Below are 57,671 nucleotides of genomic sequence, written 5' to 3'. Positions count from 1 at the left end.
TGTGGTGATCACCGATGACAACCCGCGTTCCGAGGAGCCGGCGTCCATCCGCGCCGAGGTCGTGCGCGGCGCCACCGAGCAGCAGGCCGAGACCCCGGGCGCCGAGGTGACTGAGCTCGGCGATCGTCGCGAGGCCATTATCGCCGCCATCAACTGGGCACAGCCGGGCGACGCGGTGGTGGTGTGCGGCAAGGGTCATGAGACCGGCCAGCTGATCAAGGGCGTCAACCACCACTTTGATGATCGTGAAGAGGTCCGTGCCGCACTGCAGCAGCGCGGTACCGAGAGCAAGTAAAGGCCAGCTGATGAAGACGTACACGCTCGCGCAGATCGCCGAGATCACCGGCGGGGAGCTTTCTGCCAGTGCCGATCCTGAGTCCCTCGTGACTGGGCCTGTGGAGTTTGACTCCCGCAATGTTGCCCAGGGCTCGTTATTTGTTGCCCTGCCCGGGGCGAATGTGGATGGCCACGACTTCGTGCCTACCGCCCTCGAGTCTGGGGCGACGGCCGCCCTCGTGGCCCAGGAAGTCGAGGGGCCCGCGATCGTGTTACCGGTGACCGAGCTGGACCGCAGCATGGACAACGCCTATGCCTTCGCCGTCGATACCACCGGCCGCACGGAGGCCGTGGTGGGCGGGTTGGCGGCGCTGGCCCGCCGCAATACCGCGGAGTTGCAGCAGCACGGGCTGAAGGTGGTGGGTGTGACCGGCTCCGCCGGGAAGACCTCCACCAAGGACTTCCTGGCCACGTTGCTGCGTTCGGTGGCGGAGACCGTCGCCCCGCCCGGGTCTTTTAATAACGAGATCGGTCTGCCCTATACCGCGCTCAAGTGCGATGAGGACACCACCTATCTCATCAGCGAAATGTCTGCCCGCGGGATTGGGCACATTCGCCATCTCACCGAGATCACTCGCCCCGATATCGCGGTGGTGCTCAACGTGGGCAGCGCCCACCTGGGTGAGTTTGGCTCGCGGGAAAATATCGCCACCGCTAAGGGCGAGATCATCGAGGCCCTGCCCGCCGACGGGGTCGCGGTGCTCAACGCCGATGATGAGCTGGTGGCGCAGATGGCGCAGACGACCGCGGCGAGGGTGCTCTTTACCTCGGCCGCGCTCGACGGGCGCACCCCGAAGCCGCAGGCCGATATCACGGCAACCGAGGTGCACGTGGATGAGCTGGCGCGTCCGCGCTTCGTTCTCACCACCCCGAGCGGCAGCGCCGATGTCCAACTGCAGGTCAGTGGCGAACATCAGGTGTATAACGCCCTGGCTACGGCGGCGGTGGGGCATGCTGTGGGCCTGGAATGCGCGCAGATCGCGGCGGCTCTGAGCGCCCACACGGCGGCCTCGGCGAACCGCATGGCCATCACCACCCGCAGCGATGGAGTGGTGATTATCAACGACTCTTATAATGCCAACCCAGACTCCATGCGCGCGGGCATCAAGGCGCTGGCCTCCACGGCGGCCGCCGCGGGCACCGGCAGCTGGGCGATCTTAGGACAGATGGCCGAGCTGGGCGAGGATGCCATCAGCGCCCACGAGGAGCTGGGCCAGGTGCTGGTGGATCACGACATCGATCACCTCATCACGGTCGGTACGGATGTGAACACCCACGCCCTTGCCGGCGTGGCCGAGGAGCTGGGTATCGACACCCATATCGCCGAGGGCGTGGACGGGGCGCTGAATATCATCGCCGCCGGCGTCGAGCCGGGCGAGGTGGTGTTGGTCAAGGCGTCCAATGCCGATCGGCTGTGGTACGTCGCCGAGCAATTGGCGCAGCTGAGCAAGAGCCGATAAACGCCAGAACAGTCACGAAGGTATAGAAAGAAACGCACGGGTAGATTACGTCATGACGCAGATCATCATCAGCGGGGTAGTGAGCTTCCTCATTGCCATTTTCCTCACCCCGGTGCTCATTCGTCGCTTCTCGGCCGAGGGGCTGGGCCAAGAGATTCGCGAGGATGGGCCGGCCTCGCACCTCCGTAAGCGCGGCACTCCCACCATGGGAGGTATCGCGATCCTCGCCGGTATTCTCGGCGGCTATGTGGTCGCCACCATCGTGGGCGCGATCACCGGATCCACCGCCTTCACCGCCTCCGGCATCTTGGTGCTGTTGTTGACGCTCGCCCTCGGCGGGCTGGGCTTCGCCGATGACTACATCAAGCTGGCGAAGGGCCGCAATCTCGGCCTGAATAAGAAAGGCAAGCTCTTCGGGCAGCTCGCAGTCGCCGTCATCTTCGGATTCTGTGCGCTGCGCTTCGAGAATGACCAGGGCATCAGCCCCGCGTCCACGCACCTGTCGTTCATTCGCGATATCGACACCTTGGATCTGGCTTTTGGCGGCGGCATCCTGGGCACCCTAGTGTTCCTCGTGTTCATCTACATCCTCGTGTCCGCCTGGTCGAATGCGGTGAACCTCACTGATGGTCTCGACGGACTCGCCGCCGGCTCCACTGCCATGGTGATGGTGGCCTATACCACCATGACCTTCTGGCAGTTCCGCAACTCTTGCGATGTCGCCGTGCAGCCGGGCTGCTATTCCGTGCGCGATCCGCTTGATCTCGCCATGCTCGCTGCGGCCGGCGCCGGCGCTTGCGCGGGCTTCCTGTGGTGGAATGCCGCGCCCGCCAAGATCTTCATGGGCGATACCGGTTCGCTCGCGCTCGGTGGCCTCGTGGCGGGACTGTCCGTGGCCTCGCGCACGGAGCTGCTCATGATTATCGTCGGTGCGCTCTTCGTGATTGAGGTCGCCTCGGTGGCCATTCAGATCATCGTCTTCAAAACTCGCGGCACCCGCGTGTTCCGCATGGCCCCCTTCCACCACCACTTCGAGTCCGGCGGGTGGGCTGAAACCACCGTTACCATCCGATTCTGGCTGCTCGCAGCCATGGCCTGCACCGCGGGCATGGCGCTGTTCTACAGCGAGTGGCTCACCAGCGCAGGGGTATAGCCTTTCATCATGTCTGCAGATCAGCTCTCCCACCCATCCACCGCTGACAGCTCTGGGCTGCCGGAGTTTCTCGCAGGGCCCATCCTGCTGGCTGGGGCCGGCATTTCGGGCCGCGGCTGCGCCAGACTCGTGCGTGCCCTGGGGACGGAGATGGCGATCGCCGACGATAACCCCGCCGCAGCCGATGCCATCGCCGAGCTCGGCGCCGAAGCCCTCAGCACGGCGGCGGCCCGCGCCCGCCTCCACGAGTTCTCCTGCGTGATCACCTCGCCTGGATGGCGCCCCGATTCGCCGGTGCTTGTCGACGCCATCTCCGCGGGCATTCCCGTCCTTGGCGATGTGGAATTCGCCTACCGGGTCGACCGCGCCGAAATCTTCGGCCCGCGCCGCACCTGGCTGGCGATCACCGGCACCAATGGGAAAACCACCACCACCGCCATGCTGGCGGCGATGATCAAGCGCCATAATCCGGCCTCGGCGGCGGTGGGCAATATTGGTATTGCCATCCCCGATGCGCTGCTGGCCACCCCGCGCGTGGAGGTCGTGGTAGCGGAGCTCTCGAGTTTCCAGCTGCACTGGACCAGCGAGTTCACCCCGGATTGTGGCTGCGTGCTCAACCTGGCCGAGGACCACATCGACTGGCATGGCAGCTTCGCTGACTACGGCGCGGACAAGGCACGGATTCTGCGCGGCGAGTTGAGCGTGCTCGGCGTGGACGATGCGCATGTCCGCGCCATGCAGCCCCAGGCTGCCGGGCGCACCGTGGGCTTTACTCTCGCCGAGCCCGCCCCCGGGCAGGTGGGGGTGCGGGAGGGCTGGATCGTGGATCGAGCGTTTCTGCCTGCAGCAGCCGACGCCGAGGAGGGCATTCCCATCCGCCCCATCGAGGGGATCTCCCCCGCAGGGCGCGCCGGTCAGCTCGACGCCTTGGCCGCTACTGCCATGGCCCGTGCCCACGGCGTTGCCCCCACCGATATTGCCGCCGCTCTCGATAGCTTCGGGGTGGCCGCCCACCGCGGCCAGGTGGTGCACCAGGTGGCTGATGCTGCTGGGGCTATCACCGTGATTGATAATTCCAAAGCGACCAATCCCCACGCCGCCGACGCTGCCCTCAAGGGCTTCGAATCCATCCTGTGGGTGGCCGGAGGCCAGCTCAAAGGCGCGGATGTCTCCGCGGTGATCCGCGCTCATGGCGAGCGCATGGTGGCCGCTGCGCTGCTTGGCGTAGATGCCCCGCTCATTGCCGAGCAGCTGGCGCTGCACGTGCCCGAGCTGCCGGTCTATGTCTCAACCAGCACCGATAAGCATGAGGCCATGGCGGAGATTGCTGCTTTTGCCCGCGAACACGCCGTGGCCGGTGTTGACGTGATCTTGGCGCCCGCTGCGGCATCATTGGACATGTATAGCGGCATGGGCGAACGCGGCGATATCTTCGCCGAGGCCATGCGTGCCGCATTCCCCGCAACTGGAGGTGGCAATGTCTAACGTGCTCACCAGCGAACACGACGGCCGACGGAAGTATTTTCACGTGGCGCTGCGGCCACTGCTGGACTACTACGCTGTCGCTTCCATCGTGGTCATCCTCGCCTTCTTCGGCATTTTGATGGTGGCCAGCTCCTCCATGACATGGTCGGTGCTTGAGGGAGCCTCCGTGTTTGGCACGGCGATGCGCCAAGCCGTCATGGTTGGCGTGGGCTTCGTGGCGATGTGGCTGTGTCTGCGTCTGCGCCCTCAGTCCATTCGGCGCAGTGCCCCGTGGGTGCTGATCGTGTCCGTCCTTTTATTGGTGCTTGTGCTCGTGCCTTCCATTGGTACCGGCCTGGAAGAGGTGGGGTCCCAATCCTGGATCGTGCTCGGCCCCATCCGGCTCCAGCCCTCGGAGCTGGCCAAGGTGGCGATCGCGGTATGGGGCTCCGCGTGGCTAGCGGACTGCCCTCCGGAGAAGAAGAAAATACGCTTCATCGGTTTCATCGTCATCGCCCTGCTGATGCTTGGGCTCATCCTTTTGGAGAAGGACGTCGGCATGGCCCTCGCCTTCCTCGTCGTGGTGGGTGTGACTCTGGTGTTTGCCGGATTGGATCTGCGCTATATCGTGTTCACGGCTCTCGCCACCGTCATCGGATTGGCGCTGGCAGTGAAGAATTCCTCGGGTTTTCGTTCCGATCGCATCTCGGTGTTCAAAGACGCCTTCTTTGGTCACTTTGATGACACCCGCGGCGCCGCCTTCCAGTCCTACCAGGGCTATCTCTCCCTCTCCGATGGTTCGTTGTTCGGGGTGGGGCCGGGGCAGTCTCGCGCCAAATGGTTCTATCTGCCGGAGGCGAAAAACGACTTCATCTTCGCCATTATCGGCGAGGAAACTGGGCTGCTGGGCGCCACCATGGTGATCGTGCTCTACGCCGCACTCTGCGTGCTCGGCTTCCGCATCGCGCTGCGCAGCAATAACCGCTTCCTGTCCTTGTTGGCGGCCACGCTCACCGGCTCCATCGTGATCCAAGCATTCATTAATATCGGCTATGTGATCGGCCTGTGGCCGGTGACGGGTATTCAGCTGCCGCTGATCTCCGCGGGCGGAACCTCGGCGATTATCACCCTGGCATCCATGGGCCTGTTGTTGAACTGCGCCCGGCACGAGCCGGAGGCGATCTCCGCCCTGCAGTCCCACGGCCGGCCGTGGTTCGACCGGCTGCTCATGCTGCCCGAACCGATGGTCACGGGCGTGTCCGTGCGCGAGGGCCGGGGCGAGTCGCCCCGCAGTGGGGGAGAGCACGAGCAGCGTGATGCCCGGCCGAGCTCGCGGCGTCGAGAAGCGCTCACCCGGCACAGCGAACGCGATCGCGTGCGCCGCTATGGCGAACCGCTCACCCATGTGCGTCGCCGTCCTAGTTCCCAAAATCGGCAAAGGTAGAAAGGCCTCATGAGCGAGACAACACTATCCGTGGTGGTGGCTGGCGGCGGAACCGCTGGCCACATCGAACCTGCCCTCGCTGTTGCTGATGCACTGCGGGCGCGGGAGGAGAACATCCGTATTACGGCCCTCGGCACCACTCGAGGACTCGAGATGGACCTCGTGCCCGAACGCGGCTATGAGCTGCGCACCATCCCACCGGTACCGGTGCCCCGCAAGCCCAGCATGGCCCTAGCCAAGCTGCCGTGGCGAGTGCTGAACTCGGTGCGCGCCACCACCGCGGTACTCAAGGAGGTAGACGCCGACGTGCTCATCGGCTTCGGCGGCTATGTCTCCGCGCCCGCCTATCTGGCGGCGCGACGCCTTGGCATCCCCTTCTTCGTACACGAGGCCAATGCCCGCGCCGGCATGGCCAATAAGCTGGGCGTGCGTCTCGGAGGCACTGGGTTGAACGCGGTGGCCGAGTCCGGCATCCCCGGCGATGTGGTGGGCGTGCCCATCCGCAGCGCCCACGCCCATACCCGCGGCACGCAGGCACAGCAGGAGGCGCGGGAGAGCTTCGGTCTGGATCCGCAGCGCCGCACCCTGCTGGTCACCGGCGGCTCCCAGGGCGCGCGCTCGCTCAACCATGCCGTGGCCGAGGGACTCGAGGAGCTCCTCGCCGGCGAGGTGCAGGTGCTACACGCCTATGGCAAGAAGAACGAGGCCCCCGCGGCCCGCGCCGGCTATGTGCCGCTGCCGTATATCACCGAGATGAACAAGGCCTATGCGGCCGCGGATATCATCTGTTGCCGTGCCGGCGCGATGACGGTGGCCGAGGTAAGTGCCTCCGGCACCCCCGCCATCTACGTGCCGCTGCCGCATGGCAATGGCGAACAGGGATTGAATGCCCAGCCGGTGATCAGTGCCGGCGGCGCGACCATCATCGCCGATGCCGATCTCAACGGCCACAGCCTCGCCACCCAGGTGCTGGCAATCCTGAGCGATGAACAGCTCTATGAGGCCATGGTGCACTCCACCGACCAGGCCGGATTAGGCAGCGCCGCTGAGGACATCGCCGAACGTATCGTTCAGGCCGCACGCGGCTAACATCAACCCTAGGGCGCGCCGCGCCGGCCACAGGAGGACTGTGGCGGCGAGGCGGCGTCGTCACGAGCACAGAAACACACATAAGCGAGGAGAACAGTGGTGAGCGAGCAGACGGTGGACGCGGACCTAACGCGGGTGCACATGATCGGAATCGGCGGTGCGGGCATGTCCGGCATCGCGCGTATCTTGCTGGCACGAGGATCCGAGGTCAGTGGATCCGATGCCAAGGATTCTCGGGTGGTGTTGGCGCTGCGCTCCATGGGCGTGGACATCTCCATCGGCCACGACGCAGCCAATATCGACCGAGAGGGCACGCCGCCCACGGCCGTGGTCACCTCCTTCGCGGCGATCCCCCAAGATAATCCCGAGCTGGTGCGCGCCCGCGAGCTCAATATTCCTATTCTGCGCCGTTCGGAAATGCTGGCGCTGCTCATGGACAGCCACGATCAAATCCTCTTCGCGGGCACCCACGGCAAAACCTCCTCCACCTCCATGGCGGTGGTGGCCATGCAGCAGGCAGGCATGGATCCCAGTTTTGCTATCGGGGGCCAGCTCAACAAGGCCGGCACCAACGCCCACCATGGCACCGGCAGCTGCTTTGTGGCCGAGGCCGATGAGTCTGATGCCTCGCTGCTGCAATACCGGCCCAAGGTGGCCGTGGTGACCAATATTGAGCCGGATCACCTGGACTATTTCAAAACTCACGACGCCTATTTCACCGTCTTCGACGATTTCGCAGCGCGGCTTGTCGACGACGGCACGCTGGTGGTGTGCCTCAATGATGAACACGCCGCCGCGCTGGGGGAGCGGTGTGTGGCTAAGGGCACTACGGTGGTCGGCTATGGCACCCGCGAGGCCTGTTCCATGCACCCAGACGTGCCGGCCGGCGCGATTATCGAGGAGCGCACCACCACGGTTTACGGCACCCGCGCCCGGATTCTCCTCGAAGATACGGTTGTGGACGTCACCATTCACGTGCCCGGGGAGCACATGGTGCTCAACGCTGCCGCCGCATTGCTCGCCGGACACGTCGCCGGTGGCGATGTAGCAGCTCTGGCCGAGGGACTCAGCGAGTTCACGGGGGTGCGCCGCCGCTTCGAGTATCACGGCACCGTGGCCGAGGGGCCGGCTCTCGGAGTGAGTGTCTTTGATGACTATGCGCATCACCCCACCGAGGTCTCCGCCGTGATTCGTGCCGCCCAAGACAAGGTGGGGGCGATCGGCCGAGGCAAAGTGGTGGTGGTATTCCAGCCGCACCTCTACTCCCGCACAATCGAGTTCGCCACAGAGTTCGCCGCCGCCTTGTCGCTGGCAGACGCCGTGGTGGTACTCGACATTTTCGGCGCCCGGGAGGAGCCCGTAGAAGGCGTGAACGGCAGCATCATCGCCGATAAGGTGAGCGCGCCCTGCCGCTATGTGGATAGCTTCGCGGAGGTACCCGGAGTGGTTGCCGAGCTCGTGAACCCGCACGACATTGTGCTCACCATGGGGGCGGGCTCGGTGACGATGCTTGCCGACGAAATTCTCGAGGGCCTGAGCAGCGCCACTACCACAGCAGAGGCGGGAGAGTAAGTGAGCCGCAGGAGGATTGTCCAAGCTTTCGGCGCGGTGATCGCCCTGGGGGCAGTGGCAGTGCTGATCTGCGTGTTTTTTCCCATTATCACCGTCTCTCAGGTCTCGGTAGAGGGAAATAAGGAAACCTCCACGGAGGAGGTGCTCGCCGCCGCCGGTGTGGTGGAAGGGGAAAACTCGCTGCGGGTGGATACCGCCGGTGCGGCGACCCGCGTCGCGGAGCTGCCGTGGGTGAAATCTGCGACGGTGGGCCATTCCTCGCCCCGCGGCATCGAAGTCCAAGTGGTGGAGCGCGAGCCCTTCATTTTCTCCGAACAGGCCGATGGCGCGCATCTCGCCGACCGCGATGGGGTGCCCTTCGTGATTAGCGATGATCCGCGCGGAGCGATGAAGGTCGTGGGCATGAGTGATGACAATCCCAAGATTTATGCGGCCGTCGTTGGCGCTGTGAACGCGTGGGAGGAGATCGCCGGCGACCAGCGCGGCCTGCTGCGCTTCGTGGAGGCCCCGAGCCCCTTCGAGCTGACCTTGCACTTCGAGAACGCCGAGATGGGGGCGAAGGCCGTATATTGGGGCTCGGCCGAGGATGCCACCAATAAGGCGCGGGCTACCCGTGCGGTGCTCACTCGCCCCGAGGAGTGGTGGAATGTTACCAACCCCAACATGGTCACGACCCGCTAAGCGAAAGCCCACGTCAGAAGTCTAAAGTTGAGCTTTAGGGTTAAAGACACGCCGCGCGAATGTCACCCTCAAATGCGTATGTGTCGACCATGATGGACTTACATTGTTTCAACAGTATGTGGGCTACACCTGAGCGCACATAAAACTAGGATCACACGAGAAAAACCCGAAAGGCGAGCCTTATAACCATGACCTCACCGAACAACTACCTCGCCGTCATCAAGGTCGTCGGTGTCGGCGGCGGCGGCGTCAATGCCGTCAACCGCATGATCGAAGAGGGCCTGGCGGGCGTTGAATTTATCGCCGTTAATACCGATTCGCAGGCTTTGCTCTTCTCGGATGCCGACGTCAAGCTCGACATTGGCCGTGAGGCCACCCGTGGCCTTGGCGCCGGGGCGAACCCCGAGGTGGGTCGCACCTCTGCCGAGGATCACAAGTCTGAGATCGAGGAATCCCTGAAGGGCGCCGATATGGTCTTCGTGACCGCGGGCGAGGGTGGCGGCACCGGCACCGGCGCTGCCCCGGTGGTGGCTAATATCGCCAAGAAGATGGGCGCGCTCACCGTGGGCGTTGTGACTCGCCCCTTCAAGTTCGAAGGCCGTCGCCGCATGCGTCAGGCGCTCGAGGGCATCGAAGCATTGCGCGACTCCTGCGACACTCTCATCGTGATTCCTAACGATCGCTTGCTGCAACTGGGCGATGCCAACCTCTCCATGATGGAAGCCTTCCGCTCCGCGGACGAAGTGCTCTACAACGGCGTGCAGGGCATTACCCAGCTCATCACCACCCCGGGCATTATCAACGTGGACTTCGCGGACGTGCGTGCCGTGATGTCCGATGCCGGTTCCGCCCTCATGGGTATCGGCTCCTCGCGGGGCGATAACCGCGCGGTGGCGGCAGCAGAGCAGGCCATCAACTCTCCTTTGCTGGAGTCCACCATGGAAGGTGCCAAGGGAGTGCTGCTCTCCTTCGCCGGTGGTTCCGATCTTGGCCTGCAGGAGGTCTACCAGGCCGCAGAGATGGTGGAGAGCCAGTCCGATCCGGATGTGAACCTCATTTTCGGAACCATAATCGACGACACCCTCGGCGACGAAGTGCGCGTCACCGTGATTGCCACGGGCTTCGATGATGCCGCCTCGGTGGCCGATAACGATAACGTGCGCCAGCCCGCGGAGCGCCCGGCTGCCGCCAGCCCCACCCCGGCACCGCGCCAGAACGAGGGCATGTTTGGTCGCGGCGAGCGTGCCGAGTCCGGCGAGCGCCCCGCCCCCGAGCGTGCCGAGGAGCCGGACCGCGAGCGCCGCGCCTACGATGACCGCGCCAACCAGGCGCGCCACCGCTTGGGCAGCGATCGCTCCCCGGGGTTGTTTACCCACAATGACTACGAGGAGCGCCCCGAACCGCGCCGCTCGGAGCCTCCGGTGGATGACCTCGACATTCCCGATTTCATGCGTTAGGAACTGAAGCAGTTACGTGACTATCGATACTCGCCCCGTCCGCAAGGTTGTTACTAGCCGTGCCGGCGGGGCTTCGGCCTTCCCCTACGACAGTTTTAATCTTGGCGATCACGTGGGCGATGATCCGCAGGCTGTCGCCGCTAATCGTCGCCGGCTTGCCCGCATCATCGGCCTCGCCCCGGAGCGCATCGTGTGGATGGAGCAAATCCATTCCCCGACAGTCGCCGTGGTCGATGGCCCGCAGGAGGAGCCGGTGCCCGCAAGCGACGCGCTGGTGACGACCAGCGCCAACCTAGCCCTCGCCGTGCTGGTGGCTGACTGCGTGCCGGTGCTGCTCTCGGATCACCATGCTGGGGTGGTTGCCGCTGCCCATGCCGGCCGGATGGGCGCGCGCAATGGCATCGTCCGCCGCACCGTAGAGACCATGGTGGAGCTCGGTGCGCGGCCGGAGGCCATCCATGTGCTGCTCGGCCCCGCCGCATCGGGGGCACGCTATGAGGTGCCGCCAGAGATGGCCGCCGATGTCGAGTCCCGCCTGCCGGGCAGTCGGTGCCGCACCGCCACGGGGACCACGGGGCTGGATATTCGGGCGGGTTTGGTAGCGCAGCTGCGCGCGCTGGGCGTGCGCGCCATTGATGTTGATCCCCGCTGCACCATTGAGGACGAGTCGCTGTTTTCCTATCGCCGTGCCCAGGGGCCCACCGGACGCCAGGCGGGACTGGTGTGGCTCACTGGCAGTGCCGCGGCTCACACCCACGAGCCACGCTGATCGTAGGAGGAAAGAATGAGTGAAGAGACGATGACTAGGCGCGAAGAACTCGCCACCCGGCTAGAGCGGGTGCGCGCCACCATCGCCGAGGCCGCCGCCCATGCGGGCCGCGACGCCGCTGAGATTCAGTTGCTGCCAGTGACGAAGTTTCATCCCGTCTCCGATGTGGCACTGCTGCAGGAGCTCGGAGTCACAGCGGTGGGGGAGAACCGAGACCAAGAGGCCAAAGAAAAGAAGGAAGCCCTGCCGGAGATGTCCTTTCACATGATCGGGCAGATCCAATCCAAGAAGGCCAACTCGATCGCCCGTTGGGCAGACTGGGTACACTCCGTGGATTCGGTGGCCATCGCCGAGAAGCTAGATCGCGGAATGGAGCTGGCCATCGACCGTGGCCAGCGCCAGGAAGGCGCGGTGCTGCACTGCCTCGTGCAGCTCTCCGCCGATGGCGATAGCGCGCGCGGCGGCACCCGACTGGATCAGCTGGCAGAGATCGTCGACATGCTCGAAGCACAGCCCCGCACCCGCTGCGGCGGGTTCATGTGTGTGCCGCCGCTCGACGCCGATCCGCGCGAAGTGTTTGAGCGCGGCGCCGCGGTTGTGCAGCGCTGGTCGGAGCAGCTAAGACGGCGCTTGGACTACTCGGCAGGCATGAGCGCGGACATGGTGCACGCAATTGAGTCGGGATCGACATTTGTGCGTGTCGGAACGGATATCCTCGGCCCGCGGCCAGTAGTCTAACGATAGAAATTACGCGGTTGTGAGCCTCGCGCACTCTTGGTTACACCCCAATTGACCAGCACAATCCCTCCACACAGATCTAAGAAGAGGAACACCACACGATGTCGAGCTTGAACAAGTTCAAAGAGTATTTCGGACTCGGCCCCATCGCCGATGACATGGATGACGCCTACTACGGCGACGAGGCCGGCTACCAGGAGCGCGGCTACGCCGAGCGCCCCTATGGTGAGGATCGCTACAGCGAGCGCTACGGCCGTCGCTACGAGGAGCCGAGCCGAGAGTCCGAGGGCTACTACGAGCGTGACCGTGACCGCTCCTATGCCTGCGCCATCGTGCCCGTGGAAATCTCCAGCTACACCGAAGCCGCGCGCATTGGCGAGCCCTTCCGTGATGGCGATGCCGTGGTGTTCGATATCAGCCGCATGAATAGCGAAGACGCCCATCGCGTGGTGGACTTCGCTGCGGGCCTCGGCTTTGCGCTGCGCGGCACCATGAAGAAGGTTGCCCCGCGTGTCTTCGCCCTCATCCCGGACGGGGCACACGTCTCCACCACCCAGTTGGAGCGCACCGCCCGCGTCTAATACGCCGGCCGCCCCACGATCTTTTTTCGCCCACCGACGCTCCTCTTTTCGTTGGTGGGCGTAGTACTAGCAGCAGTATGCAGCATGTGCGCTCGGCTGTGTGCCGCGCCTAGAGTATGACGTTCGCTACACTCCGCGGCGACTGGTCGGCTCGCACGGGGCGAGAAATATTGTTCCTCGGCACGTGAGATACGTTAGGCTCTACACCCGTGACTACAGCTTTTATGATTCTGCTTTGGGCGATCCGCATCTTTCGCTATGTGCTCATCGCCCGCATCCTGATTGAGATGGTGGTGTCGTTCTCGCGCAGCTTCTCTCCGCCGCGCTGGTTCTACTACATCGCCGAGCCCATCTTCATGGTCACCGACCCACCCGTGAAGGCCCTGCGCAGGATGATCCCCTCGGTACGCATGGGCGGAGTGGCTCTGGACGTCTCCGTGCTGGTGCTGTTCATCGGCCTCATCCTGCTGGAGTACATCGTCATCGCCATCTATAGCGCCGCGTTCGTGTAATTTGTGCAATTCTCGACGGTTTCACCTCCCACCCCGTACACTCGGGATATCAGCTTCACTGCCGTGAGGCTGTGGCCCGGTATACGGGGTGATGTTCTGTGTAGAGCATGAGAAATCGGATACTACGATGTGGCTAGCGGGGGTAACCTGCGGGCAGAGTCCTCGCGGACTCGGCAGCAAATTGCGTAGACATCCGAAATCAAACCCGTATATTGTGTTAAGGTGCAGTGCACCTTGAGGGAATCTGCGTAAGATAACGTAATAAGAGAAAAACGTAGAAATATAGATTCGACGGAGGCAGATCCCCCGTCGGTCGCGAAAAATTTTCAAAGCTGCGAAAGAGTGTCTAAGCATCCTGTACGGCGCCAGAGCGGCTGAGAGAATTTTTAAGATAGAGAAACTAACGCGAAGGGAATCGTCAATGCCGCTGACTCCAGCCGACGTGCACAATGTTGCCTTTAGCAAGCCGCCGATCGGCAAGCGAGGCTACGCTGAGGATGAGGTTGACCAGTTCCTCGATCTCGTCGAAGACACTCTTGGTCAACTCCAGGACGACAACGATGCACTGCGTGCACAGGTGGAGGAGCTCCAATCGGAGCTCGACTCCGCCGACACCGTGCGCGGTGGCGCAGTTGCTGCCAGCCCGGCGGTCAACGAGACCGAGCTGCGCACACGCATCGAGAAGGAGCTCGCCACCAAGTACGAGTCCCAACTCGCAGAAGCCAAGAAGCAGGCCGAGTCTGCCCGCAAGGAGGCCGAAGAGGCCCGCAAGGCAGCAGCTCAGGCCCGCGACAAAGCTGGCGCTCAGCAGCAGCCGCAGCAGCCGGTCTCCGTGGCCGCTGCAGCAGATGATCAGAACGCTTCCCCCGAGACCCACATGCAGGCCGCTCGCGTCCTGGGTCTGGCTCAGGAGATGGCCGATCGTCTCACCAACGACGCCCGCAACGAGTCTCAGTCCATGCTGGACGAGGCCCGCGCGACCGCCGAGAAGACCATCAACGAGGCCAACGAGACCTCTCGCCGCACCCTGGGTACCGCCAAGGACCAGGCCGCAAAGACCATTGCGGAAGCCAACGAGAAGTCCGAGCGCATGCTCTCCGACGCCAAGCAGCGCTCCGAGACCATGATCCACGACGCCACCGCGCAGTCCGATGCCAAGGTCAAGCAGGCCGAGCAGAAGGCCTCCAGCCTTCAGACCGAGGCCGACCGCAAGTACAGCGAGACCATGGCCACCATGAAGCAGCAGCAGAGCGTCTACGAGAACCGTATCGACGAGCTGCGCGTCTTCGAGCGCGAGTACCGCACTCGCCTGAAGAACCTGCTGGAGACCAAGCTGCAGGAGCTGGATACCACCACCACCTCGGCTCCGAACCCCCACAACGGTTCGAACAACTAGCAGTTTTTGTAGCTACAGGCCCCACGCACCGATGTGTGTGGGGCCTTCGGCATGCTCGCTTGTCGACGCCACCCTGGAGGCCGGCAGGCCTTGAAGTCGCTCGTAACGCCGGGAACGTGGGGCAGTGGGGTTAGCTCTGGTGACGGCGTTCCGCGGAGTGGCTCGAGTGGCGAGGGGAAGAAACGCGGAGATACAGCGGGAGCACGGCGAGGAGATAGAGCACCCAGCCTGCTACCTGGAGGTGCGTGGGGGAGAGGTTCAGCTTGAACATGGACTCGGCCAGAACAAACCACAGAGTATCGGTGCGCAGGAGAAGATTATCGTTGTCGAAATACCCCGAGACGTCATAGAGCTGACTACTCCAGCTGGGCAGGAGCGAGGCCGCCTGAAGATCCCCGAGGCCGTGGGAAACGCTGCCCGCGGCGGCCAGCAGGAAAAGAGCAGCCATGAAGCGAATACATACGGAAAAATTCATCCAGCCGATGCCGGTGTAGACCAACCATCCAATGACTGCCGAGGCGATCAACCCAGCCACGCTGCCCGCAGCAGGGACCACCACACCGTCCGTGTGGACGGCTTTGAGGGCAGAGCACACAAAAAGGGCAGTGTCTGTACCGAGGCGGGCGACACTGATGATGGCCAGCACCAGCACCCAGATCGTGCCCGTTGGGGTGAGTGCGGCTGGTGGATCATGCCGGTGTTTGTTGCTGCGGGAGTGCGTGGCCAGCCAGAAAATCAGCCACGTCACCACACCGGCGGACACCACAGACAAGACGCCGCTGAGCAGTAAGTGGGCCCGGGCCGACGCAGCATACGGTCCCCATGTGGCAACAGCGCCCAGCAGCAGCGACAGCCCTGCGGCCAGGGTCAGGCCCAGCCACAGCCGTGGCAGAAGATCGCGGCGACCGGCACGGGTGATAAGGGCAATGAGCATCCCCACGATCACTGCGGCCTCGACCCCCTCGCGGAGGCTAAAGAGGAAATTCGCCAGAAACACCTGACACTCCCTTATGCACGACATCGCGTAGCCCTCATAGGCGTTCAACACTTATCCGAGGCCGAGTCAAAAGTAGCCTCGGCGCGATTGTATTCCTCAACGCAGGCTTACCTAAAAGAGTAGGGTGACGGTGGGCGCATGTGGGGGGTGCACACTCGGGAGCGCGGGTGGCGTCGTAAAGCACAAAACAGCCCCTCACCCTCTACAATCCTGCCTATGATGCTTCTCGCTATCGTGCTCGCCCTCGCAAGTTTCTTTCTGCTTGTTCTCACTGTGCAGACCGAGGAGATCATTTTCGCTTATCTTCTTATCGCTACCTCCATCGCAGGCATCGCGGTGTGGGGGATCGATACATGGCGCTACGCGCGGCGAAAGCGATAGCCACCGTCGCGCGGCGACGGGCGAGGAAAACCGAACTATCGCTGAAGGAGAATTCTCCGATATACTTGCTCGGAAGCATCACATACGAGGGGTGAACACCCCGTGACGCAACACAAGGCGTTGATCCGGCCATCACCGGGGAGCTGCTGGAAGAACCCCGCTACGGCGGCAAGTAGAACCAGCCGACGAGGGTCGATAATCCTTACACAAGACAAACGAAGAGGCGTGCGCCCTCCTGGGGTGCACGCAAATAGGGTGGTACCGCGGGTACCCAGGGCAGAGATGCTCAGGGAAACTCGTCCCTAGGCGAATAACACCACACGCATAACTGCCCGGAATTGTCTTTGTAAGGAGCCCACATGACCACAGGCGACAGCTCATCGAAGAGCAACGTAGGCGGAGTCTATCCCCGCGTAGACATGAGCGGCGGAAGCAGCCGATTCCCCGACATGGAAAAGAACGTTCTCGACTACTGGAAGAACGATCGCACCTTCCACGCCTCCGTTGAACAACGCGAAGGCGCCAAAGAATTCGTTTTCTACGACGGGCCTCCCTTCGCCAACGGCCTGCCGCATTACGGCCACCTCCTGACCGGCTATGTCAAAGACATCGTGCCCCGCTTCCAAACGATGAAGGGCAAGAAAGTCGATCGCGTCTTCGGCTGGGACTGCCACGGCCTGCCCGCCGAGCTCGAAGCAGAAAAGCAGCTCGGAATCACCGACAAAGGTGAGATCGAAGACATGGGTTTGGCGAAATTTAACGAATACTGTGGCACCTCCGTGCTGCAGTACACCGAAGAGTGGAAAGAATACGTCACCCGCCAGGCCCGCTGGGTGGACTTTGATAACGGCTACAAGACGATGGATCTGAACTACATGGAATCCATCATGTGGGCGTTTAAAACTCTCTACGAGAAGGGCCTGATCTACCAAGGCTTCCGCGTGCTGCCCTACTCGTGGGCCGAGCACACCCCGCTGTCTAACCAGGAAACCCGCCTCGACGACAGCTACAAAATGCGCCAAGACCCCACCCTGACGGTGACCTTCCCCATCACCGCAGCCCACGGCGACGCCAACCCCGAGCTCGTGGGCACCCAGGCACTTGCATGGACCACCACCCCGTGGACTCTGCCGTCCAACCTGGCGCTCGCTGTACACCCCGACGTCACCTACCTACGGGTGCGCGTCGGCGACGACGGACTGGAAGAATTCCGCGGCGCGGACTTCCTGATCGCCGAAAACCTGCTGGGGCAGTACACCAAGGAGCTCGGCGAGAATCACGAGATCGTCTCTACCCACCCCGGAAACGAACTCGTTGGCCTGAGCTACGAGCCGATCTTCCCGCACTTCAAGGACCACCCCAACGCTTTCCAGATCCTCGGCGCCGACTATGTGACCACCGAGGACGGTACCGGCATCGTTCACCAGGCCCCCGCCTTCGGTGAAGACGACATGAACACCTGCTCGGCCAATGGCATCGACGTGGTCATCCCCGTGGACATGGACGGTAAGTTCACCAACGCTGTGCCCGAATACGAGGGACAACTGGTCTTCGATGCGAACAAGCACATCATCAAGGACCTCAAGGCCGCCAAGCGCGTCCTCCGCCACCAGACCATCGAGCACTCCTACCCGCACTCCTGGCGCTCTGGAGAGCCTCTGATCTACATGGCGCTGCCCTCCTGGTTCATCGAGGTCACCAAAATCCGCGACCGGATGGTGGAACTCAACCACGATCAGATCCGCTGGGTTCCCGAGCACATTCGCGACGGCCAATTCGGCAAATGGCTGGAAGGCGCACGCGACTGGAACATCTCCCGCAACCGCTACTGGGGATCGCCCATCCCAGTGTGGGTCTCCGACAACGACGAGTACCCGCGCGTTGATGTCTATGGCTCCCTCGACGAGCTTGAACGCGACTTTGGTACGCGACCTACGTCGCTGCACCGCCCCTACATCGACGAACTGACCCGGCCCAACCCAGACGATCCGACCGGGCAATCCACCATGCGGCGCGTACCAGAAGTCCTTGACTGCTGGTTCGAGTCCGGCTCCATGCCGTTCGCACAAAAGCACTACCCCTTCGAGAACAAAGAGTGGTTCGACACCCACAACCCGGCCGACTTCATCGTCGAGTACTCGGGCCAGTCGCGTGGCTGGTTCTACACCATGCACGTCATCGCTACTGCGCTGTGGGACAAGGCCGGCTACTCAAACGTGGTGGCCCACGGCATCGTGTTGGGTAGTGACGGGCTGAAGATGTCCAAGTCCAAGGGCAATTACCCCAACGTGAACGAGGTATTCGACCGGGACGGCTCCGACGCCATGCGCTGGTTCCTCATGTCCTCACCCATTCTGCGCGGCGGTAACCTCATCGTGACCGAGCAAGGAATCCGCGAGGGTGTGCGCCAGGCACTGCTTCCGATGTGGAACGCCTACAGCTTCCTGCAGCTGTACAGCTCCACCTCGGCGCGCTTCGACACCAGCTCGTCGAACGTGCTGGACCGCTATATCTTGGCTAAGACCGGTGATCTCGTCGAGGCAGTAGACAAGGCGCTCGATGATCTGGATATTGCTACCGCTTGTGATGAGGTGCGTTGGTTCTGTGATGCTTTGACCAACTGGTATGTGCGTCGCTCTCGTGACCGTTTCTGGGCGGGCGATCAGGAATTCCCGGAGGCATTCAACACTCTCTATACCGTGCTTGAGACTCTCACGCGCGTGGCCGCCCCGCTGCTGCCGATGGCTACTGAGGTGATTTACCGCGGTTTAACCGGTGAGCGTTCGGTGCACCTGACTGACTTCCCGGATGCGTCGCAGTTCCCGCGCGATGAGAAGCTTGTTCAGGCAATGGACGAGGTGCGCATGGTGGTATCGGCTACCTCCTCGGTGCGTAAGTCGCACAAGCTGCGTAACCGCCTGCCTTTGCCGAAACTCACCGTGGCTGTGCCGCACGCGGAGCGCCTTGAGCCTTTCGCGGACATCATTCGTGATGAGGTGAACGTGAAGGAGGTTGAGCTCACTGACGATGTGGATGCCGTTGGTCGATTCGAGGTCGTGGTGAACGCACGTGTCGCTGGTCCGCGCTTGGGCAAGGATGTGCAAAAAGCAATCAAGGCGGTCAAGGCTGGCAACTACTCTCGTTCCGGCGACACCGTGGTTGCCGATGGCGTCGAGTTGCAGCCGGGCGAGTTCACCGAGAAGCTAGTTGCGGACAACCCCGAGTCCACCAACCAGATTGCCGGTATGGAGGGGCTCGTGGTGCTCGACATGACCCTCACCGAGGATTTGGAGGCCGAGGGCTGGGCCAACGATGTAATCCGCGGTATTCAGGATGCTCGTAAGGCCGCCGAGTTTGAGGTGTCCGATCGAATCACTGCCGTGTTGTCGGTTCCGGAAGACAAGCTGGAGTGGGCGACTAAGCACAAGGACACCATTGCTGGTGAGGTTCTGTGTACGGATCTGTCCATCACTGATGATGCTCTCGAGGATGGCCATCCTGTTCTCGACGGCGTGTATGTCTCCGTGAAGAAGAACGAGGCATAGTAGCCGCGTCACCAAGCCCCGCTTCGGCGGGGTTTGTTGCGTTTGTGGGGCTGGTTAGCTGGCATAGCGCCATTCCGTGGTCTCCTCTGTGCGCAGGGGTTGGGGCCATGGTTGCTGCCGGATACGTGCCCCCGCTGAGCGCTGAGCGTCGGGGGAGTCGTTGAAGGTGATGGTGGGGGTGGGGTGCGTGGCTGTAGCGGGGTAGGTCACGCCCACACGGCCCGTGCGGGGATCCCGTACCGCGTGGGTTTTGTGTGGGTTGCTGCGCGAGCCGTCGTTATCGCTGTGGTGTTCGGGACAGAGCAGGGTGAGATTCGGGAGCTCGGTTTGTCCTCCGTCTTTCCACGCGAGCAGGTGGTGGACCTGGCAGCGGCTCGCTGGTTCGTTACAGTCTGGGTGCGAGCACACCAATTCGGAGGCGAGCAGCGCTATGCGGTCGCGGAAGCTGGCGAGACGTTCCACCTTGCGGACAGACAGTGCTTGGCCTGTCTCTGGGTCGTGGACGCACACGAAGCCATATTTCTGCTCGGCTACCTTGAGGACGTCTGGTGGGCTTAGGCTCACGCCAGTGTCAGTGGGGAAGCTGACGTTGGCGGCTTGGTAGTCCTCGATGTCGAAGTCTTTTGCGGAGATGGAGATGGCGAAGACGCCCTTGTTTTGGTGTGAACCGATGGCTGAGTCGAAGGCGTCGGCCATGACCTGGTTGAGGCTGCGGGCATCGTCCTTGTCGCGGGTGGTGCGCAGATGCTTGTCCATGTGGGAACGCAACTTGGCGCAGGTGCGTGGCGGCAGATAGCCGTGAATACGCTGCCCGCCGTGTTTATCGGGCTTGGATACGGTGACGAAACGGTTGCGTTCGGCGTGCTCTTTGTCGGGTTCGAGCGTGTCGTTGAGCGAGGCTACCTTCTCGCGGAGGAAGGAGCGGGTGGCATTGAAGCTATGGCTGGCGGCGTAGTCGATGGCCTCAGCACGCAAGGTTTCGGTTTGTAGGGAGTTGTGTGCCATGAGATTGAGTAGCTGCTTATCAATGAGGGTGCGTTTTTCTGCGCCAATGTGCTGGGTGAGCAGTTTCTGGCGGGAGATGGCGCGCAAATCGGTGGCAAGACCCACATCTGCCTTTACTTCGGCGTCGAGAGCGGGATCGGTTTCGGCCGCTTCGACGCGGGCATCTTTCACGGGACTGTATAGCCGGCTCGCCTCGCCTATAGCAGCTGTAATTTTTCTTCCTGACCAGCCCAGATGCTCACGCAGTACGCGGCGTGGCTTATTGATCCCAGCGACGTGGGTGAGGTTTTCTTTGCCCGCGAGATGGCAGAGCAGAATGTCTAAATGCGCTTGTACAGCCTTGTGTTTTTCTAGCTCTACGAGCGCCGGCAAACTCTCGGCGAGGCTCAGGGTTCCACCCTGGTCGAAGTCAAAAAGTTCGACGAGCTCCTCATAAGCGTCGCCGATGACGCGAATGAGCTGGTGACAGCGTTGTACAGACATGATGGTGTTCTCCTAGAGGCGGTAGTTCTTGGGGTGTAGCCGAAGACTAGCGACCCCAAGCGATCTCGGCTTGGCAGAACGCCTGATATGCGGTGCGCCTGTGGAATACTCAGCTTTGGTCTGGGGTTATGCACAACTGGGGCGTACCGCTTCACCCAAAACGACGGTGTGGAACTAGACTGCGATGTTTGGTCAGGCTCCTGTGTGGGTACATCGGCAGGAGACGTCGTCGATAAGCGCATGAGAAAGATCTGGAAAACTCGAAGGTATGAGACGTTGGGTGCTGCACATCGACATGGATGCGTTTTATGCATCCTGTGAGCAGCTAACGCGGCCCACGCTGCGCGGCCGGCCCGTGCTCGTAGGCGGGGTGCACGGGCGCGGTGTGGTGGCCGGGGCGTCCTATGAAGCGCGCACGTTTGGTGCGCACTCGGCCATGCCGATGTTTCAAGCAAAGGCCATGGTGGGCTTCGGGGCAGTGGTCGTGCAGCCGCGTCGGGCCGTGTACAAGGCAGCATCGGCGCGCGTATTCGAGATCGTGGCACGGCGGGCCGGCGTTATTGAACAGCTCTCCATCGATGAAGCTTTTCTCGAACCCCACGAGATACAAGGCGAGGAACCTCACGTTGTGAAAGCCTGGGCCGAACAGCTGCGCGAAGAAATTCGCGAAGAAACAGGCCTGCCCGCCTCGATCGGGGCCGGGAGCGGTAAACAATTCGCGAAAATCGGCTCAGGTGAGGCGAAACCGGATGGCGTCTTCGTGGTTGCCCAGGAAGAGGAATCAGCCATGTTTCATCCCTTGGACGTGGGCAAACTCTGGGGGATCGGTCCTGTCTCAGCATCCAAGCTGCGGGCGCTCGGGGTGGAAACGATCGGTGACTTCGCGGCACTCAGCGAAGAAGAAGTGGTGATAAGCCTCGGCCGAAAAACCGGCCTCGAATTGTGGAATCTTGCGCGCGGACACGATCACCGTTTAGTCAAACCGCGCGCGATTGCGAAACAAATCTCTCAAGAGCACACGTATCCGCTGGATCTTGTCACAGTCAATGATGTGGACGCTGCAGTGAAGCGCGCCGCGAGCGGAGCACATCGACGGCTACTCCAGGATGGCCGCGGCGCCCGTACGGTCACAGTGAAATTGCGTATGGCGGATTTTCACATCGAGTCCCGCTCACACACGCTGAACTATGCCACCGATGATTTCGACACTTTGCACGCGGTGGCCAAGAAAATGGTGCGCTACCCAGATGAACTCGGGCCGATCAGGCTCGTGGGAGTGTCGTTTTCCGGCTTGGAGGCTGCACGCCAAAACGTCATGTTTCCAGAGCTTGATCAGCGGGTCCCGCCGCCCGCGAAGTTTGACGATACTGAGGTGGGCGTTCGGGATAGTTCTTCAGAGCCCGCTCATGACGGCGAAGAATCCCCAGAATCAGAGCCGGACAGCCCCACCTGGACCGCCACCCAGGACGTGGTACACCCCGAGTACGGTCACGGCTGGGTACAGGGCTCTGGACACGGAATCGTGTCGGTGCGTTTTGAAACTCGCACGACAACGCGTGGGCTTACGCGAAGTTTCGCCGTAGATGACCCGGATCTTCAGCCTGCCGATCCACTGGCCTCCCTGGAGTGGGAGGAGTGGTTGGCCGAGTATGAAGAAGACATGGATTAACTAGAACAGCGTCGCGGGGTGAACGCCGGTGGCAATAGCAATGGCAAGCAGAATGCGTGCCTGAGCTGCGCGGAAGTACTGGGATCCCAGGGCTCCCTTTTGGAGCAGGGTGGCGCCGCCGCCGGCACCGCCATAGGAGCCGTGCACGTCGCCGCGGGGGACGCGGGTGGTGATTACCACGGGTGTGCCGGCGTCGAGGGCTTCGCCGACGGCGATGGCGAGCTCTCGGCCGACGTTGCCCGCCCCCATGGCTTCAATGACGAGTCCGTCGGCTCCGTGCTCGAGGGCGGCGTCGACAAGCGTGCGTGGCGCGCCGGGATATGCGGCGATGATATCGACGGAGACATCAGCCAGGGACGCGAGGGGCACAGGTTCGGCACGGGTGGGTTCTTCGGGGGCGTTGGTGGCGAAGGCAAGGTTGTCGCTGGTGTGCCATTTGGTGGCGCCGCGTGCGGGGATGACGGCGTGGCCGAACACGATAATGACGCCGATGCCGCGGGCGCTGGAGTCCATGGCGATCACGACGGACTCGAAGAGGTTGCCGATCCCATCGGAGTCGGGGTGGTCGAAGCTGCGTTGGGCGCCGGTGAAGACCACGGGGCGGGGATCATCGTGGAAGGTGTCGACAGCAATGGCGGTTTCTTCCATGGAGTCGGTGCCGTGGGTGACGACGACGCCGGTTACCGTGGGGTCGTCGAGGGCGTCGTGGACGGCGGCGATGATGGCGTCAATATCGGCGAGTGTCATCGCGGACGAATCGAGGCGGTCTAGTTCCCGCACCTCAAGCGCTAGCTGTGTGTCTTCGAAGCGTTGGGCGACCGGTTCCAGCAGCTCGGCTCCGCTCACTGTGGGCAAGAGCACTCCGTCGCGATCGGTTGTGCAGGCGATCGTTCCGCCCGTGGTAATCACAACAATCTTGGCAGCTGGGGTAGTGGCGTGCTCCGCAGTGGTATCGGTCTCGTTAGTCATGCATATAGCGTGCCACACCGCCGCCGCGCCGCGGGCGGAAACGCCTCGATAGCCCGCTGCCGCGCTACTCCGAACAGCGACCGTGGCTCCTATCGCACGCCCGCACCCGCCATTCGGCGCTTATCGACGCCGTCCAGGATGTGGCCATTCACGTTGGCCCGTGTAGAATCCAAGTACTAGATTTTCCGCCCGAGACCTGCATGAAGCGGCTCTAAGCTGCCGCTGAGAAGGGACTGAGATGGCTGTGTCATCTCGTGATCTACGGTCACTGATGGTGCCCGTAATCGTGGTTCCTACCCGTGTGGACGCGCCAGCGCCACGCCGAGTGGCGCTGGGTGGACAATCACAAAACTGACCTACACAGTCAAGGACTGAGGAGAGTAGTGAAACTTTACAAGGCACGTGCACTCGCACTAGTCACCACCGCATCGCTGGTGCTGGCAGGGTGCGGCTCTGAGGACAGCGATTCCAAGGAGACTGAGACCAGCTCCAGCACCAGCTCCTCGACCGCCGCTGTCGAACTTCCCACCTTGGAACAGCTCAACGGCGTTCTGGCCCGGGCAACCGATCCGAACCTGCCCATCGAGGAGCGCGTGCTCACCGTGCAAAACGGTGACCAGGCCCCCGAGCTGTTCGACGTCATGACCCGCTCTAAGCAAGAGTCCGGCGCCAACTTCCAAGTGGTGGACCCGATCCTGCCCGGCTGGACCCCAGATAGCGTGATGGCCACCATCCACTTCACCCTCCCGGATCGCGAGCCGCAGATCGCTGAGGGCGTGGAGTTCGTCAACGAAGACGGCCACTGGAAGGTATCCCAAGACTGGGCCTGCACCGTGGTCAACAGCACCGTCGCCCCGGAGGAAGTTCCCGCATTCTGCAAGGAGCTCCCCGCCCCAGCACCGGTGCCCGAGGACAATGCCCCTGAGGGCAAAGCACCCGCCCCTGAAGGCGAGGTTCCTCCCGCACCCGAGGGCGAGGTTCCTCCCGCACCCGAGGGCGAGGTTCCTCCCGCACCGGAAGGCGCCCCTGCTCCGCAATAAGCTGACACGGCGAGTTCATCGCCGCACAGCACATGGCCCATCTCCCCGCGTCGGGAGGATGGGCCATTATTGTGCGCTCTATTCGGGATGCGGTGCGGGAATATCGATCACGCGATGCTGCCACCGCCGCTTGATCCACCGATCGTGGGTGGCCAGCAGCAGCACCCCCTCATAGCCGTCCAGCGCCTCCTCGAGCTCCTCGGCCAAGGTGAGGGAAATATGGTTGGTGGGCTCATCCAACAGCAAAATATCCGGTGGATCCGCCAACACGATCGCCAACGCTACCCGGCGGCGCTGCCCCAAAGACAGTTTTTCAATCGGGCGCCTGGCGGCTTCCTCACTGAGCAAACCCAGCTCGGTGAGGGAAGCGGCGCCCTTGGGTGCGTGATCGGCGTAGATGTCATTGGCGCTGCGGAATGGATCGTCCCAGTCGGTGTCCTGCTGCATCCAGCCAACGCGGAGATCATCGCCGATGATCAGATTGGGGTTCTCGTCATCGGTGGTATTCGCGATTGCTTCCAGCAGCGACGATTTTCCGGCGCCGTTCGGGCCGGTGATGAGAACGTGATCTCCGTGGCGAATCTTTGCCGATAATGCGTGGTCCATGCGGCCAGCAATGGTGAAATTACGAAAAATGAGTGCGTAGTCCGACCCAGTGGTGGTGAGAAAGTGCTCCGGCAAACCAGCAAATTCGAGCCGCTTCGGCGGCGCGGGGATCTCCCGCCGCTCGAGAGCGTCGAGGCGATTGCGGGCGGTGCGTATGCGCTGCCCGTGCACTTTGGCTGCCTTGTCGGCGTAGAACTTGGCTGATGAGCGAGTTTCTGTTTTGGCTTCTTGGCGGGAAAAGAGATCGGTTTCGCTTACTTGCACCCCGGCTTCGAGGCGGGAGCGTTCTGCTTCCTGGATTCGGTAGTCGTGCTCCCAGCGGGCGCGAAGTTCTTTGCGATAGGCGAGGTATTCGGAGAAACTTCCGCCAAACACCACGCCTTGTGCGAGATTTTCACCTTCGCCGCCCTCCGGCCCGAGGGAATGATCGAGATCGACGATGTGGGTGGCGACTTTGTCCAATACCCAGCGGTCGTGGCTGGCCATTAGCACGGGCCCGTCGAAGGACCGGAGTTCGTCGATGAGGAAGTCGCAGGCGAGATCGTCGAGGTGGTTGGTGGGCTCGTCCAAGATGAGCGCGTCGACGGGCCGGAGCAGCAGTGCGGCGAGGGCGAGGCGGCGGCGTTGCCCGCCGGAGACGGAGCCTATGGGGGCGTCGAGATCAACTTTGGCCAGCCCCAAGCCGGCGAGGACTTCTGCGATACGGGCGTCGAGGGTCCAGACCTGGTGGCGTTCGGCGGCGGCAAGCAGAGTGTCGAAGCGTTGCGCGAGTTCGGCCGAGTCGGGGTGGGTGGCGAGTTCTTCGGAGACGCTGATGATGTCGCGCTCGATGGCTTTAAGCTCGCCGATCGCGTCGGAGATGATAGAGCGTAGGGGAGCGGTGGGCGGCCACGATACTTCTTGGGTGAGGTAGCCAGTTTTGGTGGGGGTGATGATTGCTCCCACATCGGGTTCGAGGCTGCCGCTGATCAACTGCATGAGCGTTGATTTTCCGGCACCGTTTTCGCCGATCAGTCCGGCCACCGCGCCGGCGCCGACGGCGAAGGACACATCGGTGAGGACGCGGTGTGCCCCATAGGAAAAGCTGACACCGTCGACGGCAATATGGATGTGTTTAGACATGGGCTGCTCCTCATCGGCGGGTGATGGTGTCTACCCCACAGCGCGCAGGCGCGTTGAGACGTCGCCGGCGCGCGGGCTGGGCGCGCGGCGACTGCTGTAGTGGGGTGACACCCAGTGTTCTATGGGGAAGAATACTCCACTGCGCTGGTGAGATCTTGAATCACAGCCTGCTGGTCCTCGCGTGCCGCATCGGCGGCGTAGACCAGTCGGGTGGTCACTGCCATGCGGCCGGTGTTTTGGATACTGCTGTCGAGGTCCACGGTGAGTTCGCCTGTGGAGGTTGATTCCGTGGAGACGACCGCCAGTTCTGGATGATCCTCGCCGGCGCTGAGCGCCCCGAGGGTGGAGCGGCGTTGAATCTCGGCGCTGAGTGTGGCGGTGGCTCCCTCGTGGGAGTTGAGGGTGTAGGTGATGGTTTGGAGCATGGAGTTTTCCCCGGGCACCCGGCTGTCCACGGTCCACTGGGCGCCGTCGCCGAGGGGCTCCTCGGGGAACACCACGGAGAGCGACAGCCAGGTAAAGACCGCGGATTCCACCATGGAGCGGGCCTCGTCGGAAGCTTCCTTCGGGGCGGCGAGACGCACCGAGTTCGCTACTCCACGATCGCTGCGGTCGACCGCGATCCGGAATCCTTCGGCGCTAGCGAGGGTGTCGTTGAGGGACAGATCCGTCGAGGTCGGGGCGCCTAGTGCGAGTTCGAGCCGGCTGCTATCGCCGTCGATGCGGCCGATGAGCGGCAGGGTGAGGCTGGTGACATCACCGCCGGCGGGGGCCTGTGGTGTCACCTCGCTGAGGGCTGCGATCTGTTGGCTAAAACCGTCGTAGGCCACCACCGATAGTTCTTCTTCTGGGCTGTCCGCAGTCGCGGTGTAGCGAAGTTCGGTGGCAGAATCCTGCGCCCCAGCATCGATGACGGTGACTTTGGGGGAGTCCAGCTGCAACTCCACCGCGTTATCGCTGTCAACGGCAGCGGTGGTGGGGGAGGACTCCTCAGCGGAGCATCCTGCTAAACCCACGGCGCCAACTGCGCACAGGGCGATGACGCTGCGGGATAAACGACGAGGGCGGTGGCTGCGGCACGGGGGTGTCATAACCGATGATTCTAGTGAGACTGCATGGGCTGGTTAGTGCGGGGGCCAGTGTGCAGCGGTGTGGCGGTAGGCGTCGATAAGCGCGGCGGAAGGCGCGGCAGTTCTGTTCTGCGCGGGGAGTAAGGCAATATTGATGGCGTGGAAACAAAGAAGAGGAGCGCATTGAGAGTGCTGGTCCCAGTCATCGTTGTGATCGCGGTGCTGGACCAAGTGATTAAGCAAGCCATTCTGCTGGCCATCGACCCCCTCAATCCTGTGTCAGTCATCGGTGAGTGGGCGCGTATTGTGCTGGTGTTTAATTCCGGTGCGGCATTTTCTATGGGAGAAGATCACACTTGGGTGTTCACCACGGTGCAGTTGGTGTTTGTTCTTGGCGCGCTCTACTTCGGTCGCACAATGGTGCACCGCCCCCAGATCATCGGAGTCGCTCTTATCGCGGGCGGGGCCCTCGGAAATCTCATCGATCGGCTCTTTCGCGCCCCGGGGTTTTTCGTCGGCCATGTCGTGGACTACATCTCTATCGGCAGCTTCGCTGTATTCAACTTGGCGGATTCTGCGATCACCATTGGGGTCGTCGTAGTGATAATTTCGCTGTTTTTTGAACCCGAGCCAACGAAGGAGAAAGCATGAGTTCTGAGCAGTTTCGCCGCATGCTGGTCCCCGATGGTTTGGCGGGAATGCGCGTAGACCAAGGCCTATCCAAGGTATTGGGGATTTCTCGTTCAGCGGCCGCGGATATTGTTGCGAAGGGAGATGCGCTTATCGACGGTCAACCGGTGCGAAAATCCGATCGGCTCGCTATCGACGCGCTGCTCGAGGTCACCCTGCCCGGGCCCAACCAGGATCTCATCCCCAAAGAGGAGCTGATCGAGGGCATGGAGGTGTTGTATTCCGACGAGCACGTCATTGCCATCAATAAGCCCGTCGGCGTGGCCGCGCATCCCACGATCGGCTGGGAGGGGCCCACCGTGGTCGGCGGGCTGAAGGCCGCGGGCTTTAGCATCGCCACCTCGGGGCCACCGGAGCGCCAGGGCATCGTGCAGCGGCTCGATGTGGGAACCTCGGGAGTGATGGTGGTGGCCGTATCCGAGCTCGCCTACTCGGTGCTCAAGCGCGCCTTCAGGGAGCGCACGGTGACCAAGACGTATCACGCTCTCATCCAGGGCCACCCCGATCCGCTCGAGGGCACGATCGATGCCCCCATTGGCCGCCACCCCTCCGCGGGATGGCGCTTCGCGGTGACGCGCGACGGCAAGCCGAGTGTCACCCACTACGAGACTCTTGAGGCCTTCGCCGAGGCATCCTTGCTCGATATTCACTTAGAGACGGGGCGCACACACCAGATTCGCGTGCACTTTTCCAGCCTGCACCATCCCTGTGTGGGCGATCCCATGTACGGTTCGGATCCGGCGCTCGCGGAGCGTCTCGGCCTCAACCGTCAGTGGCTGCATGCGGTGTCATTGACTTTTGATCACCCTGCCACGGGGAAAAAGATGACGATTACGAGCGACTACCCAGAGGATCTTGCGCGAGCGCTCGATACTCTTCGGGAAAGTTAGCCGATACACCACGATGGGTACGCAATGTCTGATGTGAACCACTCCTCGATGCTGCGGTATGTCCTCATTGCTGTGGGCGTGGCGCTATTGACCATTGCCGTGGTCTTCACGGCCGGCCGGGTCTACACCGGCGAGCGCCCTCCGAGCTCGAATGGAGACATGCTGGGGCGGGAGACAGGCGAATCTATCGATCACTATGCCGAGCGCGCCGCGGCGACGGTATCGGGGCTCGACAGTACAGAGCCCGCCTTCGCGTTGGTGACATTCGACGCACCCGTGTCGGTGACCCGGGCGGCGCGCATCGCCGATGAGTTGGATGTGCCTCGGGTCTCGGCGGTGGTGCTCAACATGTCCTCGCCGGTGGTGGTGCCGGAGCCTTCGGCCGCCGCAGATAGGCGTGAGGTATTTGCCACGGCGCTGCGGCACGATCTGGCCGCCCAGTTTTTGCTTGACGACGCCGAGTCCACGCCAATCGAAGGACTGGTGATTTGGGCTCCCACCCGCACCATCAAGACACTCAGTTTGAATGAGGACGTCGCCTATCTGGAGGCGCTGCCTAATGACGCCGCGTGGGGGCGTTTCGGGATCATGCCGGTCCACCGCGCCGATTTCGAAACAGCGCAGCAGGCGCCGGTCACGATACAGCAGACTCCGGCACTCTAAAGCCGGCCGGGCGCTAGGAGTTCTGGCGTCGGTTCTGGGAGCGGCGGTGTACTCCGTGCGCCGCGATATCGACGATGAAGATCGTGACTGAGATCCAGATAATGATGAAACCGATCCAGCGCACCTGATCGAGGTGTTCGTGGGTGACAAAGAGCGCCCAGAGCATCTGAATGGTGGGGGTGATGTATTGCAGCATGCCCACCGTGGAGAGCGGGATGCGCTGTGCCGCCATGCCGAAAAGCAAAAGCGGCAGCGCCGTGACCGCGCCGGAAGACGCGAGCAGCCCCATGTGCCCGATCCCAGTGGAGAGGAATGTGCCCTCACCGCTGGCCTCAAGCCAGAGGAGATAGAGCAGGGCGAAGGGCAGCAGCACGATAGTTTCGGCCGCGAGCGAGGCGCTTGGGCGTAGCGGCACCCGTTTTTTGAGCAGACCGTAGATTGCGAAACTAAACGCCAGGGTGAGACCGATGAGTGGTGGGGTGGAGCTAAAGAGCAGCAGTAGCGCGACCGCGATGCTGGCAATTACCACCGAGACCGTCTGTAGCGGGCGCAGTTTTTCGCGTAAAAACACCAATCCGAGCACCACGGCCACGAGGGGATTGATGAAGTATCCCAGTGCGGCCTCGGCGACATGGTCGGTGGTCACCGCAATAACGTAGACGAGCCAGTTGATCGCGATCACCACCGCGGCGGCGGCCACAGTCATCCAGGTGCGGCTGCTGGCACGCCAGAGCTCTTTCCACGCCCCTGTGATATTGATAACGATTACCATCACTACGGCGGTCCACACGATGCGGTGCGCCAGGATTTCGAAGGGGCTCGCGGGGTCGAGCAGAGGAAAATAGGCGGGAAAAAGTCCCCACAGCAAATAAGCAAGAACGCCGTAGACCATGGTAGATACCTTAGGCCCTCGGCCTGGGGCGGGTTTCATTGCTGTGGGGGCAGCGTCGATAAGCGCGCAGTGGGGAAGAAGGGCCGCGCCACGAGGGGCTTCGAGGCGGCAGCGGAAAGCAGTTAGAATCGTGACACTATGGGCTCATCCTTCGTTCATCTGCATAATCACACAGAGTTTTCCATGCTGGACGGCATGGCCAAGATCGACCTGCTCGCTGAGGAAGTCAAGCGTCAGGGCATGCCGGCCGTGGGCATGACCGATCACGGCAACATGTACGGCTCTGATGCGTTTTATCGCAAGATGACCGATATGGGCATCAAGCCGATCATCGGCGTGGAAGCCTATTTGGCCCCGGAATCGCGCTTTAATAAACAGCGCATCCGGTGGGGCGAGCCGCACCAAAAATCGGATGACGTCTCTGCCTCGGGCGCGTATTTGCACCAAACGATGATCGCGGAAAACGCCACCGGGTTGAAGAATCTCTTCTACCTCTCCTCGATGGCCTCCTATGAGGGCCAATTGGGTAAGTGGCCGCGCATGGACGCCGATCTGATCGCCGAGCGCGCCGAGGGCATTATCGCCACCACCGGCTGCCCCTCCGGAGACGTGCAAACCCGTTTGCGTCTCGGGCAGTTCGATCAAGCCCTCGAGGCGGCCGCCATGTGGCAAGACATTTATGGCAAAGACAATTTCTTCCTCGAGCTCATGGACCACGGGCTCGATATCGAAAAGCGGGTCCGACGGGAACTGCTCGAAATCGGGCAGAAGCTACAGCTGCCGCCGCTGGTGACCAATGACTGCCACTATGTGCTCGAATCCCAGGCGAAGGCCCACGAGGCGATGCTGTGCGTGCAGACCGGCAAGACCCTGCACGATGAAGATCGCTTCAAATTCGGCGGCACCGGCTACTACATCAAAAGCGCCGATCAGATGCGCGATACCTGGGACACTCTGGTGCCCAAGGCCTGCGATAATACGCTGTGGATCGCGGAGCGCGTGGAAGATTACAGCGAAATCTGGGAGCCGCATCCGCACGATCGCATGCCGATCGCCGATGTGCCGGAGGGCGAAACTCCGACGTCGTGGCTGCAGCACGAGGTGCTTGAGGGCCTGCGTAACCGTTTCCCCGATGGAGAGGTGCCGCAGGACTATATCGACCGCGCCCAATACGAGGTCGAAGTGATCGACATGAAGGGCTATCCCTCCTACTTCCTCATCGTGGCGGAGCTGATCAAGCACGCCCGCTCTGTCGGTATCCGCGTGGGGCCGGGCCGTGGTTCGGCCGCAGGCTCCTTGGTGGCCTATGCGCTGACGATCACCAATATTGACCCGATCGAGCACGATCTGCTGTTCGAGCGCTTCCTCAACCCAGAGCGTCCCTCCGCACCCGATATCGATATCGACTTCGACGATCGCCGCCGCGGCGAAATGGTGCGCTATGCCGCCGATCGCTGGGGTGAGGACAAAGTGGCGCAGGTGATTACCTTCGGCACGGTGAAAACCAAGCAGGCGCTGAAGGACTCGGCGCGCGTGCAGTTTGGCCAGCCCGGTTATCAGATCGCGGACCGCATCACGAAGGCCCTGCCGCCGGCCATCATGGCAAAGGACATCCCCTTGGCCGGTATCACCGACCCTGAGCACGAGCGCTACGAGGAAGCCGGGGAGGTGCGCTCACTCATTGAGTCCGATCCGGATGTGAAGCAGATCTATGAGACCGCCCGCGGCCTCGAGGGCGTGGTGCGACAAGCGGGCGTACACGCCTGTGCGGTGATCATGGCCTCGGTGCCGTTGATGGACCACATTCCGATGTGGAAGCGTTCCGACGGCGCCATCATCACTGGCTGGGATTATCCTGCCTGCGAAGCTATCGGTTTGCTGAAAATGGACTTTCTGGGGCTGCGCAACCTCACCGTCATCGGTGACGCCCTAGAAAACATCAAGGAAAACCGCGGCGAAGAGCTGGATTTGGAAAAGCTCAGCACCGAGGACGAGCCGACCTATGAGCTGCTCTCCCGCGGCGATACTCTCGGCGTGTTCCAGCTGGACTCCTCCGGTATGCGCGAGCTACTCAAGCGCATGAAACCAACAAACTTCGACGATATCGTGGCGGCGCTCGCGCTCTATCGCCCAGGACCAATGGGTGTGGGCGCGCACTTGGCCTACGCGGATCGTAAGAATGGGCGCAAACCCATCGAGCCGATCCACCCCGAGCTGGACGAGCCGCTGAAGGAAATTCTCGCAGACACCTATGGTCTGATCGTCTACCAAGAGCAGATCATGCGTATCTCGCAGAAGGTGGCCAATTACTCGGCAGGCCAAGCGGATAGTTTCCGTAAAGCCATGGGTAAGAAGAAGCCCGAGGTGCTGGCGAAGGAGTTCATCACCTTCGAGAAGGGAATGAAGGAAAACGGCTATTCCTCGGAGGCCATCAAGGCGCTGTGGGATACCATCGAGCCCTTCGCCTCCTATGCGTTCAATAAGTCGCACGCCGCGGGCTATGGCCTCGTTTCGTTTTGGACGGGCTATCTCAAGGCGAACTACACCTCTGAGTACATGGCGGCGCTGCTCACCTCGGTCTCGGATAACAAGGACAAGTCGGCCGTGTACCTGGCCGATTGCCGCCACCTTGGTATTCACGTGTTCCCGCCGGATGTGAACGATTCCAAGCTGACCTTCCAATCGGTGGACAAGGACATTCGCTTCGGCCTGGGTGCGGTGCGCAATGTGGGCGAGGAAGTGGTGGATTCCATCATTGCCGCGCGTGAAGAAAAGGGAAGTTTCACCTCCTTTTCCGATTATTTGGACAAAATCGACACCGTGGCGTGCACCAAGCGCGTGACCGAGTCGCTGATCAAGGCGGGCGCTTTCGACTCCTTGGGCCATCCCCGTAAAGGCCTGATGCTGATTCACGAAGAAGCAGTCGATGGTGTCTCCTCCACCAAGAAGGCGGTGGCCAAGGGCCAGTTCGATCTCTTCGCCAGCCTGGGCGATGGCGCCGAGGACACCACGATCTTCGAGATCGATGTGCCGGACCAGAATTGGGATAAAAAGCAGCAGCTCGCCCTCGAAAGGGAAATGCTCGGCCTGTATGTCTCCGGCCACCCGCTGGACGGTTTCGAGGACGCGCTGGCGCTGCAAACCGATACGGCATTTACCGACATCTTGGAGCGCAATGTGCGCCATGGACAAGAGGTGACCATCGGCGGCATTATCTCCAAGGTGGACCGTCGCTTCTCGAAGCGCGATGGCTCGCCCTGGGTGATTATCACGATCGAGGATCACATTGGCGCCCAGCTCGAGGTGCTGGTGTTTAACAAGGTCTACGCCTTGGTGAGCGGCATGATCGCCGAGGACAGCATCGTGTTGGTGAAGGCGCACATTTCCGAAAAGGATGAGCGCCAATCGATCTTCTGCGATGACATGAAACAGCCCGATCTTGCGGGAAGTGGCAATGGTATTCCGTTGCGGCTGCGCATGCGCGCCGATCAGTGCACGATTGCAAATATTTCCCGTTTGAAGGGTGTGCTGCAGGCTAATAAGGGCGAATCCGATGTGTATCTCACGCTCGAGTGCGGCGAGGAAACCACGATGATGGTGCTCGGCGATCACTTGCGCGTGAACCGTACTCCCAGCTTGATGGGTGATCTCAAGGCAGAGATGGGGCCCGGTATTTTGGCCTAGCGCCCCTCTGCCGCTTATCGACGCCATCCTCCGGCTGTCATCGCGCTCGCGTCTGCGATGGTCCTAGAGGGTGGCGTTTTCTTCTCTCTAGGGGAGGGGAACAGTTGGGCGATAGCGCGAGGCGCTAGAATCTTGCTGCATGACGGATCACCACAGCGCGACTGACGCGCCCACGCCACCTGACAGCGCGACGCACGATCTTGCATCCCTGGAGATTCACGCGTCCGATATTCAAATGGCGCAGGCACGAATTTCCACCGTGTTGGGTCCTTCCCCGCTGCAGTACAGCCCCCGTATGTCTGAGCTCACCGGCGCGGAGGTGTACTTGAAGCGCGAAGATCTACAGGACGTGCGTTCCTATAAGATCCGCGGCGCCTATAACAACATCTCGCAGCTCGATGAGAAGCATCGTGCCGCCGGCATCGTGGCCGCCTCCGCCGGCAATCATGCGCAAGGCGTGGCCTATGCGTGCCGAACCCTCGGCATCACCGGCCGTATCTATGTGCCGGAGCAAACCCCGAAGCAGAAGCTCAAGCGCATCCGCGTGCACGGCGGCGATTTCGTCGAGGTCATCCAGATTGGCGATACCTACGACGCCGCCTCGGCGGCGGCGAAGGCCGATGCCAAGGAGACTGGCGCTACGATCGTGGAGCCCTTCGATGCCCGCGACACCATCATCGGCCAGGGCACCGTGGCTGCCGAGATTCTCGCCCAGCTCACTGCGATGGGGAAATCGGCAGACACCGTCGTGGTTCCTGTGGGTGGCGGCGGACTGCTGGCTGGGGTAGTCAGCTATCTGGCCGATATGGCGCCCACCACCGCCATCGTCGGCGTGGAACCGGAGACGGGCGCCTCGATGCAAGCCGCCCTCGAAAATAAGGGGCCCATCACGCTGCCCACTGTCGATCCGTTTATCGACGGTGCGGCCGTGAAACGTGTGGGCGATCTCAACTATCGCATCATCGATCGCAACCGCTCGCGCGTGCACATGATCTCCGCCAATGAGGGCGCGGTGTGCACCCAGATGCTGGAGCTTTACCAAAACGAGGGAATCATCGCCGAGCCCGCAGGTGCACTGTCTGTGACGGGGCTTTTCGACGTCGCCCTCAAGCCAGGCGAGATCGTGGTGTGCATCATCTCTGGCGGCAACAACGATGTGTTGCGCTATAGCGAGATCGTGGAGCGCTCTTTGGTGCACCGCGGCCTCAAGCACTACTTTTTGGTTGATTTTCCCCAAGAGCCCGGCCAGTTGCGGAGCTTTGTCACCGATATTCTCGGCCCGGATGATGACATCACCCGATTCGAGTACCTCAAGCGCAATAACCGAGAAACCGGCACCGCGCTGGTGGGGTTGCAGCTCTCTCGCGCCCGCGATCTCGATCCTCTTCTAGAGCGCATGGACGCCTCTCGGATGAAGTGCACCATGCTCACCCCAGATTCGCCGGAATACCAGTTCCTGGTGTAGTTCTGAGGACGCTGCCGGCCTAGCCCATAACAACGCCACCTGCTCCCGGATCGTGCCCTCGGCACGGGGAGAGGTGGCGTTTATGCGTAGTGCTACCGGCTGCGTCCTAGCTCTTATCCGCCTTGAGGAGCGCGAACTCCCAGGGGCCGAGCGTGGTGTGGGTCTCGCCCACCTCGGGGGAGGTGAAGGAGTAGACGAGGGTGCCGCCGAAGGGGACGCGGGCTTCACGTTCGGAGTAGTTGCCCACAAATACGTACTCGCCGCGGTCCATGGCCACCCACTGCTCATCGCAGCTGACGTCCATGTGCTCGAGCCACGGATCGGCTAGGCCGCAGCTGCGGCGGAGCTGCAGCAGTGTGCGATAAGCCTCCATGATGCGGTGTTGGGTGGCATCGAAGTCCCAGTTCAGCTTGGAGCGCAGGAAGGTGTCCTCCTCAGCTGGGTTGGGCACGTCTTCTGGGTCCCAGCCGGCGCTGGCGAATTCACGCAAACGGCCCTCCGCGGTCAGGCGCAGCAGCTTCTCATCGCCGTGCGAGACGAAGAACTGGAAGGGCGTGGTGGCGCCGAATTCCTCGCCCTGAAAGAGCATCGGGGTATAGGGGGAGAGGTAGATCGTGGCGGCCTTGAGCACCTGCTGGGTAGGGGTGAGGTTCTGGCTGGGGCGATCGCCCTGGCAGCGGTTGCCCACTTGGTCGTGGGTGGTGGTGTAGGTGACAAAGCGGCTGGCGGGAATCACATCGGTGTGGAGGCGGCGGCCGTGGCGCTTCCGGCGGAACGTGGAGTGCCAGCGGGTGTGCACGAAGACTTCCTCCAGCGCATTCGCCAGGGTGGCCGTATCGCCAAAGTCTGTGTAGTAGGTGTGCTGCTCGCCGCTGACGAGGGAGTGGAGGGCGTGGTGGATATCGTCGATCCACTGTGCATCGAGGCCATAGCCTCCCGCCTCTTTCGCGGTGACAAGTCGGGGGTCATTTTGATCGGATTCGGCGATCATGAACCGCGAGATTCCGGTCTCTGCCTCGACGCGGCGGGCCACTTCGGAGATCTCCTCCAAAATCGGTACCGCGCCCGGATCGTCGAGGGCCTGCACCGCGTCTAGGCGCACCCCGTCGATGTGATAGTCGCGCAGCCATTGTTCGATGGCGTCGAGGACGTAACGCCGTACTTCATCGGAATCTTCCCCGTTGAGGTTGACCACCTCGCCCCAGCCGGTGGAGCCTCCCGAGGTGTAGGGCCCAAAGGCGCCCACATAGTTGCCTTCCGGGCCAAAGTGGTTGTACACGCAGTCCAGCACCACGGCGATGCCGCGGCGGTGGGCGGCGTCGACAAGCGCCTTCAGCCCATCGGGTCCGCCATAGCCGGCGTGGACCGCGTGCAGCGATACGCCATCATAGCCCCAGTTGCGATTGCCGCCGAAGGGTTGTACGGGCATCAGCTCAATCGCCGTGACACCGAGATCAACAAGGTGATCGAGCTTGTCGATCACTCCATTGAAGGTGCCCTCGGGACTAAAGGTGCCCACATGCAGCTCGTAGAGCACCTGGCCGGGAAGGCTGCGGCCGGTCCACGCCTGGTCCTCCCAGGGATAATCGTGATCCACGACGGCGCTGAGGCCATGCACCCCATCCGGTTGCGCGTGAGAGCGGGGATCGGGCAGGGGCCCGAGCTTATCGACGCCACCCTCGGCCTCCTCATTGTCTGTGGTGAGGATGAACCCATAACGATCGCCCGGGCTGGGGCTGATATCCGAGGTGGTGTAGACGTCTCTGCGATGGGGATCGCGGTGCAGCTCGATAATGCGCTCCTGGGAGGAATCTCCACCGGGGTGGACAAGCAACGACACGGCACGTGCATACGGGGCCCATACGCTAAAAGTTTTCATGCTTGTCCACTGTAGCAACCACGCCGGCCAGCACCGCCGCACCGAGCGAGCACATCGGGGCGGGACAATGCGGTCGAGCGCGCGGACTAATGCAAGAATGTCACCTATGTACCAGCTGCCAGCAGAGAGCATCGAGGCGCCCGCAGAGGCAGAATTTGAAGAAAAGCGCTCCCGTTTCATCGGATTGATCGCCCGCGCCGACAGCGAAGAGGACGCCCGCGCCTTTATCGCGCGCTGCGTCTCCGACTACCCGGATGCCCGACATCATTGCCACGCCTTTATCCTCCACGTGGACGGTGCTCAGCCGGTGGAGCGGTCCAGCGATGATGGCGAGCCGTCCGGCACCGCCGGAATGCCCATGCTCGATGTGCTGCGCGGCTCCGGACTGCAGAACGTTGTGGCCGTGGTGGTGCGCTACTTCGGTGGAATAAAACTGGGCACCGGCGGGCTGGTGCGCGCCTATGGGCAGGCGGTGCACTGCGCCATGGAGAACGTCCACGTGGTCGAAAGGGCGGAACGGCTGCTGCTGCGACTGGAGCTCGATCACGCCACCGCCGGAAAAATAGAGGCAGAGCTGCGCTATCCGCATGGCTTCGAGCTGACGGTGCTCGATCCGGAATACACCGCCCAAGGGGTGGCGATGAGCCTTGTGCTCGACCCGGCGGACGAGGAGCGCGCCCAGACACTGATCGCCCAGCTCACCGGCGGCACGGTGGAGGCCCAGCGGGACGGCACCATGTGGGTGGACACGCCGCAGCGAAAGTAGCTGCACACGCCCGTGCCCGCGCTGCTTATACGGCGAGGGCAGTGGGTACTATTGGGTGCATGAGTATGCAGCGCTACCCCAATAACCCCGTCGAACGGCGCAAACGAGCGGTTCGGCAATACTCCCGCAACGCGGCTATCTGGGGCATCGGTGGTACCGGTGCGGCCATTGTCTCTGGGCTTATTATCAGCTCAACGCTGGCGATGCTGGTGTTTATCTGTGCGGTCGCGGGGGCGTCTTATAACGTCTGGCGCGTGAACAAAATTATCAACCACCGGGACCTGAATTAGCTGTGACCTCTCCCAGTAGCGAGCCCGTGCGTATCGACGCATGGATCTGGGCTGTCCGTATCGTTAAAACTCGCACCCGTGCCGGGGCGACGTGCAAAGCAGGGCATGTCAAGATCAATGGCACCACGGCCAAACCCTCCCAACTCGTCGCGCCGGGAGACCGCGTCAGCGTGTGGGTGGAGCACCGCAACCTTGAGCTTGAGGTCACGCAAACTCTCAAGAAACGCGTCAGCGCCACCATCGCCCGCACCTGCTATGTGGATCATTCCCCGCCGCCTCCGCCGCGAGAAATCTTGGTCTCGCAACCGCGGCGCGACCGTGGTGCCGGCCGTCCCACGAAGAAAGAACGCCGCCAACTCGATCGCCTGCGTGGCCGCAGCGACCAGCTATAGCTCTGCAATACACACGAGCGCCGCACCGGAAGAAAAACAGTGACGTTCTTGTTCCAGTGCGGCGCGTGCGATAGCTGGTGGAAAGCTAGAACTCCATGCTTCCTACAACAGCGTCCAGATCGTCCATGCCCCATTCAGCGGGCGGAATATCGATCCCGTACTCGCGGAAGAAATCGGCTGCCCGCAGCGCCCACACGTGCACCATGTCAGCGGCAACAGGGAACTGCTCTGCAAAACTATCCATCTCGATCGTCTCCTTGCACTAGTCGGATGGGGTATCTACCAGCCGCCAGTCTAGCCCACCGACCCTACGGTGGAGAAGCCTCTAGGTGTCCTCACGGCGCAGCCGCTTCAAGCGGCGGGCGAGGCGATGTGGCCGCTGAGCAGCGCGGTTACCGGTGGAATCAGTGCGGGCAATGTGCTCTTCGCCGAAGCGGTCGAGCAGCAGATCGTCCACGATACGCACCTGGCTGGGTTGGAAACGGTAGTCCAAGCGTCGCCGCAGCCGCGCAATCGCGGGCGCGTTTACCAGCTCCTTCAACTCGGCCACGGTGGTGACACCATTGCGCTTGAGGAGCTCTTCCAGCCATGGATAGTGCTCGGATTTAGAACGCGGGAACTGCGAGCCCAACAAAATGGCCAGCACGCCGGGCAAGGTGATCGCAGTCAAGGCAACATCATCGCCCGGCTCCGGGGAAGGATTCTGGATGCTCGCTATCTGATCAAATTGCTGATCGGCCAACTCAATCAGCCCGGCGGCGAGAGTAAAAGCGCGATCCACCCGCGGATCCACAGTGGCCCCGGAGGCTTTATAGCGGATATCGTGCTCGAACTCGGCCCACGCATGCTGCAGCACGGTACGCAATTGCACCTCGAAGGTCAGCCCGGCGAAATCTTCCAGATCGTCATGATCGGAAGGAACCCGCACCACCAGGTGGTGACTGCCATAGCCGAAACTACCGCTCACCCGCGTCTGCGCAGTCTTATCGATTGAGCGCAGCACATGAAAATGCCCGCCCAGCATGTCGATCACGATGGGAATCTCGGTGGAGTAAAACGTGGTGACCCGCACCCCGAGAATGTCATGAATATCGTCCCAGGGATGCGGATACACCCACTCGCCCTCGGCATCCCGCTTATAGGCTTTCGCCTCTAAGGAGGGCCATTGTTTCACCCGCGCCACCACCCGGTCATAGGTGATACCGCCATCGGTGAGCAGATCCTCGATCACATCTTGAAAGCGTTCCGCCGCATCGGGATGCGCAGCGCACCACTGCGTATAGGTGTCGCTGAGGGCGGATATGTGCTCGGGGGTGTGTGCGATGTCCCCCTCGGAAACAGGTTCAGTGCTCACTCCGTTTTAGATACCTTCCAGCAACGCGATCGGCAGGGTAGCGAAAAGATCCCCGACGGCGATGGTGCCCTGCCACTGGCGCCCCGTGAAGCGGTCCTGCCAGGTGCCGTCGGGCAGGGTGATGGTGGTATCGCGCCAGCCGCCGTCATCGTCCAAGAGCAGCGGGGTGCGGGTAGCCACCGCAATCACATCCACATTGCGTTCCCCATCGCCGCGGGCCATGCCCACGAGGTGATTCTCCGCCACACCTTGGGCGAATACCGACTGGTAGTCGGCGTTGATGAAGTAGTCAGGGTGCTCTCGGCGCAGAGTCAAGGACTCGTGCACCACGGCGAGCTTCACCAGGTCGGGGGTGGCATCGATAAGCGCGGTGCCCTCCTCGGTGCGCAGGCCCTGCTCGATCAGCATCTGCAGGCACTGCTCGCGCTTGGTGTAGTCGACGAAGCGGCGATTATCCGGGTCCACGAGGGAATCATCAAAGAACTCGTTGCCCTGGTAGATGTCTGGGATACCGGGGCCGATGAGCTGCAGAAGTTTACGGCCCACCGAGAGCACCCGTGCCGAAGGCGCCAGCCGCTGCACATAGGCGGTGATCAGCGGGGTGGCGGGGCCTTGGATGAGCGCATCGATCCAGTTGTGAATGGAATCTTCGAACTGGGCATCCGGATCTGTCCAGGTGGTGTGCACACTGGCCTCGCGCATCGCCTTTTCCGCATAAGCGTGGAAACGCTCCACGAGAGAATCGGGCACCTCGCCGTCTTCCGGCCAGATACCCAGCAGGTTCTGCAGCAAAAAGAGCCCAGTCTGGGAATCCGGGGCAGGGGTGAGCGCCAAGACCTCGCGCACCAGTTCCGCGAACTCGGTGGGGGTCTCAGAAATAGATAGGATGCGGGCGCGCACGTCCTCGCCGCGCTTGGTGTCGTGGGTGGTCAGGGTGGTCATGGCCTTCGGCCACAGCACGCTGCGCTCCTGCTGCAAAAGATGGAACTCTGCGGCGGAGACACCGAAACGCCCTGGGGCGCCGCCCACCTCTTGTAGTGCCACCAAACGGCAGGCGCGGTAGAAGGTGGTGTCCTCCACGCCCTTAGCCATCACCGCGCCGCACACCTGGGCGAAGCGGATCTTGGCCTCGCCATCTGCCAATAGGCCAGCAGAGATGAGGTCGAGGGCGTTGCGGCGGGAGGGGAAGCGCCGGCCCATATCCGCCACGATCGTGGCGGTCACGCGCGACAAAGAGAGATAGTCCGCGCGGTAGACCGGCATGGCGGCCACCAAGTCCACAATGGTGTCGAAAAGTTCCTCGTCGGAGACCCGCCCGCCCACAGTGGAGAAGTTATCGCGGCGCAGCGCCCGCGCCAGGCGGCGCACCTCGGCGGAGAGCTCATCGGCAGCCACATCCCGCTTCAGGGCGTGCTCAGTCGCATCAATCGCCGCCTGATTCCACGTAGAGCCGGACTGCTCGAGAGCCAGCATCGAGAGTGCATCCTCGGCGCGGCGATTGAGAAAGACTCCGTCGAGCTCGCGCAGGGCGTCATAGCCGGTGGTGCCATCGGCAGCGAGACGGGCATCGAGCGGCTCGTGCACATCGAGGATCTTTTCCACCACGAGCCAGCGATCCTCACCAATCACATCGCGCAGCCGCTTGAGATAACCAAAAGGATCGGAGAGACCATCGGGGTGGTCCACTCGGATACCGTCGATAAGCCCCTCAGCGCAGAGCTGACGGATCACGCGGTGGGTGTGCTCAAACACCAGCGGATCCTCCTGGCGGATGCCGGCGAGGCCATTAACGGAGAAGAAGCGGCGATAGCTGATCACCCCGTCGCGCCAGTACATCAGCTTATAGTGTTGCTGGCGATAGGTATCGAGCGGATCCTCGCTGAGTGTGCCCTCGTCGATGGGGAAAATATTGTCATAGTAGGCAAGGACGGTCTCGCCCTCGACCTCGCGAAACTCGAGCTTGTCCTCATCGCCCTCCGCGCCGAGCACCGGCAGCCCCAGCTTGCCCCCAGCACCATTATCCTTGTGCCAGTCGATATCGAAATAGGACTCAAACTCCGAGGCTTGGCCGCGCTTGAGTACATCCCACCACCACGCATTAGCGCGGGGATTATCGATGCCCACGTGATTGGGCACGATATCGATGACTAAGCCCATGCCGTGCTCATGCACCACATTCGCCAAAGCGCGGAAGCCCTCGATACCACCCAGCTCCGGATTAACGGTGGTGGGGTCGATCACATCGTAGCCGTGATTGGACTCCGGTGCCGCCGCCAGAATCGGCGAGCAGTACACGTGGCTGACACCCAGCTCATGCAGATAGGGGACCACCTCGGCTGCTTCGGCAAAACCAAACGCACGGCCCTGGGCATCGGCCTTCGGGCCGCGCAGCTGGAGACGATACGTGGAGGTAATGGGTGTTCGGGGCATGAAAAATCAGTCCTCAGTTTGTAGAAATCGCACAATGTGTGACGGTACAGGCGGCGCGCCTATGCCGCCGCTCGACAGAGACTTAAAGACTCGTCCCCGCTATCGCGGAGCAGGCGCACACGCACATGTGCCTTATGAGTGTAGACCTGCTCGCACCCGCGGCGGCAGAACTAGCCCTGCGCGGGCGATTCTCTTGCTCGTGCGGGGCCTCGTGCGGGTTCTGGTGCAGGGGCTGGTTCGGGCGGGCATGCCCCAGCCCACCCGTGCCTCTACGGGGCTAGCTTGCTTCGCTTCCCATGAGCGGAATAGTGCGCCGCCGCCGCGCTGCGGCCGGGGAGGAAGCAAGCGTGCTTGGTATATTCTGCGGACTGAGCTCATGCGGAAAGCCATCTTGGTAGAGCAAGGCGTGCGGGCTGAGCGGCTGCGGGGGCTTTCCGGGGCGCTGCGGCAGGTGGATGCGCGCGAGTTCGGTGATCCAATCATTGCTGAAGCCTGCGGCCGCTCGCACCGGAACAGCGAAGAGATGATCATCGGAGAGCGCTACGAACACCACATCGCTGCCGAGCAGGTTGCTGCAATGATTATTGAGAATGGTGAAGGTGGTGGGGTGTGCCAGCCATGCAGTAGGCGAGTGGCCAGGGGTGCGGATTTGGGTAATTTCCCCGCACCGGCGAGTGAGGAAACGCAGACCACGCGGGCTGCGGGCGGCGTTGACGAGGTTAGTGGCCGCCATGCCCCACGCGCGTGAGACGCTGATTTGCAGGGAGTCGATATCGCGCTGGGTCAGCGGGGTGCCGTCATGGCAGAGGGTTGCGGCCAAGGTGGTGCACAGATTCACCAGCGGTGCTGATGTCGCGAAGTGGGCGCTGTCGAGACGGTCTCGGCGCACTAATGCCGTCGGCCGGAGAAGGGGCGTGATCAGATGCGTATGAAGAGTCATAGTGATGTGGACTCTCCTGAGGGCGGCTGAGGTTCCGCTAGCCCCGCACCTCACCCCTTATCGGGGGCTAGAATGGCGGCTCTTCGTCCAGGCCCAGCACCTGCAGCAACCGTGGCTGATCCCAGAATTCGATGCTCTGGCCTTGGTCGCGGTATTTCTCCGCCTTCTTCTGTTTAGAGGTGATTCCATTCCATGGCCCGCACACTAGAATAGTGGTCTTTTTGGTCACGTTCTTGCCTACGGTGGCGCCGCAGTCGGCGATGCGCTCCCAGAGCTGTCCTTTGTCGAAGGGGGAGAACTCGCCAGTGAGGGTGACATTCTGGCCGAACAGCGGGTTGTCCTTGGTGGCATTGGGGTTGGCCTCCGGCACCGAGTCGGGGGCCTGCACCTTGGCCCATGCCGGGGCGTTGGCAGAGCCCTTGGCCTTCGCCCCCGCAGTCGTGTCGGATGCCTCCTGTCCCGCGGTAGTGCTCGCGGCGGCACGAGCGCTCGTGCCGGAGACACCGGCCAGACGATCATGCACTACGGGCTGCACTGTTCCGGAGGCGGTGCAGCGTCCCAGCCGCAGCGAGGAGGCCGCCCACACTGCGCGGAGATCCCTGGGCTCGGTGGCGTCTGCGGTGGCAGCGCCAAGCAGGGTGAGTGTCTCCGCAATGGACACGCCCAAACGGACCTGCTGGGCGGGGGCATCCGCCGTGGCAGCTTGGGCGCGGGTGAGCGCAAGCAAGCAGCCACACTCGCACTCCGGCGCATCCACGCCTTCCCGGCGGGCCGCCTGGGCAATACCCAGTAGAAGCGGCTGCGCGTTATAGGCCACTAGGATGTCCTGGCCCAAGAACTCGCTGCAGCGAGTGGCAATGTCTGCGCCTTCGAGGGTGCGCTCTTCTTCTATCCGCCCATCGCGAACCCGTGCGAGGCTCAGCGTCTCGAGCTGGCCTGGATCACCATGCGCGAACTCGCCGCTGGCGAGCACACAGTCCAAACCGAGAATGGACATGCCCTCTCCCGTGGCGATGCCGGTGATCACCCGTACGAGATCTCGGGCGGTCTCGGCGTGGTTGGGCGCGATAGTAATCGTCAGGCAGGAGTCATCGGAACGTACGATGAGCGTGCCGCAGCTGAGTGCGGTCGGCTCCTCTAGCTGCCACGTACAGGAGGAATCCAGGCGCATGGACTGTGCCGGCACCCGGAGGGCGCGGGCAAGCTCGCTGGGCTGAAAGGTGAGCGTGGTGCCCACAAATTCCACATTTCCGCCATGAACCGCAACCACGTGTCCAGCTCCTTATATCCATTCGCGCTAACAAGGACGTACACGCCCTGTGCGTTCGCACACCCGCGCACGTAGCCGAAGCCCGCGCAGAGGAGCGTGTACATGTCTGTCACGATCATACGCGGGCGTGGGTGAAGCCTTGAGGCGGCCTCGTGCTGAGCTAGTCGGCCTTGTTCTTCTCGACGCGCTCGGCGGTCTCGCGGGTTACTTGCTCGACCTTCTCGTGGGCGCGCTTTTCGGCATCCACCAACTCTTCGGTCCAGTCGGTGTGCGAGCGGGCCTCGGTGTCGCTGCAGGAGTAGGACTGTGCCTGCTGCTCACCTTCGCTGTCGGAATCCTCGTGGGCGTGCTGCTCGGCTTGGGCCATGAGGAGCTCCACCTCGGCCTTCAGAGCGTCCACCTCGGCTTCGTCCAAGCCCTCTGCCTCCTCGAGTTTCGCCTTGGCGCGCTCAAGCTTGGCCTTAGCCTTCTCGGGATCGGTTTCGGCGAGCTTGGCCAGTTGCGCCTGAGACTGCTTGATGCGGTGATCGCGGTCGCGCAAGGCACGCTCGAGGCGCTCACCGGAGTAGTTGGTGCGCTCGGAGCCCACGTTCACGGCGTGCAGACGGCGAGCGTACTCGTCATCGTTGGCCTGGTTCTCCTCGGCCTCTGGCGGCTCGATCTGCTTGAGGATGGAGGTGGAGCGGGCGGGAACCACGAAGGTCTGCCCGGCCTCGACCACTTCTTCCTCCAGCGGGTAGCCGGTGGCCTCGGTGGTGTCCACGATCAACCGCCAGCTCTTACCGAACTGCTCATCGGGAACGGTGAACTGGATGTCTTCGTGATAGGCGTTGAAGCACAAAATGAAGGAATCATCATGGATCTTCTCGCCGCGCTCATCGGGCTCGGCAATGGCATCGCCATTGAGATACACCATGAGCGACTTGCCGAAGGCGAAGTTCCAGTCCTCTTGGCTCATCACCTTGCCATCCGGCACCAACCAGGCGATATCGCGCTTTGCCAGCTGCGCATCACCGAGCGGGCCGCCGGCGAGGAAGCGACGACGACGGAACACCGGGTGAATGGCGCGAATGTTCAGCAGGCGCTTGGTAAAGGCCACCAGATCGGCATTGGTTTCGGCCTGCTCCCAGTCCATCCACGCGATCTCGTTGTCCTGGCAGTACACATTGTTATTACCGCCCTGGGTGCGGCCCATCTCATCACCGTGCGCCAGCATCGGCGTGCCCTGGGAGAGCAGCAGGGTCGTGAGGAAGTTGCGGCGCTGTTGGGCACGCAGCTGCAACACCTGCGGATCCTCGGAGGGGCCCTCTTCGCCACAGTTCCACGAGCGGTTATGGGATTCGCCGTCGTTATTGCCCTCGCCATTGGCGTCGTTGTGCTTGTTGTTATAGCTCACCAAGTCATTGAGGGTGAAGCCATCGTGGGCGGTGACAAAGTTAATGGAGGCCGTGGGGCGGCGACCATTATTGGCATAAAGATCGGAGGAGCCGGTCAGACGGGAGGCAAACTCGCCGAGGGTGGCGGGCTCGCCACGCCAGAAATCGCGGACGGTATCGCGGTATTTTCCGTTCCACTCGGTCCACAGCGGCGGGAAGTTACCCACCTGGTAGCCGCCCTCGCCCACATCCCAGGGCTCGGCGATGAGCTTCACCTGGGAGACGATCGGGTCCTGCTGGACCAGATCGAAGAAGGAGGAGAGGCGGTCCACGTCGTGCAGCTCGCGGGCCAAGGTGGAGGCCAGATCGAAGCGGAAGCCATCGACGTGCATCTCGGTGACCCAGTAGCGCAGCGAATCCATGATCAGCTGCAGCGAGTGCGGGTGGCGCACATTCAGGGAGTTACCGGTGCCGGTGTAGTCCATGTAGTGGCGGCGATCGCCATCCACCAGCCGGTAGTAGGCGGCGTTGTCGATACCACGGAAGGAGATGGTCGGGCCCATGTGGTTGCCCTCGGCGGTGTGGTTGTACACCACGTCGAGGATCACCTCGAGGCCAGCTTCGTGGAAGCTGCGCACCATTCCCTTGAACTCGGCCACGGCTCCGCCCGGTTCGGAGGCGGCGGCATAGTCTTCGTGCGGGGCGAGGAAGCCGAAGGTGTTATAGCCCCAATAGTTGCGCAGGCCCAGCTCGCGCAGGCGATCGTCCTGGAAGAACTGGTGGACCGGCAGCAGCTCGATGGCGGTGACGCCCAAGTGCTTGAGGTAGTCAATGATGGCCGGGTGGGCCAAGCCGGCGTAGGTGCCGCGCAGGTTTTCCGGCACGTCGGGGTGCGTCATCGTCATGCCCTTGACGTGGGCTTCGTAGATGACGGTCTCGTGATAAGGAACCTCCGGTGCGCGATCTGCGCCCCAGTCGAAGAAGGGGTTAATCACGACCGACAGCATGGTGTGGCCCAGGCTGTCCTCGGTGTTGCGGGCGTTCGGATCCTCGGGCTTGAAGATGTCGTAGGAGAACAGCGAGGGATCGCCATCGTATTCCCCGGCGAAGGCCTTGGAGTAGGGATCAACCAGCAGTTTGTTCGGGTCGCAACGGTGTCCGTTGTCGGGGTCATAGGGGCCGTGCACGCGATACCCGTAGCGCTGCCCGGGCTGAACGCCAGGAAGGTAGCAGTGCCAAATGTGGGCATCCACTTCCTCCACATTGACGCGGGTTTCGTTCATATCCGCATCAATGAGGCAGAGTTCCACTTTCTCCGCAATGTCGGAAAAGAGGGCGAAGTTGGTTCCGGCGCCGTCGTAGGTGGAACCCAAAGGGTAGGCATCGCCGGGCCAAACTTCGAAGGGTAGATCAGAAGTGCTCATAGGGAACGATCATAGACGGTATCGCGAGATAATACCCTTAACCAGCAGCTGGGCGCCCATATCGAAGCGGCTGTGATAGTCCACCTCGTGCAGGTGAGAAGGGGATTCTTCGCGCGGGTGAGCAAGCTCAGTGAGTTGGCGTGTGGACTGCTCCGCCAACACGGCGCCAATCACGTAGTGCAGAAATACTGCTGCCATGTCCTGGCGCTGTGTGTCGGGGATCTCCGGCGGCAGATGCGTGCTGAAAATCTCGCCGGCGTGTGCCGCCAGCTCGGGTTGGGGAAGTGCCGCGCTCACGATCTCAGCGCCATCTCGGTGGGCGTTCAGGCATTCCCGCAGCCGATTGGCCGCGTGCAACAGGTGCTCGCTCCAGTGTTCATCGGCGTCCTCCTGGGGTGTATCTGACCATGCCGGGACGAGGATCTGCTGGGCGATCTCCGCGATCAACGCTTGCTTGGAGGGGATATGCCAGTACAGAGCTCCGGGGGCTACCCCGAGGTGTGTGGCCACGCGCCGCATGGTCATATCGGCCAATCCAAAGGTGTCCAGGATGGTCATGGCCGAGTCAATAATCGCCTGTTTCGATAGTTGCACAGTTTTTACTGTAGTGAACTCTGCCGAGCGGGTGGCGTCGACAAGCGTGAGGATGGTTTTCAGCGGAGTCTGGGAGTGGTCTGCGCAGATTCTCATATGGTTGTCAGGTGTGTTTGCTACGGTTGATCCAGCACTGACCCGCGGGATGAGATGCCTATGCGGGTAGTAGACCTTTAACTGAGGAGAAGTTGTCTATCGTGTCCATCGCGTCTCTGTCCAAGAAGAGCGTCGTCGCAGCACTATTGGTGCTGCCTCTGACATTGAGTGCCTGCAGCCGCGACGAGGAGGACTCGGCACCGAGCTCGTCCTCGAGCAGCAGTAGCCAATCCACCACCACAACGACCTCTACCTCCACGGCCACGCCGGAGCGCTCCGAGGAGGAGAAGGCCGAAGAGAACGAGGACAATCAGGCAGAAGAGCGCCGCCCGGAGGATGAGCGCGAGCGGGTGCAGCAGGCCCAGCAGGAGCAGCTGGAGGCGGCCCGGCAGGCGGCCCAACAGGCTGCCGTGGCGGCCCCCGACCAGCAGCCGATCGAGGGCGGACAGCCGGCAAATGAGAAAGACAAGCAGGAAATTGAGCAGCTCGTGCGCGGCTGGGGCGAGCAGACCACGCTGCGTTCCTTTATGGAATATGCCAATAACAACACCTGCCGGCGCGTGATTGAAAGCAATGGCGGCTATGCCGCGGGCGATCCCTCGAAGGTGCCGGATATGTCGCTGGAAAACCAGCCCAATCTCAACCTCGGGGTGCAAGACGTCAGCGATATCCAGGTCAATGGCGATTCCGCGAGCGCGCAGGTTACTCCTACCGGCCCGAATGCCGAAACCAGCACCATGCGCTTTGAACGCGAAGACGGCCGCTGGACCATGTGCAACTAGGTGGGCATGGCAGGATCGGCTAGCGCCACGTCTTCTCTGCGGCGCTATGTGAGCGAGCGCCCCGCTGTGCGCACGGCGCTCGGCAGCTTTGCCTTCGCGGTGGGGGTCAATTCGGCGTGGGCTGTCCCGTGGGGTCTGCTGCGCCCCGGCCAGCGGGTCACCGTGGCCGCTGATGGCCGAGTATTCAGCGATGCCGCGGCCATTGCGCAGCAGTTTCCGCAGTATGCGCTATGGGTTATCGCGAGTTCCGCGGTGGCGATGGTGCTGGGCGTGGGCGCTTATCGACGCTGCCTCGCCGCCCCAAGCCTCTGGACCATGGCAGCCGTGGTGGGCAGCGCCGCCATCGGCGCCTTGATGGCCTTTGATCTTGGCAATTGGCTGGCCATGATGGCCCATCCGGTGCCCGACCTGCACGATAGTGAGGTGGGGGATAGCGCCATGATCGCTCTGACTCTCACCGGGCGGGTGGGCGTGCTGGCCGCGGCCGGCGTGGCGGCGCTGTCCTATTGGGTGAGCGTCGGCGTCAGCGAGCAGGAGGTCGCAGCGGAGCAGCACTGAGCGCGGTGTCTCCTGCGGTATAGGTGTCGGGGGCTACACCTGTACGGGGCGTAGAATGCCGATAGTTAAGGGTGGGCTCTTACAATAGCCCCACACGCCCGCCGAGCAGCCGATGAATATAACGAAAGATGTGTGTGAGCGATGCTGCAGATTACTGACCTTCGTGGAACAACCCCCTCGACCCGCGAACTGCGGGAGGCGCTGCCGCGCGGCACCACTGATGTGAGCGCTGTTATCGAGACCGTCGCTCCCATGGTGGCGGATGTTCAGGAGCGCGGCGCCGCCGCAGCCTTAGATTATGGCGAGAAGTTTGATGGCATCCGCCCCGAGTCGGTGCGGGTGCCACAAGCGGTGCTGCGCGAGGCTGCGGCATCGCTTGAGCCGCAGGTGCGTGCCGCCCTCGACGAGGCTATTTCTCGCATTCGTCAGGTGCACGCCGCCCAGGTTCCGCAGAGCAGCACCACGACTTTGGCCGACGGGGCCACGGTGACCGAGAAGTTCATTCCCGTCGAGCGGGTCGGGCTGTATGTGCCCGGCGGCAATGCCGTCTACCCCTCCTCGGTGTTGATGAACGTCATCCCCGCCCAGGAGGCCGGGGTGACCAGCCTGGTAGTGGCTTCTCCGCCGCAACAGCAGTTCGGCGGCTGGCCACACCCCACCATCTTGGCTGCCTGCGAGCTGCTCGGTGTGGACGAGGTCTGGGCCGTTGGCGGTGGCCAAGCGGTGGCCCTGCTGGCCTATGGCGATGACAGCGCCGGTCTGGAGCCGGTCGATATGATCACCGGACCGGGCAATATCTTTGTCACCGCCGCTAAGCGCTTGGTGCGCGGCGTGGTGGGCATCGACTCGGAGGCCGGCCCCACCGAGATCGCCATCGTCGCCGATGACAGCGCCGATGCCGTGGAGGTGGCCTATGACTTGATCAGCCAGGCCGAACACGATGTCATGGCGGCGTCTGTATTGATTACTGATTCCGCAGAGTTCGCCGCCGCCGTCGATCGTGAGGTGGAGCAGCGTTATTCCGTGACGCTGAACTCTGAGCGCGTGGCCCAGGCCCTTCGTGGCGCCCAGTCCGGTATCGTGCTGGTCGATTCCATGGACGAGGCGCTGCGCGCCGCCGACGCTTATGCGGCCGAGCACCTCGAGGTGCACACCCGTCAGTCTCGGGCGGATGCGGAGAAGATCCGCAACGCTGGGGCGATCTTTGTGGGCACCTATTCGCCGGTGCCCTTGGGTGACTATGCGGCCGGATCCAATCACGTGCTGCCCACCTCGGGGACGGCTCGACACAGCTCGGGGCTGTCTACCCACACCTTCCTGAAGGCCGTGAATCTCATCGAGTACAACGACGCGGCCTTGCGTGAGATCGGCCCCGCCGTGATCGCCCTCGCCGATGCCGAGGCCCTGCCCGCCCATGGTGAAGCCATCAAGGCCCGCACCGACGCAGCCACCGACTAAGAAGAAAGAGGCGTGAGACTTCATGGCAGCTTCCCACCCTTCGCTGAATGACTTGCCCTTACGCGATAGCCTGCGCGGGCAATCGCCGTATGGTGCGCCGCAGCTCGAGGTGCCGGTCGCACTCAACACCAATGAGAACCCCTATCCGCCCTCCGAAGCGATCGTCGCCGAGTTACAGGAACGCCTCGCCGCCGATGCCGCGCGTCTCAACCGCTACCCGGAGCGAGACAGCGTGGAGCTGCGCACCGCGTTGGCCGAGTATTTTTCCCGGCAGACGGGGGTCGAGGTCACCGTAGACAATGTCTGGGCAGCCAATGGCTCTAATGAGGTGCTGCAGCAATTGCTGCTGGCCTTCGGCGGCCCCGGCCGGTCCGCTCTCGGCTTCCAGCCGAGTTACTCCATGCACCCGATTCTCTCCGAATCGACCATGACGGAGTTTCTCAACTGTCCCCGCGATGAGAATTTCGCCATCGATATCGATAGGGCGCTCGCCGCGATCGCCGAGCACGCACCCAGCGTGGTGTTTGTGACAACCCCCAATAACCCCACGGGCGGGCTGACCTCGCTGGAGGATATTGCCACCATCATCGAGGCCACCGAGGGCGTGGTGATCGTGGACGAGGCCTATGCGGAGTTCTCCGATCAACCCTCGGCTGCCACGCTGCTCGATACCTATCCGGACAAGCTGGTGATCTCGCGGACGATGTCGAAGGCTTTCGACTTCGCTGGCGCCCGCGTGGGCTATTTTGTGGCCGCGCCCGCCTTTGTCGAGGCCGTGATGCTCACCCGCTTGCCCTATCACCTCTCCGTACTCACGCAGTCCGCTGCGGTGGTGGCGCTGAAGCATTCCGAGGATACCCTGGCCACGGTCGCCACCCTTGCTGCGGAGCGCGATCGGGTGTCCGCAGAGCTGAAGGAGATCGGCTACGAGGTGGTTGATAGCTCATCGAACTTCATTTTCTTTGGACGCTTCGCCGATGCTCACCAGGTGTGGCAGCAGTTCTTGGATCGGGGAGTACTGATCCGGGACGTGGGCGTGGACGGTTTCTTGCGCGTGACCGTGGGCCTGCCGGAGGAAAATGATGCCTTCCTCGCCGCCGCACGTGAGATTCAGCAGAATACATAAGCAGAGTTCTCAGAACACGACACGCACACCATGCCGGTCCCAGCCACAGTGCTCGGGGCCGGCGTAGACACCAAGGAGCACATCATGCCCGATCTCAGCCACAGCAGGGATCAGCGCATCAGCGCAGAGACCGCCGATAAGGAGCGTCGCGCTCGTATCGAGCGGGCCACCCAGGAATCCACCATCTCGGTGGAGTTGAACCTCGATGGCACCGGTAAGGCCGATATTTCCACCGAGCTGCCCTTCTTCGACCACATGCTGCACGCCTTTGCCAGCCACGGCAGCTTCGACCTCGAGGTGCGTGCCAAGGGCGATATTGAGGTCGATGCCCACCACACCGTGGAGGACACCGGCATCGTGCTCGGCACGGCCTTCGCGGAAGCGCTGGGCGATAAAGCCGGTATCCGCCGTTTCGGCTCCTGCCAGCTGCCCATGGACGAGTCCCTGGTGGAGGGCATCGTGGATGTGTCCGGTCGTCCCTATTGCGTGATGAAGGGGGAGCCGGACCAGATGCTCACGGCGGTGATCGGCGGGCACTATCCCACCGTGATCAACCATCACTTCTTTGAAACCCTGGCCCTTAATGCGCGGATCGCGCTGCACGTGCGCTGCCACTATGGCCGCGACCCCCACCACATCACCGAGGCCGAGTACAAGGCGGTGGCCCGCGCCCTGCGCCAGGCGGTGGAAAAGGATCCGCGCGTGAGTGGTGTGCCCTCGACTAAGGGAAGCCTGTAGATGCAGATTTATGTCCTCGCCGCCGCCGATATGCAGCGAGACACGGGCACCTCGTGGTTGATATATCTGCTGTTCATGGTGGCTGGTTTGCTGGTCGGCGGCGCTATCTCGGCCTATCGGGCAGAGCAGAAAGTACTCACGATAGTCTTAGGTGTATTAGCCCTGATCGGCTTCGCTGGCGGGGTGTTATGGATGATTGGAGAGTTAGGAGCCTAGATGAGCACTCGGGTACTTTCACGAGCAGAACTCGAAGAACTGCCCAGCATGTGGAAGTCGCCCGGGTTTATTGCCACGCTCATCGCAGTGGGCTCGGCCTTCGGCGCTTTCTCCATTCTGCTGCCGGTGGTGCCGCTGGCCGTTATTGATGCCGGTGGTTCGGACGCCCTCGCTGGTGCGACCACGGCCATCTTCATGGCCGCCACCGTGCTCACCCAATATTTCACCCCGCAGGCCATCCGCGCCGTCGGATACCGGCCGGTGATGGTGGCCTCGGCATTCATGCTCGGCGTGCCCGCCCTCGGACACCTGCTGGGTATGACAGTGGTGCCGGCGCTGCTCTTTTCCGCCCTCCGCGGCGTGGGCTTCGGCGCTATCACCGTGGCCCAGGCCGCCCTCATCGCGGAGATCGTTCCGCTGCGTTTCCTAGGTAAGGCCTCCGGCATGCTGGGCGTGTGCGTCGGCTTATCGCAGATGGTCTTTTTGCCGATTGGTCTCGCGGTGGCCGATAATGTCAGCTTCACGGTGGTCTATATCATCGCCGCGGTGATCGGTGTCTCCGGTGCGGCGCTCTGCGTGCTCATTCCGCCGGTGCGGCCCAATCCCGTCACGGATAACCAAGAGGAGTCCGAGGGCTTTAACCAGCGCGTCGCCACGTGGAAACTCATCACCGTGCCCGCCATCGCCATCTCCACGGTGGCCATGGGCTTCGGTGCGGTGTCCTCCTTCCTGCCGGCCGCGATCCGCGATCTGGACCCCAACACGGGTGCCTTTATCGCCGGTATCGTGCTCTCGGTTGTCGGTGGCGCACAGATGATCTTCCGTTTCCTCTCGGGCGTGGTGGCCGATCGCCGCGGCGAGGCTGGGGCCACTATGCGCCCCGCCCAGATTCTCTCTGCACTGGGGCTCGTTGCTATCGCCGTAATTATCATTTTCGAGTGGCCCAGCTGGCTGCTGCTCTTTGCGGCACTGGCCTTCGGTGGTGGCTTCGGCGCCATCCAAAACGAGGCCCTGCTGGCCATGTTCAACCGACTGCCGCGTTCGAAGGTCTCCGAAGCCTCCGCGCTCTGGAATATGTCCTATGACACCGGCACCGGCATGGGTTCCTTTGTGCTCGGTATCGTGGCCGCCCGTGCCGCCTACCAGGACGCCTTTATCGTCGGCGCTGGCCTGGTCGTGGTGGGGCTGATGATCAGCTACGCCGATGCGGTGATGGGCCGGCATCGTATCGCCGAATACGGCAACACCCGCGCCCAGCTGCGCCAAGTGCCGGTGGCCCGCAAAGCCGTCTATGGCATGCGCAAGATCCGCCGTGTCGGCGCCAGTGCCGTGCCGGTGGAGGCGCTGCTGCGCCGTGCCCCGCGCCCCGGCGGCTGGAAGCGTGGAAAGAAAAACAAGAAGCGCGGCTAGGTTCGGCCACCGCAGGCTAGAATTCGTGGATGCGCCAGCCCCGCCGCTGCAGGGTGGCGTCGATAAGCACAGAACAAGGTGGAGACAACCTCATGACAACAACAGTGGCCATTCTGGACTATGGCGCCGGAAACCTGCGCTCGGCGCACCGAGCAATTGAACGCCACGGCGTGACCACGCTGGTGACCCACGATCCGCGCGAGGTTCTCGCCGCCGATGGTTTGCTCGTTCCCGGGGTCGGCGCTTATGCCGCCTGCATGGAGGGGCTGAAAAAGGTGCAGGGGCCGCGGTTGATCGGGGAGCGTCTCGCCGGAAGCCGGCCCGTGCTGGGTATTTGCGTCGGTATGCAGGTGATGTTTGCTCGCGGCGTCGAACATGGCGTGGATGCCGCGGGGCTGGGGGAGTGGCCGGGCACGGTGGAAAGGCTCGAGGCGGATGTATTGCCGCATATGGGCTGGAATACCGTCGAGGCCGATACCGGCATGCGCATGTTTGACGGCATTGACCCAGCCGAGCGTTTCTACTTTGTGCACTCCTATGGCGTGCGCTCCTGGGAGATGCAGGTAGAAGAGCCCTTCCTGCCCCCGAAGCTCGCCTGGAGCGAGCACGGTGGCGATCGCATTCTCGCTGCCGTAGAAAACGGCCCGCTGTGGGCCACCCAGTTCCACCCCGAGAAATCCGGCGACAGCGGCGCCGAGCTGCTGCGCAATTGGATTGCTACGCTCTAAGCTAATCCCGCCCAGGCCCCCAAGCGGCCACCGACCCTGTTCACGTGAAGGATCCTTGATCGTCATGAGTTTTACTCTCATTCCCGCCGTCGACGTTGTAGATTCCCAGGCCGTGCGTCTGCACCAGGGCGAGGCTGGGACAGAGAAAAGCTATGGCAGCCCGCTGGAGGCGGCCCGCACCTGGCAAGAGCAGGGCGCCGAGTGGCTGCACTTTGTGGATCTCGACGCCGCCTTCAAGCGTGGCTCCAATCACGAGCTCATGGCAGAGGTGATTCGGGAACTCGACATCAAGGTCGAGCTCACCGGCGGTATCCGCGACGATGCCTCGCTCGAGCGCGCCCTCGGCACCGGTGCCGCCCGCGTGAATATCGGTACCGCGGCGCTGGAAAACCCGGACTGGGCCGAGGCGGTTCTCGAGCGCTATGGCGAGGCGGTAGCGATCGGGCTCGATGTCAAGCACATCGATGGCGAATGGCGCACCCGCGGCAATGGCTGGGTCTCCGATGGCGGCGATCTCTGGGAGGTTCTCGAGCGTTTCGACGCCGCCGGCTGTAGCCGCCTCGTCGTGACCGACGTGTCCAAGGACGGCACCCTGACTGGGCCGAATATTGAACTGCTGCGCGATGTGGCCGCCGCTACCGATGCCCGCATCGTCGCCTCCGGCGGCATCTCCAGCATCGAGGATGTGCTGGCCGTGGCTCAGCACCGCGCCGAGGGCATCGACTCGGTGATCATCGGCAAGGCCCTCTACGAAAACCGTTTTAGCCTCGCCGAGGTGCAGGCCGCCGTAGACGCGTTGGACTAGCGACGAGCACGGCACCGACACATCAGGATTGGGCGGAGACCACCATGGCGCAGACACCCCAGACGGACTATGACGCCCAGCAGCTCGAGCAGCTGCGGTGCACCGCGGAAGGCATCCTGCAGCCGCTGCTGCCGGTCTTTCGCGGCGGGCTCGGCTCCCCGCCTGCCATTAAGAAGGGGCCGGGGGACTTCGCCACCGCCGTGGACTTGCAGCTCGAGCGCACGCTCAGCGAGGAACTTCTCGCCCACACCGGTATCTCCTGTGCTGGGGAAGAATTTGGCGCGGTGCGCGACTACGCAGCAGCCGCCACGACCCCCAGCCCGCAATGGGTGATCGACCCCATCGACGGCACCTCCAACTACTCCGCCGGCAACCCGCAGTGCGCGATCCTGGTCAGCCTCATCGTCGGCGGACAGGCCGTGGTCGGCCTGACCGCGCTGCCCGCCACCGGTGAGTTGCTCTCCGCCACGGCGCACTCGGGGGTGTATCTCAACGGGGTGGCGGCTCCGCAGCCGGCGGAGCATGTGCGCTCGATCACCCAATTCGGGTTCGGCTCTATTGTCTCGCCCCGCGATTCCCGCTTCCCTACGACACTGCGCCACGCCCTGCTCGGGGAGCTCATCACCCGTTTCCCGCGGCTGCGCATCAGTGGCTCGGTGGGCGTGGATCTCGCCTATACCGCCCTTGGCCGCTTCGGCGGGGCCGTGAGCTTTAGCCCCCACCCGTGGGATAACGCCGCCGGTTATGTGCTCAACACTGCGGCGGGCAATGTAGTCACCGACCTTGGCGGCACGCCGTGGCGGCCCGGGGGTATCGGCATGGTGGCCGCCACCCCAGAGATCCACGAGGTAGTCATGGACGTCATCCGGCAGGCCGGCTAGGGCGGCACGAAAGGCAGTCGGGTACAGCCGGCGGGCCACAGCTGATGGTGGCTGGAGGGTGGCGTCGATAAGCCCCACCCCGTACGCGGTGTATAGGCCGGTGCGTGGGAGACTGATAGCGAGAATTCAACTACAGTCAAAACCTCTGTAATCGTGAACAACAATCGTGGGTAAGGACGAACAACCGTGGGCGTAGCAGTGCGAGTGATTCCGTGTCTGGATGTGGATCAAGGGCGCGTGGTAAAAGGCGTGAACTTTCAGGGGCTGCGCGATGCCGGCGACCCCGTGGAACTCGCCGCACGCTATGACGCCGAGGGGGCAGACGAACTCACGTT

General features: G+C 62.6%; 51 protein-coding genes (2 of these 51 cut by a window edge). 37 read left to right on the top strand and 14 right to left on the bottom strand.

What is annotated here, in order from left to right:
* From GBB18_RS06340 to GBB18_RS06275, 14 genes are all read left to right on the top strand, one after another.
* A protein-coding gene (locus GBB18_RS06340; RefSeq protein WP_151641108.1) for a UDP-N-acetylmuramoyl-L-alanyl-D-glutamate--2,6-diaminopimelate ligase crosses the window boundary here: on the top strand, positions 1 to 295 show its final stretch. It extends 1,214 nt beyond the left edge of the window; 295 of the gene's 1,509 nt are visible here — the last part of the coding sequence; the start codon falls outside the window, past its left edge; the stop codon is at positions 293 to 295.
* A 10-nt stretch (positions 296 to 305) separates the two neighbouring features.
* The gene (gene murF / locus GBB18_RS06335; RefSeq protein WP_151549181.1) at positions 306 to 1,796 is read left to right on the top strand and encodes a UDP-N-acetylmuramoyl-tripeptide--D-alanyl-D-alanine ligase; all 1,491 of its coding nucleotides are present in this window, start codon (positions 306 to 308) and stop codon (positions 1,794 to 1,796) included.
* Between the two features lie 52 nt (positions 1,797 to 1,848).
* Complete coding sequence (gene mraY / locus GBB18_RS06330) at positions 1,849 to 2,949, top strand: phospho-N-acetylmuramoyl-pentapeptide-transferase (protein ID WP_151549180.1); 1,101 nt, start codon at positions 1,849 to 1,851, stop codon at positions 2,947 to 2,949.
* A gap of 9 nt (positions 2,950 to 2,958) precedes the next feature.
* A complete protein-coding gene (gene murD / locus GBB18_RS06325; protein WP_151641107.1) occupies positions 2,959 to 4,434 on the top strand; it encodes a UDP-N-acetylmuramoyl-L-alanine--D-glutamate ligase in 1,476 nt (491 codons plus the stop codon).
* Positions 4,427 to 5,857 carry an FtsW/RodA/SpoVE family cell cycle protein gene (locus GBB18_RS06320; RefSeq protein WP_151641106.1) on the top strand — a complete coding sequence of 477 codons (1,431 nt, stop codon included), beginning with the start codon at positions 4,427 to 4,429 and terminating at the stop codon, positions 5,855 to 5,857. The genes murD and GBB18_RS06320 overlap by 8 nt, the downstream gene beginning before the upstream one ends.
* Positions 5,858 to 5,866: 9 nt before the next feature.
* Complete coding sequence (murG, locus tag GBB18_RS06315; RefSeq protein WP_151549177.1) at positions 5,867 to 6,946, top strand: undecaprenyldiphospho-muramoylpentapeptide beta-N-acetylglucosaminyltransferase; 1,080 nt, start codon at positions 5,867 to 5,869, stop codon at positions 6,944 to 6,946.
* 141 nt (positions 6,947 to 7,087) lie between these two features.
* Complete coding sequence (murC, locus tag GBB18_RS06310) at positions 7,088 to 8,518, top strand: UDP-N-acetylmuramate--L-alanine ligase (protein ID WP_225990256.1); 1,431 nt, start codon at positions 7,088 to 7,090, stop codon at positions 8,516 to 8,518.
* On the top strand, positions 8,519 to 9,199 hold the full coding sequence (locus tag GBB18_RS06305) for a cell division protein FtsQ/DivIB (protein WP_151549175.1): 681 nt from the start codon (positions 8,519 to 8,521) through the stop codon (positions 9,197 to 9,199).
* 188 nt (positions 9,200 to 9,387) lie between these two features.
* Positions 9,388 to 10,656 carry a cell division protein FtsZ gene (gene ftsZ / locus GBB18_RS06300; RefSeq protein ID WP_151641104.1) on the top strand — a complete coding sequence of 423 codons (1,269 nt, stop codon included), beginning with the start codon at positions 9,388 to 9,390 and terminating at the stop codon, positions 10,654 to 10,656.
* Positions 10,657 to 10,672: 16 nt separating this feature from the next.
* Positions 10,673 to 11,425, top strand: a complete 753-nt coding sequence (pgeF, locus tag GBB18_RS06295; RefSeq protein WP_151641103.1) for a peptidoglycan editing factor PgeF — start codon at positions 10,673 to 10,675, stop codon at positions 11,423 to 11,425.
* Positions 11,426 to 11,455: 30 nt separating this feature from the next.
* A complete protein-coding gene (locus GBB18_RS06290; RefSeq protein ID WP_151549361.1) occupies positions 11,456 to 12,163 on the top strand; it encodes a YggS family pyridoxal phosphate-dependent enzyme in 708 nt (235 codons plus the stop codon).
* Between the two features lie 101 nt (positions 12,164 to 12,264).
* Positions 12,265 to 12,744, top strand: coding sequence for a cell division protein SepF (locus GBB18_RS06285; RefSeq protein WP_151549172.1), 480 nt, complete (start codon positions 12,265 to 12,267; stop codon positions 12,742 to 12,744).
* A gap of 209 nt (positions 12,745 to 12,953) precedes the next feature.
* Positions 12,954 to 13,256, top strand: coding sequence for a YggT family protein (locus GBB18_RS06280; RefSeq protein ID WP_151530352.1), 303 nt, complete (start codon positions 12,954 to 12,956; stop codon positions 13,254 to 13,256).
* A gap of 421 nt (positions 13,257 to 13,677) precedes the next feature.
* A complete protein-coding gene (locus GBB18_RS06275) occupies positions 13,678 to 14,652 on the top strand; it encodes a DivIVA domain-containing protein (protein ID WP_151641102.1) in 975 nt (324 codons plus the stop codon).
* Positions 14,653 to 14,782: 130 nt separating this feature from the next.
* Here the strand turns inward: GBB18_RS06275 and GBB18_RS06270 are convergent, their stop codons facing one another.
* Complete coding sequence (locus tag GBB18_RS06270; RefSeq protein ID WP_192795950.1) at positions 14,783 to 15,649, bottom strand: FTR1 family protein; 867 nt, start codon at positions 15,647 to 15,649, stop codon at positions 14,783 to 14,785.
* Between the two features lie 216 nt (positions 15,650 to 15,865).
* On the opposite strand from GBB18_RS06270, the gene GBB18_RS10640 reads away from it, so the two are divergent.
* Positions 15,866 to 16,030 (top strand): hypothetical protein, encoded by a 165-nt coding sequence (locus GBB18_RS10640; protein WP_192795949.1) that lies wholly within the window; start codon positions 15,866 to 15,868, stop codon positions 16,028 to 16,030.
* Positions 16,031 to 16,389: 359 nt separating this feature from the next.
* Positions 16,390 to 19,575 (top strand): isoleucine--tRNA ligase, encoded by a 3,186-nt coding sequence (gene ileS, locus GBB18_RS06265; RefSeq protein WP_151641100.1) that lies wholly within the window; start codon positions 16,390 to 16,392, stop codon positions 19,573 to 19,575.
* A 54-nt stretch (positions 19,576 to 19,629) separates the two neighbouring features.
* On the opposite strand, the gene GBB18_RS06260 is transcribed toward ileS, so the two are convergent.
* Positions 19,630 to 21,063, bottom strand: coding sequence for an HNH endonuclease signature motif containing protein (locus tag GBB18_RS06260; RefSeq protein WP_151641099.1), 1,434 nt, complete (start codon positions 21,061 to 21,063; stop codon positions 19,630 to 19,632).
* Positions 21,064 to 21,331: 268 nt separating this feature from the next.
* On the opposite strand from GBB18_RS06260, the gene GBB18_RS06255 reads away from it, so the two are divergent.
* Complete coding sequence (locus GBB18_RS06255) at positions 21,332 to 22,732, top strand: DNA polymerase IV (RefSeq protein ID WP_151641098.1); 1,401 nt, start codon at positions 21,332 to 21,334, stop codon at positions 22,730 to 22,732.
* On the opposite strand, the gene GBB18_RS06250 is transcribed toward GBB18_RS06255, so the two are convergent.
* The gene (locus GBB18_RS06250; RefSeq protein WP_151549166.1) at positions 22,733 to 23,701 is read right to left on the bottom strand and encodes an asparaginase; all 969 of its coding nucleotides are present in this window, start codon (positions 23,699 to 23,701) and stop codon (positions 22,733 to 22,735) included.
* 383 nt (positions 23,702 to 24,084) lie between these two features.
* Between GBB18_RS06250 and GBB18_RS06245 the strand changes: the two genes are divergently transcribed.
* A complete protein-coding gene (locus GBB18_RS06245) occupies positions 24,085 to 24,741 on the top strand; it encodes a hypothetical protein (protein ID WP_151641097.1) in 657 nt (218 codons plus the stop codon).
* Between the two features lie 78 nt (positions 24,742 to 24,819).
* Here the strand turns inward: GBB18_RS06245 and GBB18_RS06240 are convergent, their stop codons facing one another.
* Both GBB18_RS06240 and GBB18_RS06235 read right to left on the bottom strand, forming a co-directional pair.
* Positions 24,820 to 26,469: an ABC-F family ATP-binding cassette domain-containing protein gene (locus GBB18_RS06240; RefSeq protein WP_151549164.1), complete on the bottom strand. Its 1,650-nt coding sequence runs from the start codon at positions 26,467 to 26,469 to the stop codon at positions 24,820 to 24,822.
* Between the two features lie 119 nt (positions 26,470 to 26,588).
* Positions 26,589 to 27,560 carry a hypothetical protein gene (locus tag GBB18_RS06235; RefSeq protein ID WP_151641096.1) on the bottom strand — a complete coding sequence of 324 codons (972 nt, stop codon included), beginning with the start codon at positions 27,558 to 27,560 and terminating at the stop codon, positions 26,589 to 26,591.
* Between the two features lie 138 nt (positions 27,561 to 27,698).
* Here GBB18_RS06235 and lspA point away from each other — a divergent pair, with 138 nt between their 5' ends.
* Genes lspA through GBB18_RS06220 form a run of 3 tightly spaced genes read left to right on the top strand, consistent with a single transcriptional unit; the run spans position 27,699 to position 29,782 of the window.
* Positions 27,699 to 28,190 (top strand): signal peptidase II, encoded by a 492-nt coding sequence (lspA, locus tag GBB18_RS06230; RefSeq protein ID WP_151641095.1) that lies wholly within the window; start codon positions 27,699 to 27,701, stop codon positions 28,188 to 28,190.
* Entirely contained in the window at positions 28,187 to 29,119 is a 933-nt protein-coding gene (locus tag GBB18_RS06225) for an RluA family pseudouridine synthase (protein WP_151641094.1), read from the top strand. The genes lspA and GBB18_RS06225 overlap by 4 nt, the downstream gene beginning before the upstream one ends.
* A gap of 24 nt (positions 29,120 to 29,143) precedes the next feature.
* The gene (locus GBB18_RS06220; RefSeq protein WP_151641093.1) at positions 29,144 to 29,782 is read left to right on the top strand and encodes a hypothetical protein; all 639 of its coding nucleotides are present in this window, start codon (positions 29,144 to 29,146) and stop codon (positions 29,780 to 29,782) included.
* Positions 29,783 to 29,795: 13 nt separating this feature from the next.
* On the opposite strand, the gene rarD is transcribed toward GBB18_RS06220, so the two are convergent.
* Positions 29,796 to 30,674 carry an EamA family transporter RarD gene (gene rarD, locus GBB18_RS06215; RefSeq protein WP_151549159.1) on the bottom strand — a complete coding sequence of 293 codons (879 nt, stop codon included), beginning with the start codon at positions 30,672 to 30,674 and terminating at the stop codon, positions 29,796 to 29,798.
* A 138-nt stretch (positions 30,675 to 30,812) separates the two neighbouring features.
* Here rarD and dnaE point away from each other — a divergent pair, with 138 nt between their 5' ends.
* Positions 30,813 to 34,358, top strand: coding sequence for a DNA polymerase III subunit alpha (gene dnaE / locus GBB18_RS06210; protein ID WP_151641092.1), 3,546 nt, complete (start codon positions 30,813 to 30,815; stop codon positions 34,356 to 34,358).
* A 139-nt stretch (positions 34,359 to 34,497) separates the two neighbouring features.
* A complete protein-coding gene (gene ilvA / locus GBB18_RS06205; protein ID WP_151641091.1) occupies positions 34,498 to 35,823 on the top strand; it encodes a threonine ammonia-lyase IlvA in 1,326 nt (441 codons plus the stop codon).
* Positions 35,824 to 35,929: 106 nt separating this feature from the next.
* On the opposite strand, the gene treZ is transcribed toward ilvA, so the two are convergent.
* Positions 35,930 to 37,702, bottom strand: a complete 1,773-nt coding sequence (treZ, locus tag GBB18_RS06200; RefSeq protein ID WP_151641090.1) for a malto-oligosyltrehalose trehalohydrolase — start codon at positions 37,700 to 37,702, stop codon at positions 35,930 to 35,932.
* A gap of 106 nt (positions 37,703 to 37,808) precedes the next feature.
* On the opposite strand from treZ, the gene GBB18_RS06195 reads away from it, so the two are divergent.
* The 3 genes from GBB18_RS06195 to GBB18_RS06185 are packed head-to-tail and all read left to right on the top strand — an operon-like array spanning position 37,809 to position 39,150.
* Positions 37,809 to 38,468 carry a YigZ family protein gene (locus GBB18_RS06195; RefSeq protein ID WP_151641089.1) on the top strand — a complete coding sequence of 220 codons (660 nt, stop codon included), beginning with the start codon at positions 37,809 to 37,811 and terminating at the stop codon, positions 38,466 to 38,468.
* Between the two features lie 59 nt (positions 38,469 to 38,527).
* Positions 38,528 to 38,758 carry a hypothetical protein gene (locus GBB18_RS06190; protein WP_151549154.1) on the top strand — a complete coding sequence of 77 codons (231 nt, stop codon included), beginning with the start codon at positions 38,528 to 38,530 and terminating at the stop codon, positions 38,756 to 38,758.
* 2 nt (positions 38,759 to 38,760) lie between these two features.
* Entirely contained in the window at positions 38,761 to 39,150 is a 390-nt protein-coding gene (locus GBB18_RS06185; RefSeq protein ID WP_151641088.1) for an RNA-binding S4 domain-containing protein, read from the top strand.
* Positions 39,151 to 39,235: 85 nt separating this feature from the next.
* On the opposite strand, the gene GBB18_RS10635 is transcribed toward GBB18_RS06185, so the two are convergent.
* The 7 genes from GBB18_RS10635 to GBB18_RS06155 form a co-directional block, all read right to left on the bottom strand.
* Positions 39,236 to 39,394, bottom strand: coding sequence for a hypothetical protein (locus GBB18_RS10635; protein WP_192795947.1), 159 nt, complete (start codon positions 39,392 to 39,394; stop codon positions 39,236 to 39,238).
* An 81-nt stretch (positions 39,395 to 39,475) separates the two neighbouring features.
* Positions 39,476 to 40,504, bottom strand: a complete 1,029-nt coding sequence (locus GBB18_RS06180) for a GTP pyrophosphokinase family protein (protein ID WP_151641087.1) — start codon at positions 40,502 to 40,504, stop codon at positions 39,476 to 39,478.
* 6 nt (positions 40,505 to 40,510) lie between these two features.
* Positions 40,511 to 42,934 (bottom strand): malto-oligosyltrehalose synthase, encoded by a 2,424-nt coding sequence (gene treY, locus GBB18_RS06175; protein WP_151641086.1) that lies wholly within the window; start codon positions 42,932 to 42,934, stop codon positions 40,511 to 40,513.
* 277 nt (positions 42,935 to 43,211) lie between these two features.
* Positions 43,212 to 43,874, bottom strand: a complete 663-nt coding sequence (locus GBB18_RS06170) for a hypothetical protein (protein ID WP_151641085.1) — start codon at positions 43,872 to 43,874, stop codon at positions 43,212 to 43,214.
* Between the two features lie 67 nt (positions 43,875 to 43,941).
* Positions 43,942 to 45,144, bottom strand: a complete 1,203-nt coding sequence (locus GBB18_RS06165; RefSeq protein WP_225990255.1) for a BRCT domain-containing protein — start codon at positions 45,142 to 45,144, stop codon at positions 43,942 to 43,944.
* A gap of 160 nt (positions 45,145 to 45,304) precedes the next feature.
* A complete protein-coding gene (glgX, locus tag GBB18_RS06160; RefSeq protein WP_151641084.1) occupies positions 45,305 to 47,944 on the bottom strand; it encodes a glycogen debranching protein GlgX in 2,640 nt (879 codons plus the stop codon).
* A 9-nt stretch (positions 47,945 to 47,953) separates the two neighbouring features.
* Entirely contained in the window at positions 47,954 to 48,634 is a 681-nt protein-coding gene (locus GBB18_RS06155; protein ID WP_151641083.1) for a TetR/AcrR family transcriptional regulator, read from the bottom strand.
* Between the two features lie 101 nt (positions 48,635 to 48,735).
* Between GBB18_RS06155 and GBB18_RS06150 the strand changes: the two genes are divergently transcribed.
* The 11 genes from GBB18_RS06150 to hisF all read left to right on the top strand — a co-directional run.
* A complete protein-coding gene (locus GBB18_RS06150; protein ID WP_151641082.1) occupies positions 48,736 to 49,416 on the top strand; it encodes a hypothetical protein in 681 nt (226 codons plus the stop codon).
* A 6-nt stretch (positions 49,417 to 49,422) separates the two neighbouring features.
* Positions 49,423 to 49,974 carry a hypothetical protein gene (locus tag GBB18_RS06145; RefSeq protein WP_151641081.1) on the top strand — a complete coding sequence of 184 codons (552 nt, stop codon included), beginning with the start codon at positions 49,423 to 49,425 and terminating at the stop codon, positions 49,972 to 49,974.
* Between the two features lie 141 nt (positions 49,975 to 50,115).
* Positions 50,116 to 51,432: a histidinol dehydrogenase gene (gene hisD, locus GBB18_RS06140; RefSeq protein ID WP_151549145.1), complete on the top strand. Its 1,317-nt coding sequence runs from the start codon at positions 50,116 to 50,118 to the stop codon at positions 51,430 to 51,432.
* A gap of 22 nt (positions 51,433 to 51,454) precedes the next feature.
* Positions 51,455 to 52,558: a histidinol-phosphate transaminase gene (locus GBB18_RS06135; RefSeq protein ID WP_151549144.1), complete on the top strand. Its 1,104-nt coding sequence runs from the start codon at positions 51,455 to 51,457 to the stop codon at positions 52,556 to 52,558.
* Positions 52,559 to 52,642: 84 nt separating this feature from the next.
* Positions 52,643 to 53,296, top strand: a complete 654-nt coding sequence (gene hisB / locus GBB18_RS06130) for an imidazoleglycerol-phosphate dehydratase HisB (protein WP_225990254.1) — start codon at positions 52,643 to 52,645, stop codon at positions 53,294 to 53,296.
* Between the two features lie 30 nt (positions 53,297 to 53,326).
* Positions 53,327 to 53,512, top strand: coding sequence for a hypothetical protein (locus GBB18_RS06125; RefSeq protein WP_369408538.1), 186 nt, complete (start codon positions 53,327 to 53,329; stop codon positions 53,510 to 53,512).
* A complete protein-coding gene (locus tag GBB18_RS06120; RefSeq protein ID WP_151549142.1) occupies positions 53,513 to 54,922 on the top strand; it encodes an MFS transporter in 1,410 nt (469 codons plus the stop codon).
* 92 nt (positions 54,923 to 55,014) lie between these two features.
* Positions 55,015 to 55,650, top strand: a complete 636-nt coding sequence (gene hisH / locus GBB18_RS06115) for an imidazole glycerol phosphate synthase subunit HisH (RefSeq protein WP_151549141.1) — start codon at positions 55,015 to 55,017, stop codon at positions 55,648 to 55,650.
* A gap of 64 nt (positions 55,651 to 55,714) precedes the next feature.
* Positions 55,715 to 56,455 carry a bifunctional 1-(5-phosphoribosyl)-5-((5-phosphoribosylamino)methylideneamino)imidazole-4-carboxamide isomerase/phosphoribosylanthranilate isomerase PriA gene (gene priA / locus GBB18_RS06110; RefSeq protein WP_151641080.1) on the top strand — a complete coding sequence of 247 codons (741 nt, stop codon included), beginning with the start codon at positions 55,715 to 55,717 and terminating at the stop codon, positions 56,453 to 56,455.
* A 44-nt stretch (positions 56,456 to 56,499) separates the two neighbouring features.
* Positions 56,500 to 57,336 carry an inositol monophosphatase gene (locus tag GBB18_RS06105; protein ID WP_151641079.1) on the top strand — a complete coding sequence of 279 codons (837 nt, stop codon included), beginning with the start codon at positions 56,500 to 56,502 and terminating at the stop codon, positions 57,334 to 57,336.
* A gap of 186 nt (positions 57,337 to 57,522) precedes the next feature.
* On the top strand, positions 57,523 to 57,671 hold the start of the coding sequence (gene hisF / locus GBB18_RS06100) for an imidazole glycerol phosphate synthase subunit HisF (RefSeq protein ID WP_151641078.1). 694 nt of this gene lie beyond the right edge of the window; the window shows 149 of its 843 coding nt (coding positions 1–149); its start codon is at positions 57,523 to 57,525; the stop codon falls past the right edge of the window.

This window comes from Corynebacterium sp. 11A, from assembly GCF_008930935.1.
Taxonomy (GTDB): domain Bacteria; phylum Actinomycetota; class Actinomycetes; order Mycobacteriales; family Mycobacteriaceae; genus Corynebacterium; species Corynebacterium megadyptis.
Note: the sequence above shows the minus strand (reverse complement) of the source record. Positions and strands in the feature narration are given on the sequence as shown.

Bases quoted from the DNA above. Each gene is read 5' to 3' on its own strand.
- murF (WP_151549181.1), top strand. From the start codon at position 306: ATGAAGACGTACACGCTCGCGCAGATCGCCGAGATCACCGGCGGGGAG.
- mraY (WP_151549180.1), top strand. From the start codon at position 1,849: ATGACGCAGATCATCATCAGCGGGGTAGTGAGCTTCCTCATTGCCATT.
- murD (WP_151641107.1), top strand. From the start codon at position 2,959: ATGTCTGCAGATCAGCTCTCCCACCCATCCACCGCTGACAGCTCTGGG.
- GBB18_RS06320 (WP_151641106.1), top strand. From the start codon at position 4,427: ATGTCTAACGTGCTCACCAGCGAACACGACGGCCGACGGAAGTATTTT.
- murG (WP_151549177.1), top strand. From the start codon at position 5,867: ATGAGCGAGACAACACTATCCGTGGTGGTGGCTGGCGGCGGAACCGCT.
- murC (WP_225990256.1), top strand. From the start codon at position 7,088: ATGATCGGAATCGGCGGTGCGGGCATGTCCGGCATCGCGCGTATCTTG.
- ftsZ (WP_151641104.1), top strand. From the start codon at position 9,388: ATGACCTCACCGAACAACTACCTCGCCGTCATCAAGGTCGTCGGTGTC.
- GBB18_RS06290 (WP_151549361.1), top strand. From the start codon at position 11,456: ATGACTAGGCGCGAAGAACTCGCCACCCGGCTAGAGCGGGTGCGCGCC.
- GBB18_RS06285 (WP_151549172.1), top strand. From the start codon at position 12,265: ATGTCGAGCTTGAACAAGTTCAAAGAGTATTTCGGACTCGGCCCCATC.
- GBB18_RS06275 (WP_151641102.1), top strand. From the start codon at position 13,678: ATGCCGCTGACTCCAGCCGACGTGCACAATGTTGCCTTTAGCAAGCCG.
- GBB18_RS10640 (WP_192795949.1), top strand. From the start codon at position 15,866: ATGATGCTTCTCGCTATCGTGCTCGCCCTCGCAAGTTTCTTTCTGCTT.
- ileS (WP_151641100.1), top strand. From the start codon at position 16,390: ATGACCACAGGCGACAGCTCATCGAAGAGCAACGTAGGCGGAGTCTAT.
- GBB18_RS06260 (WP_151641099.1), bottom strand. From the start codon at position 21,063: ATGTCTGTACAACGCTGTCACCAGCTCATTCGCGTCATCGGCGACGCT.
- GBB18_RS06255 (WP_151641098.1), top strand. From the start codon at position 21,332: ATGAGACGTTGGGTGCTGCACATCGACATGGATGCGTTTTATGCATCC.
- GBB18_RS06250 (WP_151549166.1), bottom strand. From the start codon at position 23,701: ATGACTAACGAGACCGATACCACTGCGGAGCACGCCACTACCCCAGCT.
- GBB18_RS06240 (WP_151549164.1), bottom strand. From the start codon at position 26,469: ATGTCTAAACACATCCATATTGCCGTCGACGGTGTCAGCTTTTCCTAT.
- GBB18_RS06235 (WP_151641096.1), bottom strand. From the start codon at position 27,560: ATGACACCCCCGTGCCGCAGCCACCGCCCTCGTCGTTTATCCCGCAGC.
- GBB18_RS06225 (WP_151641094.1), top strand. From the start codon at position 28,187: ATGAGTTCTGAGCAGTTTCGCCGCATGCTGGTCCCCGATGGTTTGGCG.
- GBB18_RS06220 (WP_151641093.1), top strand. From the start codon at position 29,144: ATGTCTGATGTGAACCACTCCTCGATGCTGCGGTATGTCCTCATTGCT.
- rarD (WP_151549159.1), bottom strand. From the start codon at position 30,674: ATGGTCTACGGCGTTCTTGCTTATTTGCTGTGGGGACTTTTTCCCGCC.
- dnaE (WP_151641092.1), top strand. From the start codon at position 30,813: ATGGGCTCATCCTTCGTTCATCTGCATAATCACACAGAGTTTTCCATG.
- ilvA (WP_151641091.1), top strand. From the start codon at position 34,498: ATGACGGATCACCACAGCGCGACTGACGCGCCCACGCCACCTGACAGC.
- treZ (WP_151641090.1), bottom strand. From the start codon at position 37,702: ATGAAAACTTTTAGCGTATGGGCCCCGTATGCACGTGCCGTGTCGTTG.
- GBB18_RS06195 (WP_151641089.1), top strand. From the start codon at position 37,809: ATGTACCAGCTGCCAGCAGAGAGCATCGAGGCGCCCGCAGAGGCAGAA.
- GBB18_RS06190 (WP_151549154.1), top strand. From the start codon at position 38,528: ATGAGTATGCAGCGCTACCCCAATAACCCCGTCGAACGGCGCAAACGA.
- GBB18_RS10635 (WP_192795947.1), bottom strand. From the start codon at position 39,394: ATGGATAGTTTTGCAGAGCAGTTCCCTGTTGCCGCTGACATGGTGCAC.
- treY (WP_151641086.1), bottom strand. From the start codon at position 42,934: ATGCCCCGAACACCCATTACCTCCACGTATCGTCTCCAGCTGCGCGGC.
- GBB18_RS06170 (WP_151641085.1), bottom strand. From the start codon at position 43,874: ATGACTCTTCATACGCATCTGATCACGCCCCTTCTCCGGCCGACGGCA.
- glgX (WP_151641084.1), bottom strand. From the start codon at position 47,944: ATGAGCACTTCTGATCTACCCTTCGAAGTTTGGCCCGGCGATGCCTAC.
- GBB18_RS06155 (WP_151641083.1), bottom strand. From the start codon at position 48,634: ATGAGAATCTGCGCAGACCACTCCCAGACTCCGCTGAAAACCATCCTC.
- GBB18_RS06145 (WP_151641081.1), top strand. From the start codon at position 49,423: ATGGCAGGATCGGCTAGCGCCACGTCTTCTCTGCGGCGCTATGTGAGC.
- hisD (WP_151549145.1), top strand. From the start codon at position 50,116: ATGCTGCAGATTACTGACCTTCGTGGAACAACCCCCTCGACCCGCGAA.
- GBB18_RS06135 (WP_151549144.1), top strand. From the start codon at position 51,455: ATGGCAGCTTCCCACCCTTCGCTGAATGACTTGCCCTTACGCGATAGC.
- hisB (WP_225990254.1), top strand. From the start codon at position 52,643: ATGCCCGATCTCAGCCACAGCAGGGATCAGCGCATCAGCGCAGAGACC.
- GBB18_RS06125 (WP_369408538.1), top strand. From the start codon at position 53,327: ATGCAGCGAGACACGGGCACCTCGTGGTTGATATATCTGCTGTTCATG.
- GBB18_RS06120 (WP_151549142.1), top strand. From the start codon at position 53,513: ATGAGCACTCGGGTACTTTCACGAGCAGAACTCGAAGAACTGCCCAGC.
- hisH (WP_151549141.1), top strand. From the start codon at position 55,015: ATGACAACAACAGTGGCCATTCTGGACTATGGCGCCGGAAACCTGCGC.
- priA (WP_151641080.1), top strand. From the start codon at position 55,715: ATGAGTTTTACTCTCATTCCCGCCGTCGACGTTGTAGATTCCCAGGCC.
- GBB18_RS06105 (WP_151641079.1), top strand. From the start codon at position 56,500: ATGGCGCAGACACCCCAGACGGACTATGACGCCCAGCAGCTCGAGCAG.